The organism is Streptomyces sp. NPDC050264, from assembly GCF_040655895.1.
In the GTDB taxonomy this organism is placed as follows: Bacteria; Actinomycetota; Actinomycetes; order Streptomycetales; family Streptomycetaceae; genus Streptomyces.
On the sequence record NZ_JBFAKV010000003.1, the window covers coordinates 368,066 to 425,562 of the forward strand.

Consider the following 57,497-nt stretch of genomic DNA (forward strand, 5'->3'; position numbering starts at 1 on the left):
CACACACCGGCCTGCTCGGGGGCGCCGGGCCCCGGACTGAGCAGCACGCCGTCGAACCCGTCCTGCGCGTGCGCCGTGCTCACCTCGTCGTTGCGCAGCACCTCGCACTCGGCACCCAGCTGGTACAGGTACTGGACGAGGTTGAAGACGAAGCTGTCGTAGTTGTCGACCACAAGAATGCGGGTCTTGCGCGCATCTCGGATCTCACGCGTGCTCACTGGCCGTCCACCGTCACATCGTTGAAGGGCAGCAGCGGCTCGGCCCACGGGAAGACGTACTGGAAGAGGACGTAGACAACAGCGAGGGCCAGCACGATCGAGATCGCAGCCCTCAGCCACGCGTTCCCCGGCAGATGCCGCCAGATCCAGCCGTACATGCCGGTCGCTCCCCTTTGACAGTCCCGCAACACCATCACCGCACGGCCTCAGCCGTCGCCGTACGGCACCAGACTAACGGCGCAAGGCCTCCGGTTTCCCGGCCTCCACAGGCTGAGTGGCATCCAAATGCGCCCAGACGATCAGCCGGTGGCTGTGCCCCCACTCCGGCTCGCACGTGGTGAGGGTCAGATAGCGGCCCGGCTCGTCGTACCCGGACTTGCGCGGCACGGGGTCGATGACCGCGACATCGCTGGGCAGCGTCCTGTACGGCTTCGTATCGATCCGGTACGTGAACCAGGTCGTCCCGTCGGTCAGCACCACGGCATCCCCCGGCCCCAGCTTCGGGAAGTCCTTGAACGGATCGCCGTACGTACGCCGATGCCCGGCGACCGCGAAGTTCCCCTTCTGCCCCAGTTGGGCAGTGCCCGCGTAGTGCCCGAGCCCCTTCTTCAAGGTCTCGACCTTCGTGTCCTCGAGCACGGGCTTGTTCCACGTGAAACCAAGCCGCGGGATGTACATCACAGCGAACGGCTTGCCGTCCTTGTACGCGGCCGGCTCAGGTGGCGAATACGCGGACGGGGGTGACGAGGGGGACGAAGGCGATGCGGTGGCCACCGGCCGCCTGGCCCACTGGTTCTGGAGATCCTCGACCTGCCGGTCCATCGCACTGCCGGCCTTCACGCCGGTCCAGAACAGCACGTACACCGCAAACAGCACGATGACGGCGCCGACGGTGATGCACAGCTCGCTCAGCGACCTGACGACGACTCGCACCGACACCGACGGCCTCCCCCGGCTCGGGTGTTTCGGGTGTTACCGCACGGCCTACTGCACCGGCTTCGCGTAGTGGAGATCCACTGTGCCCGAGTACGCGGGAAGAGTCACCGCCCCGTCGTCCTCGACTTTCCAGCCGAGCCCGTACGCGTTGACGTAGAGCATGTAGTTCTGGATCTCCGGGGAGACCGCGACCGCCTGCTTCAGCTTCTCCGGGTCACCGACCGCGGTGATCTTGTACGGAGGCGAGTAGACGCGACCCTGCAGGATCAGGGTGTTGCCCACGCAGCGCACGGCGGAGGTGGAGATGAGGCGCTGGTCCATGACCTTGATGCCCTTGGCGCCTCCGTGCCACAGCGCGTTCACCACGGCCTGGAGGTCCTGCTGGTGGATGACCAGGTCGTTCGGCTGGGGCTCCGGGTAGCCGGGAAGCTTGGCCGTGGCGTTCGGCGGGGCGTCGTCGAGCGTGACGGAGACGGCCTCGCCCTTGAGCTTCTTCGTCCCGGAGGCCTTCTCCAGGCTGTTCAGCTTCTCGTCCTCGGCCTTCGTGGACCCGTCGTCCCGCTCGGCCAGCGCCTCGACGTCGTCCCGCACCCCGCTGTTGGACTCTTCCAGCCCCTTGTTCTTGTGGCTGCGCTCCTGAATCAGGTCGGAGAGCTTCAAAAGGGAGGCATCCGTACGGATATTGGTGCCCTTAGCCGTATTGAAGCTGGTGAAGAAGATGAGCCCGGCGAGGGCGAAAACGCCCACAGTGAGCAGCCGCACGGGCCGGAAGCGCCCGCGGGCGGGCCCGCTGTCAGGCCCTTTGTCAGGGTCGGCAGAATTGCTCAACGTACCCTTATCTCCTTAGACGCCGCGGAAGCACTACGCTAACGGACGCCCGGGGGAGCGCTCGGATTCCTCCAAAGTTCCCCTTGTACGCTGCTCCCGGAGCCAGCCAACGTCCCCTGCGCGGCCACGCAGCGCATCGACAGGAGAGACCCTCGTGCCGAAGTCACGTATCCGCAAGAAGGCCGACTACACGCCGCCGCCGGCGTCGAAGCAGGCAGCCAATATCAAGCTGACCAACCGCGGCTGGGTGGCCCCGGTGATGCTCGCGATGTTCCTCATCGGGCTCGCCTGGATCGTGGTCTTCTACGTGACCGACGGCTCGATGCCGATCGATGCCCTCGGTAACTGGAACATCGTCGTGGGCTTCGGCTTCATCGCCGCCGGCTTCGGCGTCTCCACCCAGTGGAAGTGACCCACCCGGCACCCCAGGCTCTGCCCCAAGCCATCCACTGAGTTATCCACAAGTTATCCACATGGGGAAAACATCGGACGATCTGTGGATAACCCAACGAGTGTTGACGCCGGTGTGACCGGCCAAGTGACCCTCGACCATCTGTTCGCCCCTTGTCCTTGCTGGGAAAACCCAGCTCAGCGACGAGGGGCACAGTTGTTCCCCACAGCATGCACAAGATCCGGCACCCGCTGTGGACAACGTCGGTCACCATCGGTGGGCGACCGGGCTCAAGTGAGCTGCGCGGTCCTGACCAGGACGGTGCCGAGCACGGCCGCGAGAACGAGGGCACAGGCCCCGTACTGCACCAGCGCGCGCCGCTCGCGCGGGGCGTGAACCATGGCGTACCCGACGACGAGGCCACCGACCAGGCCGCCGACGTGGGCCTGCCATGAGATACCGGCCCACGTGAACGTGAAGATCATGTTGATCACGAACAGCGCGATGATCGGGCGCAGATCGTAGTTGAGGCGGCGCATCAGTACGGCCGTCGCACCGAACAGGCCGTAGACGGCGCCCGAAGCCCCCAACGTCTGCGTGTGAGGGTCACCGAAGGCGTACACCGCAGCGCTGCCCGCCAGCCCGGAGACGAGGAAGAGCGCCAGGTACCGGGCGCGGCCCAGAGCGGCTTCCAGAGGTCCACCGAGCCACCACAGGCTGAGCATGTTGAATGCGATGTGCCACACCTGTGTGTGCGTGAACATCGACGTCACCAGCCGGTACCACTGGCCCGCCGCCACGCCTTCCTGCGGCTCGAAGGGGGCCGGCGGCCAGGACCCGAGCAGCACCAGATGGTTGATGAGGGTGTCGCTCGCGTGGACCGCGATGAACACGGCCACGTTGATCCCGATCAGTACTTTCGTCACCAGCCGCGGGTCGGCGGCGACCGTCCCCCCGGCGACGGTGCGCGGCTGATTGGCGGCGGGCGCGTGCCCGGTGCCCGAACCGCCGCGCACGCACTCCGGGCACTGGAATCCGACCGAGGCGCTGACCATGCACTCCGGGCAGATGGGCCGCTCGCACCGGGTGCAGAGGACGCCGGTCGGCCTGTCCGGGTGCCGGTAGCAGCCGGACAGGCCCTGGGCGTCCTGGGGTTCCTGCGGGCTGCCGGGCGCCTGGTCCATGGCGGTCGTCCCCTCGGATGAAGCCGGTCTCGTACGCGGGCGTTCGACGCCGTGCGGGAAGCCGTGTTCGCGTCAGCGGGTCTCGACGACGACCGATTCGATGATCACGTCGTTGACCGGGCGGTCGGTGCGCGGGTTCGTCTGCGTGTTGGCGATGGCGTCGACGACCTTCTGGCCGGCCTCGTCGACGACTTCGCCGAAGATGGTGTGCTTGCGGGTCAGCCAGGCGGTCGACGAGACGGTGATGAAGAACTGCGATCCGTTCGTCCCCGGCCCGGCGTTGGCCATGGCCAGCAGGTACGGCTTGGTGAAGGCCAGGTCGGGGTGGAACTCGTCCTCGAACTGGTACCCCGGGCCGCCCGTCCCGTTGCCCAGCGGGTCGCCGGCCTGGATCATGAAGCCGCTGATCACCCGGTGGAAGATCGTGCCGTCGTAGAGCGGTGCCTTGGACTTCTCGCCGGTCTCCGGGTTGGTCCATTCACGCTCGCCCTTTGCGAGCTCCACGAAGTTCTTGACCGTCTTGGGCGCGTGGTTCGGCAGGAGCCTGACCTCGATGTCGCCCTGGTTGGTCTTGAGGGTGGCGTACAGCTGCTCGGCCACGATCCGCCTTCCGTTGTCTTCTGTGCCCTGCCGATCCTCGCACGGCTCAGGTTGGCGTCCGAGGTTTCAGTCACCCAAAACCGGTCTACTCGTAACCGGAGAGGCGCGCCCTGCCACGATCCGTGGCATTGTCGTCGCCAAGCCCCTTACCGCTCCTTTCTTAGTCCTAACAAGCCTTACCACTGCATTTGATGCTTCTGGCAGGCATGATCCGCAAAAGGGTGGAAAGGTGAATCACCTGTACGCCACCGAGGAGGAGGATCCCGTGACCCGCATCGACAGCATGCGCGCCGCGACCGGCTCGGCGAAGGACAGCGTGCTGCACGCCGCGGACGTGGTGGCGCCCTACGCCGAGACGGCCAAGGACCGTGCGACGCAATATGCGCACGAAGCGCGCGTCGTGCTCGGCCCCAAGGTCTCGCAGGCCGCCCAGCAGGCGCGCGCCCAGTACGGCGCTCACCTGGCTCCGCGTCTTGAGCAGGCACGCACTCATGTCCCGCCGAAGGTCGACCAGGCCGCGCAGGAAGCGGCAACCCGTACTCGTCAGGCTGCCCGTCAGGCTGCCGAGTACTCGAAGCCGCGTATCGAGCACGCTGTGGCGGCGGCCCAGCCGGTGCGCGAGGAGGCGACGGCCCGCAGCGTCGCCGCGCTCGCCGCACTGCGCGGACAGGTCTCCCCCAAGGAGATCCAGAAGCTCGTCCGCAAGCACGAGCGCCGGGCTCGCGCCGGTCGTCTCGCCAAGGGCCTGGCTGTGCTCGGTGTCCTGGCGGGTGGCGCGTTCGTCGCGTGGAAGTGGTGGGACAAGCAGGCCAACCCGGACTGGCTGGTGGAGCCCCCGGCCGCCACCGAAGTTCCGGTTGCCGCGCCGCTGACCTCGGTCGACGGCGCCGGTCAGGACGTCCTCGACCCGGAGGTCCAGGCCAAGCAGGCCGAGGCGGAGGCGGACCCGGAGGAGCGCCGCTGACCGCTGCGTGCAGCGCGTCCTCACGTACGACGAAGCCCCTCCGACCAGGGAAGATCCTGGGCGGAGGGGCTTCGGGTTGTGGAGCCTAGGGGAGTCGAACCCCTGACATCTGCCATGCAAAGACAGCGCTCTACCAACTGAGCTAAGGCCCCGAAAAGGGTGCGTGCCACCTGAGGATTCACGCCTCGGGCGAGCACGCAGACCAGAGTACCGGGTCACCCCCCGGATCTCGCAAAAGGATTGGGGGTCCCGGCGGGCAACCACTCTCCGTAAGATGCCCCCACGTGCTTCACGGCAGCGAAGCAACGTATTTGGGGAAGCGATGGGGAGACGCAATGGACGCCGCACAGCAGGAAGCTACCGCAAGAGCCCGGGAGCTCCAGCGGAGCTGGTACGGGGAGCCGCTGGGGGCGCTCTTCCGTCGGCTGATCGAGGATCTCGGCCTGAATCAGGCCCGCTTGGCGGGCGTTCTTGGGCTGTCCGCGCCCATGTTGTCCCAGCTGATGAGCGGTCAGCGCGCGAAGATCGGCAATCCCGCGGTGGTGCAGCGCGTGCAGCTTCTGCAGGATCTCGCGGGTCAGGTGTCCGACGGCAGTGTCAGCGCGGCCGAGGCCACCGAGCGCATGGATGAGATCAGGAAGTCGCAGGGCGGCTCGGTCCTCACCAACACCGGTCAGACGGCGTCCGGTTCGGGCGCGCCCACCGTGAAGCGTGTGGTGCGTGAGATCCAGTCGCTGCTGCGCTCGGTCTCGGCGGCCGGCGACATCATCGAGGCCGCGGACTCTCTCGCCCCCACCCACCCGGAACTGGCAGAGTTCCTCCGGGTGTACGGCGCGGGGCGTACCTCCGACGCGGTTGCCCACTACCAGGCGCACCAGAGCTGACCCTGTCCGGGCGCAGCACTGGATCCGGCCTCGTGACCTCCACCGTCGGCGGTGGTCGCGGGGCGGTCCGGGCATTCTTGCGCGGTGTCCGTGGGGGCCTTCCGCATCGCGGGCCCGGGAGGGGAGCGACGCACGACCATGGGTGAGGTCTTCGCCGGCCGGTACGAACTGGCCGACCCGATCGGCCGCGGGGGAGTGGGCGCGGTGTGGCGGGCCTGGGACCACCGGCGCCGCCGCTATGTGGCGGCCAAGGTCCTGCAGCAGAGCGATGCCCACACGCTGCTGCGCTTCGTGCGTGAGCAAGCTGTGCGCATCGACCATCCACATGTCCTGGCCCCGGCGAGTTGGGCCGCGGACGACGACAAGGTCCTGTTCACCATGGATCTGGTCGCGGGTGGCTCGCTGGCGCACCTGATCGGCGACTACGGTCCTCTGCCGCCGCCGTTTGTCTGTGTTCTGCTCGATCAGCTCCTCTCCGGGCTTGCCGCCGTGCATGCCGAAGGCGTGGTGCACCGGGACATCAAGCCTGCCAACATCCTTCTTGAGGCCACCGGTACCGGTCTGCCGCATCTGCGTGTCTCCGATTTCGGCATCGCGATGCGCAAGGGCGAGCCGCGCCTCACGGAGACCAACTATGTGGTGGGTACGCCCGGTTATTTCGCGCCCGAGCAGGCGATGGGTGCCGAGCCGGATTTTCCCGCGGACCTTTTTGCCGCGGGTCTCGTCGCGCTTTATCTCCTCGAGGGCGCCAAGCCGGACGCGAAGGCTCTGATCGAGCACTTCGCGGAGTATGGGACGCCGGGTGCCCCGGTGGGCGTGCCCGGTCCGCTGTGGAGCGTCCTGGCCGGTCTGCTGCAGCCGGATCCCGAGGCCCGCTTCCGCAGCGCGACCGGGGCGCGCAAGGCCCTTCTCTCCGCCGCGGAGCTGTTGCCGGAGCCGGGACCGGACGACGAGCTGATCGAGGTCTTCGATCAACTCGGGCCGCTGCCTCGGGGGTTCGATCCGAGTGGTCCCGCCGTCCGGGGCCGCAGGGCCCGTCCGCTGCACGCCACCGCGACGACACCGGTCATGCCCGTCCCCCTCCAGGATGACGAAGTCCCGTCGAGGTCGTCCACGGAGCCGGCCCCGTACTCGTCCACAGAGCCGTCCTCGGAGCCGAACTCCGGGCCGAACTCCGGGCCGAACTCCGGGCCAACTGTGGAGCCGAGCTCCGCGCCGACCGGCGAGTCGGCGTACGAGCCATCCTCCGAGTCGGCCCTGCAGCCATCCGCGGACCCATTCCTGGAAGCACCCGCGGATCCGTCCGTGGAGCCATCCCTGGATTCGGATCCGCCTCTGGAGCCATCCTCGGATCCGTCCTCGGAATCGACCGTCACCTCGATGTCGGAGACGGGAAGCTTCCACCTCCCGCCCCCAGCACCAGCCCCCCATCCAAATCCGGATCCGGCCTCGACCCCGACGCCGACCCCGGTCGACGATCGGCTCCCGCCGCCCCCATCGGTGCCTCCGATGCCCTCGGCCCACCCCTCCACCGCGGTCCCACTGCCCGAGCCGCCGCGGCATCGGCCACCGGCGGCGGAGCCACCTCCTGCGCCGGTGCTCGAACCGCAGCCCCTCCCTCATCTCCCTGTTGCCCATGCCCTCTCCCCGCCCTCTCTTCCGGCCCACGCGATGGCCACCGTCACGCACCAGCAAGGCCGTCACTCTCTGTACACCGCTCGCGGTCGAGAGGTTCCACATCGGGGGCGAAAAATTTCCGGCCGCCGCCCTGGCCCACCCCCGAAGGTGGCGGTCCCGGTCCTGTTCATAGCCGTGCTGTGCTTCGCCGTGGGCATCTGGGCCCTGACCCAGGCCTGAGCTGCCGGGCCCGGCTGGTCGCAGGCGGCGCACCGGCGTAACGCACTATCTGTCACGGAAAGTAGTGACGGACAGTCGCAACGGACAGTCGCGACGAACGGTACGGAAAGACAGCGGCTCCCCCGGCGGACGCGTTCCGCCGGGGGAGCCGGAGAGGCCGAACCTTGGAGGGTGACGGCGAGGAGAGACGGCCGCCTGGCCTACGGCAGGGCAGGCAGGCCCCGTTGCGAAGGACCGGACAGGTGCTGCCGAGGATCTACTGCCGAGGGTCAGCTCGCGTAGAACGGCGTCAGCTCGTACGTGTTGGGCTCGGAGCCCACCATGCAGGCCCAGTCCACGACTACCCCGTCGGCCTTCAACGCCTTGCCCCAGTTCGTGCAGTCGTCAAGGGTGCCGGTTCCCTTGATGTCCGCGCCCTGCACCGGGGCCGCGGCCTGAGCCGCTCCGGCGGCTATACCGGAGAATGCCAGGACAGTGGCGCCGACAACTGCGGCCTTCTTCAGGGTCTTGCGCATTCTTCGCTCCCTTTCGTCTGTGGGCACGCACGCCAAAAGGCGCACGACCACTGGTTGGAGACGGACGCGGGGACACCACGCGATTCCGTCACGCCGTCCCGGACCGCAAAGACACAAGTCCGGGATGGACGACGTAGGTGACACGCCTCGCACCCCGTCCGGCCATGGGTTTTGACCGCACGAAGTACTGGTGCGCACCGGGGGTTCCCCGGGCATTTGCTATCTGATCACACCAGCAACCACTGCCTCAAAGATCACAAAGCCCTGTTACAGGCCCCTGACGAACCCCGGAAGAAGGCATTACCGAGGCCACGTTCAGCCCACTCGGCTCCTCACCCGTCGCACCGCCACCACCCGCCACACCCCGAGCCACAGCACCAGCGCGCTCCCCGTACTGATTCCGGCCACACCCAGCAGCACCATCGGGCCGTTTCCCGACGACGTGGACGAGGCGGCAGAGGAGGCAGAGGACGAGCCCGAATCGGCCGCGCCGGTACCGGAGGAAGCCCCGCCGGTACCCGCACCGGCGGACTCTGTCCCGTGCCCTCCCCCGTCGGCGCCGTCGGTCGCGCCCGGTCCCTCCCAGACGGCGCCGCCCTCCCCCTGCTCCGCGGCCTCCCGGTCTTCGGCCGTCACCTGGAAGTCCCCCGGGTCCCGCACGTAGTCGGGCGCCCGCCGCTCATCACCGTCGAGGGTCACACGCAGCGTCAGCCCCGACTCCTTGTCCCCGAACTTCTCCGCCATCGCCGGATTGAGAGTGACTTTGAGGTAGTACCAGCCGGCCAGCCGCATCGCCGCCTGGTCGCCGCGCATCAGATAGCGGTTCTCGTACGCCACAGGCGGCAGCGGTTCGAACGTGGTGGACGTCGGATCGCCCGTGTACGACGCCTCCTTGGACACGACCGACGCCCGTGCCGGGTTGTACAGCTCCATGTCGAGCGCGCCCGTCACGAATCCGTGTCGCGATCCGTCCCCCGCCGAACTGCCCAACTCGGCATCGAGAAAGAGCTGCTGCCCCCAGTTCACCGGAACCCGGTAGAAGTGGCTCTGGCCGGGCCGGATCCCGTCTTTCCACACTCCTGCCGACATCGCCACCGCGTCGTTGAAACCAGTGCCTCCCGAGCGCCGCGTGGCCTTTCCCGACGGCGGCTGCACAGAGGCGGAGGGCCAGGCCTTCGGCCCTTCGCCGGGAGTCGCCGACACCAACCCCGGCTCGGTGGCCACCCGCAGTTCGAGCCCCCACGCCTCGTGCGTCGAGTCGGCGTCCGCCTTGCGTTCCACTACGACGTAGTACGTCCCCGCCGACTGGCATCGCATCCTTCCCGGCCGTACGAGACGCTCCGCGACGGCCGCGAGGGGCCGCGGAAAGGCACCGGAGCGGAACGTCGCGCGCTCGGAGTCACAGCGGTTGCCGCTACGGTCCTGGAGCGTCACGGTGATGCCGTCCGAGTAGGCGACCTTCACGTCGCGCGCCAGTGACGGGACCGCGACCACCGACAGGTAGGCGTTGGCCGCGCCGTCCAGCTCGACGCGGTAGTACGCGGCGCCGCTCGCCCCGCTCCCGAGCGAACTCCGATACGTCCTGCCCGTACTGAGCCGCGGCGCGTCAGTGCTGTTCTGCGTCCCGCGGATCTTCTGGGCGCCCTTGGCGTAGACGTACGGGTCGGACCCGTCGGCCGCCACCGCCGCGCCGGGCAGCGCAAGGACCGCGCACAGACCCGCGCCGGCAGCGACCGCCGGTATCACTGCGCCGCGCCATCCCTGCACCAGCCTCCTCATGAGTCTCCCCATGAAGGGCCATCCTGCCGTTCCGGCCCGCGTACTGTCCGCCGTCCGCCGCAATCCCGCCACTCATTCACTGCTGCAAGAAGTGGCGTCGCATACGTGAATACCGTGGCCCCGCGCCGCCCACAGGGCGAGCCGAGCGGTCCCGGGCAGCACAAAGCCCCGGCCGCTTTCGCGACCGGGGCCTGTGCAGAGACTGTTGTCGATACTCACGAACCCGTGGGCACGGAGTCAGTCGCCTCCGTCCACAGATCCTGCTCGGCGCGATCCGCCTGGATCTGGCGGTACACGAGGAGCCCGCCGATGGCGGCCAGTGCGACCAGGAGAAGCTTCTTCACCGCGCGACCTCGTCTTTCCTTGGCGTAGGGGACTTCTGCCGCCCGACTATACACACCGACCGATACCGATCGGTGACCTGGGATACGCCCCCAACTCCCGCCCGGAACACAGCAGTAGAAGCGGACGATCTCGCTCCACAGAACACCCCCGACTCTCCCCATACGGTGAGAATTCTCCTCCCCAGCGGAGGAATCGGACCTCTTGCGCCCATCCGGGTGGTGTTCATCTGAAGATCGACGCGCCGCGAGCGTCGGTCCCGCACTCTTGGCGCTGCGTACACATCATGAGGAAAGTACGCAAATCGCCCAACCTGAAAGTGAGGGACACCATGACCAAGAACCGGGTCATGACGGTGTGGACCATCGTCATCTCTGCCTTCATCGCGCTCTTCTCGGCGCTCGGACTCGTCGCCCCGGCCGCCGCGGCCACTCCCGTACAGCAGACGGAGGGAGCCCGCAGCTCCGCGGTGAGCGCCCCCGCCGCCGCGTCGGCCCTTCCCTTCTGGACCTTCAAGCGGTCCCTGCCACCGACGATGAAGCAGCGCATCCGCGCCGAGGCCCACGGTTCCTCCCCCAGCTGCCGGCACCGCGCGCCGACCGACACCGAGCAGTCCGACGGTGAGCAGACCGGGCAGAGTGAGCAGACGGACAGGGACGCGGGACTGCGGACCGAAGCACTCACGGCAAAGCCGTAGTCGGAACCAGCCGTCCAGCTCACCAGCAGGACATCACGCAAGAACAGCCAGACCAGTAAGAACAGTAAGAACAGCTGGACCAGTAAGAACAGTGGCACCGCAACACAGCAACACCCGTAGCACCCGAAGCACCGCAGTAGGCCATACGTAGTAAGCAGCTAGTCAGTAGCAGGTAATAGGCCCTGAGTGCGACGCAGCACGGCAACAAACAGGGCGCACAGGCAAGACGGGGCGTACGAGCCCCGGCGCGACCATGGACCCCGTCCAGGGACGCAGCATCTCGTACACGGCCGAACCAGTGGGCGGCATCCTGATAGGCCGCCTATGAAGGCAACAGGCCCCAGGCGCAGGCAACAGGCGTCAGTAGGCAGGCAGTACCAGCGCAGCAAGTACAAGCGCAGAAAACCGCACAGAGGCAGACACGAGGCCCCAGCCATGACTTTCGGCTGAGAGGGCCCTTTCGGCATGCCCGGGCACGGGAACATACGCGATGCACGCATGGTGTACGCACAGCAGAAGACCCCCAAGCGTTTCCACTTGAGGGCCTTCATGATGTGGGGCTAACAGGATTTGAACCTGTGGCCTCATCCTTATCAGGGATGCGCTCTAACCAACTGAGCTATAGCCCCGCCGCGCTCTGCGGTGTGTGTCCCGCGCGCTGACCTCTGAAGATTAGCGCACCTGGGGGCCAGTCCCAAAATCGATAGTCCTGGCCCGCCGGGCATCAGCTCTCAGGCGGCCCTCAGGCCCCCGTACAGGCTGGAAACGCGCCGCTCACTCGTCCTCGGCGAGCGTGAGCTCGATGCCGCCGACGAAGCCGGCGGAGAGGTTGTAGATGAACGCGCCGAGCGTCGCGAGCGCCGTCGCCAGGACGACGTCGATGACCGCGATGACCGTCGTGAACATCAGCACGCGCGGCAGCGAGAGGAACGACTGAAGGTCGAAGCCGTTGGACTCGTTCGAGCCCGTGGCCTCGGAGATCGTTCCGCCGACCGTGGAGAAGACGCCCATGGCGTCCATGACCATCCACAGCACGGCGGCCGCGATGATCGTGCAGATGCCCAGCGCGATGGACAGCAGGAAGCTGACCTTCATCACCGACCACGGATCCGCCTTGGCCACGCGCAGGCGGGCCTTGCGGGTGCGTGGGGTGGTGCGTGCGCCGGTGCGCGGCCTGCGCACCGCTCCGGCCGGCGCGTTCTGGTACGCCTCCGGCGGATGGTACGGCTGAGCCGATTGTTGCGGCTGCTGCCTCTCTCCGGGCAGAGGACCGCCACCGTCCGCCGCGTACTGCTGTGCCTGCGGACCTCGGGTGTCCGTCACAGTTCCCCCCTGGGATCCATGAGACTCGTGCGAGTCCTTCGAGTCATGAGCGGGGCCACGGCCGCCCTCGGTTTCCGTACCGGTGGATGTTCCGGTAGAGCCTGCGCCCGTGGCTCCGCTCACGATGACTCTTCTCCTCGCGCTACTCGGCCGAGGACTGCTCGCCCTCGTCCGTTCCGACGACCGTCTCGTCCTGGGCCGATTCGTCCGTCACGGCGCCGTCCGCGTCCGCGGCGTCACCGTCGACCTCCTCGGCCTCGCGACCGGCCTCGGCGTTACGAGCGATGCCGACGACGGCATCGCGCTTGCCCAGGTTGATCAGTTGGACGCCCATGGTGTCACGGCCTGTCTCCCTGACCTCGTTGACTCGCGTACGAATCACACCGCCGGACAACGTGATGGCGAGGATCTCGTCGGTTTCCTCGACCACCAGCGCGCCGACCAGCGAACCACGGTCCTCCACGATCTTGGCGGCCTTGATGCCGAGGCCGCCGCGACCCTGGACGCGGTACTCGTCGACGTTGGTCCGCTTTGCGTACCCGCCGTCGGTGGCGGTGAAGACGAACGTACCGGGCCTGACGACATTCATCGAGAGCAGTTCGTCGCTCTCGCGGAAACTCATGCCCTTGACACCCGAGGTGGCACGGCCCATCGGACGCAGTGCGTCGTCCGTGGCGGTGAACCGGATCGACTGCGCCTTCTTACTGATGAGCAGCAGGTCGTCCTCGGACGAGACCAGTTCGGCGCCGATCAGCTCGTCGTCCGAACCGTCCGCCGCTTCGCGGAGGTTGATGGCGATGACACCGCCGGAGCGCGGCGAGTCGTAGTCCTTGAGCGACGTCTTCTTCACGAGGCCCGCCTTGGTGGCGAGGACCAGGTAAGGCGCCGCATCGTAGTCGCGGATCGCGAGGATCTCGGCGATCGCCTCGTCCGGCTGGAAGGCGAGCAGGTTCGCCACGTGCTGCCCGCGTGCGTCGCGGCCGGCGTCCGGGAGTTCGTACGCCTTGGCGCGGTACACGCGGCCCTTGTTGGTGAAGAACAGCAGCCAGTGGTGCGTCGTCGACACGAAGAAGTGGTCGACGATGTCGTCTTCCTTGAGCTTCGTGCCGCGGACGCCCTTGCCGCCGCGCTTCTGGGAGCGATAGTCGTGCGTCTTGGTGCGCTTGACGTACCCGCCGCGCGAGATCGTGACGACGATGTCCTCTTCGGCGATCAAGTCCTCCATGGACATGTCGCCGTCGAAGGGCACCAGCTTGGAGCGCCGGTCCTCGCCGAACTTGTCGACGATCTGCTGCAGTTCCTCGCTGATGATCTGGCGCTGCCGCTCGGGCGAGGCCAGGATCGCGTTGTACTCGTTGATCTTCTGCTGCAGTTCGTCGTGCTCGGCGACGATCTTCTGGCGCTCCAGGGCGGCGAGCCGGCGCAGCTGCATCTCGAGGATGGCGTTGGCCTGGATCTCGTCGATCTGGAGAAGGCCCATGAGGCCCTCTCGCGCGATCTCCACGGTGTCGCTGCGCCGGATGAGGGCGATGACCTCGTCGATGGCGTCCAGGGCCTTCAGGAGGCCGCGCAGGATGTGCGCGCGCTCCTCGGCCTTGCGCAGGCGGTACTTGGTGCGCCGGACGATGACCTCGACCTGGTGGCTCACCCAGTGGCGGATGAACGCGTCGAGCGACAGCGTGCGGGGCACGCCGTCGACGAGCGCCAGCATGTTGGCGCCGAAGTTCGTCTGCAGGTCCGTGTGCTTGTAGAGGTTGTTCAGCACGACCTTGGCGACGGCGTCCCGCTTCAGGACGATGACCAGGCGCTGGCCCGTACGGGAGCTCGTCTCGTCGCGGACGTCCGCGATACCGCCGACCTTGCCGTCCTTCACGAGGTCGGCGATCTTCTGCGCGAGGTTGTCCGGGTTGACCTGGTAGGGGAGTTCGGTGACCACCAGGCACTGACGGTTCTGGATCTCCTCGACCTCGACGACCGCGCGCATCGTGATGGAGCCGCGTCCGGTGCGGTACGCCTCCTCGATGCCCTTACGGCCCACTACAAGGGCACCGGTCGGGAAGTCAGGGCCCTTGATGCGCTCGATGAGGGCGTCCAGGAGCTCCTCGTGCGAGGCCTCCGGGTTCTCCAGGCACCACTGGGCGCCTGCCGCGACCTCGCGCAGGTTGTGCGGCGGGATGTTGGTCGCCATACCGACCGCGATACCGGCCGAGCCGTTGATCAGCAGGTTCGGGAAACGGGCAGGCAGGACGGTCGGCTCCTGGGAGCGGCCGTCGTAGTTGTCCGTGAAGTCGACGGTGTCCTCGTCGATGTCCCGGACCATCTCCATGGACAGCGGCGCCATCTTGCACTCGGTGTACCGCATGGCGGCCGCCGGGTCGTTGCCCGGGGAACCGAAGTTGCCGTTGGAGTCCACCAGCGGCATGCGCATCGACCAGGGCTGTGCCAGGCGGACCAGGGCGTCGTAGATCGAGGAGTCGCCGTGGGGGTGGTAGTTACCCATGACGTCACCGACGACGCGGGCGCACTTGTAGAAGCCCTTCTCGGGCCGGTAGCCGCCGTCGTACATGGCGTACAGGACGCGGCGGTGGACGGGCTTGAGACCGTCGCGGACGTCGGGCAGCGCGCGGGACACGATGACGGACATCGCGTAGTCGAGGTAGGAGCGCTGCATCTCCGTCTCGAGCCCGACGGGCTCGATCCGCATCGCGATGTCGGCGCCCTCGTCAGGGGTGCTCGGAGTGTTCTCGTCGGCCATTGCTGGTGAAGATCCTTTCTGCGGCGGTCAGCTGAGACCGACTCAGATGTCGAGGAAGCGGACGTCCTTGGCGTTGCGCTGGATGAACGAGCGGCGTGCCTCGACGTCCTCGCCCATGAGGACCGAGAACAGGTCGTCGGCCTGGGCGGCGTCGTCCAGGGTGACCTGGCCGAGCACGCGGTGCTCCTGGTCCATCGTGGTGATGCGCAGCTCCTCTGCGTTCATCTCACCGAGACCCTTGAATCGCTGGACCGAGTCGTCGCGGATGCGCTTGCCGTTCTGGCGGCCGAGCTCGATCAGGGCGTCGCGCTCGCGGTCCGAGTACGCGTACTCGAAGTCCTCGCGGCCCCACTTGATCTTGTAGAGGGGCGGGCGGGACAGGAACACGTGCCCGGCCTCGACCAGCGGCCGCATGAAGCGGAAGAGGAACGTCAGCAGCAGGGTGTTGATGTGCTGGCCGTCGACGTCGGCGTCCGCCATCAAGATGATCTTGTGATAGCGGAGCTTCTCGATGTCGAAGTCCTCGTGGACGCCGGTACCGAAGGCGGAGATCAGTGCCTGGATCTCCTGGTTCTGCAGGATCTTGTCGATCCGCGCCTTCTCGACGTTGAGGATCTTGCCCCGGATCGGGAGGATCGCCTGGTACTGCGGGTTACGGCCGGATTTGGCCGAACCGCCGGCGGAGTCACCCTCGACGATGAAGATCTCGCACTTGGTGGGGTCGTTCGACTGGCAGTCGGAGAGCTTGCCCGGCAGGGACGCCGACTCCAGCAGACCCTTGCGCCGGGTCAGGTCGCGCGCCTTGCGGGCCGCCACGCGCGCCGTGGCCGCCTGGATGGACTTGCGGATGATGTCCGAGGCCTCGACCGGGTTCCGGTCGAGCCAGTCCGTGAGGTGCTCGTGCACGACCTTCTGGACGAACGTCTTCGCCTCGGTGTTGCCCAGCTTGGTCTTGGTCTGGCCCTCGAACTGCGGCTCGCCCAGTTTGATCGAGAGGATGGCGGTCAGACCCTCGCGGATGTCGTCACCCGTGAGGTTGTCGTCCTTCTCGCGCAACAGCTTCTTGTCGCGCGCGTACCGGTTGATGAGACCGGTCAGCGCGGCGCGGAAGCCTTCCTCGTGGGTGCCGCCCTCGTGCGTGTGGATCGTGTTCGCGAAGGAGTAGACCCCCTCGCTGTAACTGGTGTTCCACTGCATCGCGACCTCGACGGAGAGGAGCCTCTCCTTGTCCTCGGCCTCGATGTCGATCACGGAGGGGTGAACGACCTCGCCCTTACGGGAGTTGAGGTACTTCACGAAGTCGACGATGCCGCCTTCGTAGTGGTACGTCACCGAGCGCGCTTCGTCGACGTCGGACGCGTCCGCGGTGTCCGCACCCACGACAGCCTTGGCCGAGTCGCGCTCGTCCGTGAGCTTGATCGTCAGGCCCTTGTTGAGGAAGGCCATCTCCTGGAAGCGCCGCGACAGCGTTTCGAAGGAGTACTCAGTGGTCTCGAAGATGTCGCCGTCGGCCCAGAAGGTGACCGTGGTGCCGGTCTCCTCGGTGGCCTCGTGCTGGACGAGCGGCGCGGTCGGAACGCCCGCCTTGTAGTCCTGCGTCCAGCGGTGGCCCTCGGTCTTGATCTCGACGGAGACCTTGGTGGACAGCGCGTTCACCACGGAGACGCCCACGCCGTGCAGACCACCGGAGACGGCGTAGCCGCCGCCGCCGAACTTGCCGCCCGCGTGCAGGACGGTCAGCACGACCTCGACGGCCGGCTTGCCCTCGGAGGGGATGATGCCCACCGGGATGCCACGGCCGTTGTCGATGACGCGGACGCCGCCGTCGGGAAGGATCGTGACGTCGATCGTGTCCGCGTGGCCGGCCAGGGCCTCGTCGACGGAGTTGTCCACAACCTCCTGCACCATGTGATGCAGGCCACGCTCACCGGTCGAGCCGATGTACATGCCGGGTCGCTTGCGGACCGCGTCCAGCCCTTCGAGGACCGTGATCGCGCTCGCGTCGTATGAGGCCTCTGTTGCCCCTACGAGCGCGTGCGCGCCGGCGTCGGTGGACGGGATGTTCTCGTTGGGGTTGCCGGAATCGGCCACGAAGCGCCCTTTCTGGCACAGCACAAGCCAAGCTCCCGGTTGGTGGCCGGTGCGGCTGCGGCGTGTTGGTTCGGTAAGCCCTAGTCAGCGTTGCTCGGTGCGTCCCACAAGTGGGGCGGGATTAGCTTCCAGTCTACCGGTAGCGCCGACAGTGATGGGGGTTTGGCGGTACCTGAGTCCGCACGTGCCGCCCTCAACCGGTCTCGGCCGACTCCCCATATGCGGAGCGGGGCTCCAAGAGGCTCACAGCGGCACTCAGCGCTTCGGGGTGTCAACCCCCAGCTACCGGAGCCGCGCTGTCACCCATAGGTGTCGTTGTGACCGGTGCTTCCAGGGGCGCGCAAGGGGCCGTAGCGACGGGGGCCACCACCGGGATTCTTGATGTCGATCCGGCGCACCGTGCCGTGCCCGAGGTCCTCGTTGAGGCGCTTGACCAGCTGCGGAGCCAACATGCGCACCTGCGTCGCCCAGGCCGTCGAATCGCACTGCACCACCAGGACGCGCTCGTCCTCGTCATACTTTTGCGGCACACAGTGCTTGGCGAGATCCTCACCGACGATTTGCGGCCAGCGGCCCATGACACCGCCGACGGCAGCCGGCGTCTCCCACCCGCGCTCGGTGATCAGCCGGTTGATGGCAGGGCCCAGCCCCATCGGGTCGCGCCCGTCCGCGCGCGCCCCCGACCTCAGTCCGCCACCGCGCCGGACCTGCTTCTTCTGCTGCGCCGCGGCTCCACGCGCGCGTGCGGCCTCTTTCGCCGCTCGTAGGGCGACGCGGGCAAGGTCGACACCAGAAGGCTCCGGGACCGCTTGAGGTTCCCGCGGCCTGCCGGACTCTCCCGGACCGTCGGCGCCTGCGGCCCCGTCGGGAAATGTGCCGTCGCTCACAGTCGCTCCACCGCCCCGTCGGAGACGGCGAAGCGCGTACCGGCGAGCACACCCGGTACGTCGTCGTCGACCGCGGCCGTCACCAGCACCTGCTCACCGGGCGCCACGAGCTCCGCGAGACGCTCCCTGCGGCGCGCGTCCAGCTCCGCGAAGACGTCGTCGAGGACGAGCACCGGTTCGTTCCCCTCGGCCCTCAGAAGGTCGTACGAGGCCAGCCGCAGGGCCAGCGCGTACGACCAGGACTCGCCGTGGCTCGCGTACCCCTTGGCGGGCAGCTGGCCCAGCTTGAGGATCAGCTCGTCGCGGTGCGGGCCGACCAGCGTGACCCCGCGCTCGATCTCCTGCTTGCGCGCTCCTTCGAGGGCGGCCAGCAGCTGTTCGGAAAGCTCCTCGCGCGCGTGCCCGACGATCTCCGGCGATGACGGCTTGTAGTCGAGGGCGACCGGGCCGCCGCCGGGAGCCAGCTGTTCGTACGCCTTGTCGGCCAGCGGCTGCAGCGTCGCGATCAGATCGAGCCGCTGGGCGAGCAACTCGGCGCCCGCGCGCGCGAGATGCTGGTCCCACACGTCGAGCGTGGAGAGGTCCATGGAACGGCCACCGTGCCGCCGGGCGAGTGCCGCCGACTTCAGGAGCGTATTGCGCTGCTTCAGGACCCGGTCGTAGTCGGAACGTACGCCTGCCATGCGCGGCGAGCGGGCGGTGATCAGCTCGTCGAGGAAGCGGCGGCGCTCACCGGGATCGCCTTTGATGAGTGCGAGATCCTCGGGGGCGAACAGCACGGTCCGTACGATGCCCAGCACGTCACGGGGCCTGACCTGCGACGACCTGTTGATGCGGGCGCGGTTGGCCTTGCCGGGGTTCAGCTCGAGCTCGATGAGCTGCTGTCGGTCACCCTGGCGCACCTGGGCCCGGATGACGGCGCGCTCGGCGCCCATCCTGACGAGCGGGGCGTCCGAGGAGACACGGTGGCTGCCCAGGCTGGCGAGATAGCCGACGGCCTCGACGAGGTTCGTCTTGCCCTGCCCGTTCGGGCCCACGAACGCGGTGACGCCCGGGTCGAGAGGGACCTCGGCCCGGGTGTACGAGCGGAAGTCGGCCAGTGACAGGTGCGTGACGTGCATGGTCGTGGGCCGACCTCCCCCGGAGTTCGCTCACCGCTGTGGATCCGCCGGGGACCCACAGCGGACTGGTTGGCGCTGTGGACTGCTGGTTGCGCTGCGGACTAGCTCTTCTCGACGGCGTGGCCGCCGAACTGGTTGCGCAGTGCCGCGATCATCTTCATCTGCGGCGAGTCGTCCTGCCGCGAGGCGAAGCGCGCGAAGAGCGACGCGGTGATCGCCGGCAGTGGGACGGCGTTGTCGATGGCGGCTTCCACAGTCCAGCGGCCTTCACCGGAGTCCTGTGCGTAACCGCGCAGCTTGTTCAGGTGCTCGTCCTCGTCGAGGGCGTTGACCGCCAGGTCGAGCAGCCAGGAACGGATGACCGTTCCCTCCTGCCAGGAGCGGAAGACCTCGCGCACGTCGGTCACCGAGTCCACGGCTTCCAGGAGCTCCCAGCCCTCGGCGTAGGCCTGCATCATCGCGTACTCGATGCCGTTGTGGACCATCTTCGCGAAGTGGCCCGCGCCGACCTTGCCCGCGTGCACGGAGCCGAAGTCGCCCTCCGGCTTCAGGGCGTCGAAGACCGGCTGGACCTTCGCCACGTCCTCGGCGGTGCCGCCGTACATCAACGCGTAGCCGTTCTCCAGGCCCCAGACGCCGCCGGAGACACCACAGTCGACGAATCCGATGGCCTTGACGCCCAGCTCGACGGCGTGCCTCTCGTCGTCGGTCCAGCGGGAATTGCCACCGTCGACGACGATGTCACCGGGCTGCAGGTGCTCGGCCAGCTCGTCGATCGTGGACTGGGTCGCCGCGCCCGCGGGCACCATCACCCACACCACGCGCGGACCCTCGAGCCTGCCCACAAGTTCTTCGAGACTGTGGACGTCAGCGAGGTCCGGATTGCGGTCGTAGCCGATGACGGTGTGGCCTGCGCGGCGGATGCGCTCGCGCATATTGCCGCCCATCTTGCCGAGGCCGACGAGACCGAGCTCCATCAGTGGTTCCTTACGTTGCGACAGGGCGTGAGGGGCGCGTGACGGCTCCTGGCCGTGCGTTCGCACCTGTGCCTGAGCCTAAACCTGGGGGTACCACCCACGCCTTTCGGGCAGTGGGCGGGCTCACGCACACACCTGTGGACAGGTCGCTCAGGCGTACCCCGAGCGACCGTGTCCTTCGGCGACTCAGCCCGACAGCCGCACCGGCATGATCAGGTACTTGTACGCGTCGTCCGCCTCTGCGTCCACGGCAGGCTTGCCACTGAGCAGCGCGGGCTTGGTGGACGTCGTGAACGACAGCTGGGCGACCGGGGAGTCGATCGCGCTGAGGCCGTCCAGCAGGAACGTCGGATTGAAGGCGATCGAGATGTCGTCGCCCTCCAGCTGGGCGTCGACCCTCTCCACAGCCTGTGCGTCGTCGCTGGAGCCGGCCTCCAGGATGAGCACGCCCTGCTCGAAGCTGAGCCGCACCGGAGTGTTGCGCTCGGCGACCAGGGCCACACGCTTGACGGCCTCCACGAAGGGGGCGGTCTCGATGACGGCCACGGAGTTGAACTCCGTCGGGAACAGCGTGCGGTACTTCGGCAGGTCGCCTTCCAGAAGGCGCGTGGTGGTACGGCGGCCCGCACCCTCGAAGCCGATGAGCCCCTCGCCCGCACCCGAGCTGGACAGGGCCAGGGTGACCGTGTCGCCGCTCGTGAGCGCCTTGGCGGTGTCCAGGAGCGTCTTGGCGGGCACCAGGGCGACCGCGGAGGCCTCCGGGTCCTCCGGCTTCCACAGGAACTCGCGGACCGCGAAGCGGTAGCGGTCGGTGGACGCCAGCGTCACCGTCTCGCCCTCGATCTCGATGCGCACACCGGTGAGGACGGGCAGCGTGTCGTCACGGCCGGCGGCGATGGCCACCTGCTGCGCGGCGGAGGCGAAGACCTCCCCGGGGACGGTGCCCGTGGCGGTCGGCATCTGCGGCAGCGACGGGTACTCCTCCACAGGAAGGGTGTGGAGTGTGAACCGCGAGGAGCCGCAGACCACGGTCGCTCGTACACCGTCTGTGGAGATCTCCACCGGACGGTTGGGCAGGGCGCGGCAGATGTCGGCGAGGAGACGGCCGGAGACGAGCACCGTGCCCTCTTCGTCGATCTCCGCGTCCACAGAGACGCGTGCCGAGACCTCGTAGTCGAAGCTCGACAAGCTGAGTGCGCCCTCCTCGGCCTTCAGGAGAAGGCCCGCGAGGACAGGCGCAGGCGGTCGTGCCGGGAGGCTTCGTGCCGCCCAGGCCACCGCCTCCGCGAGTACGTCGCGTTCCACCCGGATCTTCACCGTAAGCCGCCTCCTGCTTATTGCTGGCTGCTCTCGCCCTGCGTTGGTCATCGGTCTCGTCGTCAGACGTGGTGTCACTCGGCCCACCGATGGGGAGAACACCGGGGACCAGTCTGACGCACCGCGCTGACAGTCGGTGCCCGTCGGGGTCAAGTCGCACCGAGCGGCAGTCGAGCAGCCGGGAGCAAGTTGTGCACAGCCCCCACTTCGAAACGGATTCCCAGCTCTCTCTAGTTGTCAGTAGTAGTAGGGGCTGTGGAAACCGTGGATAACCGTTAGTTCGCAGGTCAGAGGCGATTTTTTGTCCACCGAGGCTGTGGGCGGAGCCGGTGGACAACCGACCATTTCTGTGGACGGCGAAAAGTTCTGCACACCCCATGCACAGGACCGGGTGACTTCTCCCCAGGGCCGTCCCCAGCTTTACCCACGTTCCCCACAGCCCAACCGACCTCCTCGGTGTGACGCCTTTCACTCGCCACGGTGATGGGGCGCGTCGCGTTGCCGAACAGTGGACAGCGGTGTGGAGAAGCTTCGGATCGCTGTGCACAACAGCTGACATCCTGTGGGTCGACGGTGGACAACGGCATGCACAGGCTGTGGAAGAAAAAACTGTCCACAGCCTGTGGGTAACTTTTGTCCACCAATCCACAGGCACCTGACCTGGCCTGATGGTTTGTCACCAGCTCCCGCTGTGGACACAGTCTGGACAACTTTTCGTTCCCCAGGCTGTGGACCGAAAAAATCTGGCACATCTGTGGAGAACACCCGTAACGCGCCCAGTAATCGAACACCGGCGCAGCGCGAGGTCGTACACAACTGCGGACGGGAGCGTCCGCGCATACGAAGAAGGGCGCTCCAGGAGTCGATCCCGGAGCGCCCTACAGGGACGTGGCTGGGTGCTGTCAGCCGTTCTTGATGCGGTTGGTGAGCTCGGTGACCTGGTTGTAGATCGAGCGTCGCTCGGCCATCAGGGCGCGGATCTTGCGGTCCGCGTGCATCACGGTGGTGTGGTCGCGGCCGCCGAACTGGGCGCCGATCTTCGGCAAGGAGAGGTCGGTCAGCTCGCGGCACAGGTACATGGCGATCTGGCGGGCCGTCACCAGGACGCGGCTGCGGGAGGATCCGCAGAGGTCCTCCACGGTCAGGCCGAAGTAGTCGGCCGTCGCCGCCATGATGGCCGGCGCCGTGATTTCCGGGGACGCGTCCTCGCCACCGGGGATCAGGTCCTTGAGGACGATCTCCGTGAGTCCCAGGTCGACGGGCTGTCGGTTGAGCGACGCGAACGCCGTGACCCGGATCAACGCCCCTTCCAGCTCGCGAATGTTGCGCGAGATGCGGGAGGCGATGAACTCGAGGACCTCGGGAGGAGCGTTGAGCTGCTCCTGCACGGCCTTCTTACGGAGGATCGCGATACGGGTCTCCAGCTCGGGAGGCTGGACGTCCGTGATCAGGCCCCACTCGAACCGGTTGCGCAGCCGGTCCTCCAGGGTCACCAGCTGCTTGGGCGGCCGGTCGCTGGACAGCACGATCTGCTTGTTGGCGTTGTGGAGGGTGTTGAAGGTGTGGAAGAACTCCTCCTGCGTCGACTCCTTGTCCGCGAGGAACTGGATGTCGTCGACGAGAAGGATGTCCATCTCGCGGTAGCGCTTGCGGAAGCTGTCGCCCTTGCCGTCGCGGATGGAGTTGATGAACTCGTTGGTGAACTCCTCGGAGCTCACGTACCGCACGCGCGTGCCCGGGTAGAGACTACGGGCGTAGTGCCCGATCGCGTGCAAGAGGTGGGTCTTGCCGAGCCCCGACTCCCCATAGATGAAGAGGGGGTTGTACGCCTTGGCCGGTGCCTCGGCGACGGCGACGGCGGCCGCGTGCGCGAACCGGTTCGAGGCGCCGATGACGAAGGTGTCGAAGAGGTACTTGGGGTTCAGGCGGGCGGTCGGCTCCCCTGGGCCCGTCGCCGGCGCGGGCTGTGCGGCCAGCGGGCCGGGAGCGCCGCTGGGCACGCCGCGGCCACCGGGGCCGGGCCCTGTGGGACCGCCGTCCTGACCGCGTCGGCCGCCCACCGACGGTTCCCCTTGGTCACGTCGCTGGCGGCGGTCGTGCGGCGAGTCGTAAGAACCGCGTTCTTCGTAAGAGCGCCGCTCGTCGTAGGAGGACCGCTCTTCATAAGAGGGGCGCTCCGCCTGCTTCTGCTCGTAAGGGGAGCGGTCCTGCTGCTGGTCGTAGCGGCCACGTTCGGAGTCGTACGGCTGCTGCTCGTAGGGCGACCGCTCTTGCTGCCGGTAGTCGTGCTGCGGCTGGTGCGAGGGGCTCGCGTACGGATCGCGCTCGGGGAAACCGAGGCGCGGCTGCTGCCAGCCGTACTCGTCCTGGGGCCGCGGCCAGGCGCCCGGCTCGGGGCGCTGATAGTCCGGGTACGCGGGTCGGGCGGTGGGGAGTGGGTCGGCACGTGGAGCCTGCGGTTGCTCGCCGCGAGGGCCTTGGCCGTGCTCCTCCGGCCCGCGTCGCTCGTAGCCGTCATAGGCGTCGCGGCTCTCGTACGTGTCGCGGGGCTGGCCGGGAGCGGAGGGCGGCTCGGTGTCCTCGTAGCGGTGTTGCTGGACCGGCGGGGCGGCCGGCGCGGGCGTCTCGCCCATGGAGTCGTCGACCGTGATCGCGATCCGGATGGGGCGCCCGCACTCGCGGCTCAGCGTCTCGCTGACGACCGGGGCGAGCCGGCCTTCGAGTACGCCCTTCGCGAATTCGTTGGGCACCGCGAGAAGTGCGGTGTCGGCGACCAGAGCCAGTGGCTGGCAGCGCCGGATCCAGTGTTCGTCCTTCGTCTCGACGCCCTGTCCGCGGCCTTCCCCGAGGAGTTTCTCCAGAACTTGTGGCCACACTGCGGCAAGATCGGCAGGTACATCAGCCACAGGGCACGCTCTCTCGCTGGTCCCACGAACGTGTGGTTCTGGGACGGATCGGGAAGAAAATCGGGTGGGGCGGTGAGAAGGGAACGAATCGGAGTTCAGCCACGGTAGTCAGCGCGACCGCTGCGGTTCAAGTTGTTGTCCCCAGCCTGTGGACAGTGTCTCGCGCGTGACGCTGGTTTGACCGGATGGCGTAGCCGCGCGTACCGTAACCAGGTCGAGTTGTCGATGGCTGCTGCCGCCTGCCTCCGATGGGCAAGGTCACGGTCCCCGCATTTTGAGGGTCGTGTAGCGGTGCACTCGGGCGTATTGCGAGCTACTCGTGGGCGCACGGTGACAGCCAGGCGATGTCCCGCCACCACACGATTTTCTGGAGCCCCCGAGTGAGCAAGCGCACCTTCCAGCCGAACAACCGTCGTCGCGCCAAGACCCACGGTTTCCGCCTTCGCATGCGGACCCGCGCCGGTCGTGCGATTCTCGCCAACCGCCGTGGCAAGGGTCGCAGCAGCCTGTCCGCCTGATCTCGTAATCAGGTCATGACGTGCTGCCTACCGAGTATCGGCTGAGGCGGCGCGAAGACTTCGCGACCGCGGTACGCCGAGGACGCCGGGCCGGACGCCCGCTTCTCGTCGTCCATCTACGTAGCGGTTCAACGGACCCGCACGCGCTTGGGGAGAGCGTTTCCCCATCGCGTGCGGGTTTCGTCGTGAGCAAGGCCGTAGGTGGAGCCGTCGTGCGGAACGCGGTCAAGCGCCGTCTTCGCCACCTCATGCGCGACCGGGTGGCCTTGTTGCCCCCAGGTAGCCTGGTAGTCGTACGCGCGTTGCCCGGAGCGGGCGACGCCACCCACGCAGAGCTGGCCCGAGACCTGGATACCGCCCTTCAGCGGTTGCTGGGAGGGGGCGCGCGATGAAGTACCCACTGCTCGCTTTGATCAAGATCTACCAGTGGACGATCAGTCCGCTGCTCGGTCCGGTGTGCAAGTACTACCCGTCGTGTTCCCACTACGGCTTCACGGCCATCGACCGGCACGGCGCGATCAAGGGAACAGCCCTCACCGCCTGGCGCATCCTTCGATGCAACCCATGGTCGCCCGGCGGTGTAGACCACGTTCCACCACGCAAGCGTCCGCGCTGGCACGAGATGCTCCGCGACGCCTTGCGCGGGGACAAGAAAGCGACCCCCGTCGTTGAGGGCGACAGCCCCTCTGCCCAGGACGGCCCGTCCGCAGCGACTTCGCCCAATGCCCAAGGAGCCTGATCAGGGACATGATTTCCGATATCGTCAACGCGATTTCCGGTGTCTTCGCGTTTCTCACGACCCCGGTGTCCTGGGTCATCGTCCAGTTCCACAAGGTCTTCGGGGCCGTCTTCGGCCCTGACACTGGATGGGCCTGGGGTCTGTCGATCGTGTCCCTGGTGGTGCTGATCCGGATCTGCCTGATCCCGCTCTTCGTGAAGCAGATCAAGGCGACCCGGAACATGCAGTTGCTCCAGCCTCAGATGAAGGCGATCCAGGAGCGCTACAAGACCGACAAGCAGCGCCAGTCCGAAGAGATGATGAAGCTCTACAAGGAGACGGGCACCAACCCGCTCTCCTCGTGTCTTCCCATCCTGGTGCAGTCTCCGTTCTTCTTCGCGCTGTACCACACGCTCTCCGGCATCGCCGACAACAAAAAGATCGGCGTCATCGACCAGTCGCTGCTGGACAGCGCCCAGAAGGCGCACATCTTCGGTGCGCCGCTGGCGGCCAAGTTCACGGACAGTGCCAGCGAGGTCGCCAAGATGGGCGCCTCTCTGACCGATGTCCGCGTGGTCACCGCGATCATGATCATTCTGATGTCGGCGTCGCAGTTCTACACGCAGCGTCAGCTGATGACCAAGAACGTCGACCTCACGGTGAAGACGCCGTTCATGCAGCAGCAGAAGATGCTGATGTACGTCTTCCCCCTGATCTTCCTGTTCATGGGTATCAACTTCCCCGTCGGTGTTCTCGTCTACTGGCTGACCACCAACGTGTGGACCATGGGCCAGCAGATGACCGTGATCAGCAGGAACCCCACGCCGGGCAGCAAGGCGCAGGCCAAGATGCTCGAGGTCCTGCAGAAGCACGTCGTCACGCACAGTTCCACCCGTACCAAGCGTGAGCGGAACATCGTCAAGGGCATCGTCGCCAAGGGCCGTGACCGCAACGAGCAGGAACGCAAGTTCATCAACGGCCTGAGCAAGGCCGGTCTCGCGGCGCAGGCCGATGGCACCGTGGTGAAGAGTTCCGCTGCCACGGAGGTCCTGGACGAGGACGGCATGCCCGCCGGCACCCCGAAGCGGCAGCAGCCCAAGCGTCAGTCCAAGTCGCAGCGTCAGACGGGTGTGACCGCACCGGGCGCGAAGCCTGAGCCTTCCTCGCCGGCGAAGCCCTCGCTGGAGAAGAAGGACGAGCCGGAGGACGCCGCTCCTCAGGCGAAGCAGGGCGGATCCACGCCCGCCACTGGTGCGAACGGCCGGAGCAAGGCCAAGTCCGGCCAGCGCAAGGGCCAGCAGCGTTCCAAGTCCTCGTCCAAGAAGTAACCCTCGACGTAAGAAGGAGTCCATCCCGTGACGGAAGGCACCACCTCCGCCGCTCCTGAGGCCGGCGACACCCTGACCCGCCTCGAGCAGGAGGGTGAGATCGCTGCGGACTACCTTGAGGGTCTGCTGGACATCGCCGACCTCGACGGTGACATCGACATGGACGTCGAGGCCGACCGCGCCGCCGTGTCCATCGTCAGTGACGCGAGCGGTCGCGATCTGCAGAAGCTGGTCGGCCGCGACGGAGACGTCCTCGAAGCCCTCCAGGAGCTGACGCGTCTCGCGGTGCACCGTGAGACGGGCGACCGCAGCCGTCTGATGCTGGACATCGGCGGGTACCGCGCCAAGAAGCGTGCGGAGCTCACCGAGCAGGGCGCCAAGGCCGCGGCCGAGGTGAAGAACACCGGTGAGCCGGTCAAGATGCAGCCGATGACGCCGTTCGAGCGCAAGGTCGTGCACGACGCGGTCAAGGCCGCCGGCCTGCGCAGCGAGTCCGAGGGCGAGGAGCCGCAGCGCTTCGTCGTCGTGCTTCCTGCCTGATCGGCACGTTGCTTCCCGGCCCCGTCTGTTCGCAGGCGGGGCCGATCTTTGTCAGCCTGTTAGTCAGCCACCCAGTGCGGTATTGCGGTACGGAAGGACGGTCCCCGTGACGGAGGCAGCAGAACTCCCCCCGGCTCCGGAGCAGGCCCGGGCGGTATTCGGCGAGCGCTATGCGGATGCCGTCCGGTACGCGGAGCTTCTCGCCGACGCGGGGGTGCAGCGCGGCCTCATCGGGCCTCGCGAGGTGCCGCGTCTGTGGGAGCGGCACATTCTCAACTGCGCTGTGCTCTCCGAAGTGGTTCCGGAAGGCGTCACCGTGTGCGACGTCGGTTCGGGTGCCGGGCTGCCGGGCATCCCGCTGGCGCTGGTCCGGCCGGACCTCAAGATCACGCTCCTTGAGCCGCTGCTGCGCCGTACGACGTTCCTGACCGAGGTGGTCGAGCTGCTCGGGCTCGACCATGTGACGGTGGTGCGCGGTCGCGCCGAGGAAGTTCTCGGCAAGCTGACGCCCGTCCATGTCGTCACGGCGCGGGCCGTGGCCCCGCTGGACCGGCTCGCCGCGTGGGGTGTTCCACTGCTTCGGCCGTACGGGGAGATGCTGGCCCTCAAGGGCGATACGGCTGAGGAAGAACTCAAGGGCGCCGGCGCGGCGCTGAGCAAGCTCGGCGCGGTGCAGACCTCGGTGCTGCATGTTGGTGAGGGCGCGGTCGACCCACTGTCCACTGTGGTGCGGGTGGAGGTCGGCGAGAGCCCGGGCGGCGTGCGTTTCGCCGCCAAGCGCGCCAAGGCGGCTCGCACGGGCCGCACCCGGCGTAGGCGTTGATCGCTGAGGCGGTGTGGTGATGTGTACCGCTGATCCGTCCTGACGACCAGCGGTACTCCACAAAACCTGTCAAACGTACGCATGTCGGGGTGTCGCGCGAGACTGCGCCCGGCTGCGGTGCATCGTGTTTCACGTGAAACGTCGCTCACTGCTGCATGGCATCATCAGTCGCGGCCGCACAGCGGCCGCCCCCCGCGACCGTAGACCTTTCGGATCCCTCAAACCGGGCACGGAGTTGTCCACACCGGGGGATCCATCCACAGAAGACCGGGCCTCGCTGGTTCTCGACCCCGAAGACATGGGAGGCTCTGTTCATTGCGAGCCTGAAGTCGAGGAGAGTGAATCCTTGCGGTCCGACGCCAACATCGCGGGACCGATGACCGATCCGGTCCCCGGTCCCCGCACCGAGTCGGCGGGGGAGGATGTTTCACGTGAAACACCGCCCCCGATGGACGACACACCCATCGGTCGCGCTGCCCAACTGGCAGTGGAAGCTCTTGGCCGTGCGGGCGAAGGCCTGCCACGCCCGGAGCAGACCCGCGTCATGGTGGTGGCCAACCAGAAGGGCGGGGTCGGTAAGACCACGACGACGGTCAACCTTGCGGCCTCGCTCGCGCTGCATGGCGCACGCGTCCTGGTCATCGATCTGGATCCACAGGGGAACGCCTCTACGGCTCTGGGTATCGACCACCACGCCGACGTGCCCTCGATCTACGACGTCCTGGTCGAGAGCAGACCACTCTCAGAAGTGGTCCAGCCCGTCGGTGACGTCGAAGGCCTCTTCTGCGCTCCGGCCACCATCGATCTCGCCGGCGCGGAGATCGAGCTGGTCTCTCTCGTCGCCCGGGAGAGCCGACTGCAGCGAGCCATCCAGGCGTACGAGCAGCCGCTGGACTACATCCTGATCGACTGCCCGCCGTCGCTCGGTCTCCTGACGGTCAACGCCCTTGTCGCCGGGGCCGAGGTGCTGATCCCGATCCAGTGCGAGTACTACGCGCTGGAGGGGCTCGGCCAGCTCCTGCGCAACGTGGATCTCGTGCGTGGACACCTCAATCCCACCCTGCACGTCTCGACGATCCTGTTGACGATGTACGACGGGCGCACGCGGCTGGCTTCCCAGGTGGCAGATGAGGTCCGTAGCCACTTCGGCGAGGAGGTGCTGCGGACGAGCATTCCTCGCTCGGTGCGCATCTCGGAGGCGCCGAGCTACGGGCAGACGGTGCTGACCTACGATCCAGGGTCGAGTGGTGCACTCTCCTACCTCGAAGCGGCGCGCGAGATGGCGCTGCGCGGGGTCGGGATCCACTACGACGCCCAGCATGCCCACGTGGGCACTCAACTTGACCAGCAGAGCACGCCGGAGGGTATTCAGTGAGCGAGCGACGGAGGGGACTGGGCCGTGGTCTCGGTGCGCTGATTCCGGCTGCCCCCACGCCAGAGAAGACGGCGTCGAACGCCCCGGCAGGAGGAGCCTCGGCTTCTTCCGCCGCTGTGCCGATGCTGACAGCGGAGCGCGGGGTGGCGGCCGCGAAGGTGGCATCGCTTCCGCAGGCGCCTGTACCGCGGGAATCCGAAGAGACGACCAGCAATACGGTGGACGGCTTCGAGAGTCCTGCGGGGGCGTACTTCGCCGAGCTGCCGATCGATGCCATCACGCCCAACCCCCGGCAGCCGCGTGATGTGTTCGACGAGGATGCCCTCGCCGAACTCATCACGTCCATCAAGGAAGTCGGCCTGCTGCAGCCTGTCGTCGTACGGCAGGTAGGGTCCGGGCGCTACGAGCTCATCATGGGCGAGCGCCGTTGGAGGGCCTGCCGGGAAGCGGGGCTCGAGCGGATTCCTGCCATCGTGCGGGCCACGGACGACGAGAAGCTCCTTCTCGACGCGCTCCTGGAGAACCTGCACCGTGCGCAGCTGAACCCGCTGGAAGAGGCTGCCGCCTACGACCAGTTGCTCAAGGACTTCAACTGCACGCACGACCAGCTGGCGGACCGCATCGGCCGGTCCCGCCCGCAGGTGTCCAACACCCTGCGTCTGCTGAAGCTCTCCCCGGCGGTGCAGCGGCGGGTCGCTGCAGGTGTCCTGTCGGCCGGTCATGCCCGTGCGCTGCTGTCCGTCGACGACTCCGAGGAGCAGGACCGGCTCGCCCACCGCATCGTGGCTGAGGGGCTCTCGGTGCGCGCCGTCGAGGAGATCGTGACCCTCATGGGGTCGCGGCCCACGAGCACGGCGAGAGCGAAGGGGCCGAGGGCAGGCGCGCGCGTGTCTCCGGCACTGAATGTCCTCGCCACGAGGCTCTCGGACCGGTTCGAGACGCGGGTGAAGGTCGACCTGGGGCAGAAGAAGGGCAAGATCGTCGTCGAGTTCGCGTCGATGGACGATCTGGAGCGCATCCTGGGCACGCTGGCCCCGGGTGAAGGACCGGTTCTTCAGAACGGTCTGCCCGAGGCGGACGAGGGCGACGAGCAGGACTGACCTCCTTCGCGCAAGAAGGAAGCGGGCCGTGTCCGGTGTGTACCGGAACACGGCCCGCTCTTTGCTTTCTTACGGTATCGATGGAATCGCATCATGGTTACGATGCGACCGGGAAGAGCGCATTCACCCGACAGCACCTCACAGGGGAGGCGGGGGTCATGCGATCGGTGAGTCGCACGGGACTGCTGACCGCAGGTCTCGGACTGGGCGCGGTTGGCGGATTCGTCGGCGGCCTGCTCAGGGAGCGGGGCACACTGACAGCCGCCCGCGTCGCTGCGGGGGAAGGAAGCGAGGATCTGCCTTCATGGGGCGTCGGCTCGTACCGCTCACACTGGACAACCTTCCGGACCTTCCCAAGCGTTGCCGGTCGTGTGTCTTCTGGGAGCTCGACCCAGTCAGCGGTCAGGCCGCGGTAAGAGCGGGCACTCCGGAGCTGGAGAAGGAAGCGTGGATCTCGGGCGTCCTGCTGGAGTGGGGCTCATGCGGTCGCGTTGTCTACGTCGATGACGTCCCGGTCGGGTTCGTGCTCTACGCGCCGCCCGCGTACGTTCCGCGGGCCACCGCATTCCCCACCAGCCCGGTGTCCCCCGATGCTGTTCAGTTGATGACCGCCTGGATCATGCCGGGCTATCAGGGCCAGGGGCTCGGCAGAGTCATCGTGCAGACCGTCGCCAAGGACTTGCTGCGGCGCGGCTTCAAGGCGATCGAGGCCTTCGGTGATGCCCGATGGAAAGAGCCTGCCTGCCTGCTTCCAGCAGATCACCTGTTGTCCGTGGGCTTCAAAACGGTCCGGCCTCATCCTTCGTACCCGAGGTTGCGCCTGGATCTGCGGACGGCGCTCTCCTGGAAAGAGGATGTCGAAATGGCTCTGGACCGGTTGTTGGGCGCGGTACAGAAGGAGCCCGCACTGCGTCCGCTGTAGGCACCCACTGACGCCGAAGGGCCGACCCGCTCTGGGTCGGCCCTTCGTGTTTCACGTGAAACAGCATCTGCCGTTCGTGAAACGGCGTCGACGAGATTACTCGGCGATGAAGTCCTCGAGGTCACGCACGATCGCGGCCTTGGGCTTGGCACCGACGATGGTCTTGGCGACCTCGCCACCCTGGTAGACGTTCAGGGTCGGGATCGACATGACACCGTACTTGGCGGCGATGCCCGGGTTCTCGTCGATGTTCAGCTTGACGATCTCGATCTTGTCGCCGTACTCGGCCGCGATGGCCTCGAGCGACGGCGCGATCTGACGGCACGGTCCGCACCAGGCGGCCCAGAAGTCGACCAGGACGGGCTTGTCGTTCTTCAGGACATCCTCGTCAAAGGAGGCGTCCGTCACGTTCTTCAGGTTGCCGGCCACAGCGGGCTCCTCATTTCTTGGGGGGTTGCGGAAGTGAAAGTTCGGTTCAGACGCTGGCGGTCGGCGTCTTCTCGGGCTCGGCGGCTTCGCCGTCGGCGAGCGCGGCCAGGAAGCGCTCGGCGTCGAGAGCGGCGGAGCAGCCGGTGCCGGCCGCCGTGATCGCCTGGCGGTAGGTGTGGTCCACGACGTCACCGGCGCCGAAGACTCCGGTCAGGTTCGTGTGGGTCGACGGGGCCTGCACCTTCAGATAGCCCTCGTCATCCAGGTCGAGCTGCCCCTTGAAGAGCTCCGTGCGCGGGTCGTGCCCGATCGCGATGAACAGTCCGGTCACCGGCAGCTCGGACGTCTCCCCCGTCTTGAGGTTGCGCAGCGTCAGGCCGGCGAGCTTCGGGGCGCCCTTGATCTCGGCGACCTCGCTGTCCCAGACGAACTTGATCTTCGGGTCGGCGATGGCGCGCTCCTGCATCGCCTTGGAGGCGCGCAGGGTGTCGCGGCGGTGCACGATCGTCACGGACTTGGCGAAGCGCGAGAGGAAGGTCGCCTCCTCCATCGCGGTGTCGCCACCACCGATCACGGCGATGTCCTGATCCTTGAAGAAGAACCCGTCGCAGGTCGCGCACCAGGAGACTCCGCGGCCGGACAGCGCGTCCTCGTTGGGCAGGCCGAGCTTGCGGTGCTGGGAGCCGGTGGTGACGATGACGGCCTTCGCGCGGTGCACGGTGCCGGCGGTGTCCGTCACGGTCTTGATCTCACCGGACAGGTCGACGTTCACGATGTCGTCGGGCACGAGCTCGGCGCCGAAGCGCTCGGCCTGGCCGCGCATGTTGTCCATGAGCTCGGGGCCCATGATGCCGTCCTGGAAGCCGGGGAAGTTCTCCACCTCGGTCGTGTTCATCAGCGCGCCACCGGCGGTGACTGCGCCCTCGAACACGAGCGGCTTCAGCGACGCGCGCGCGGTGTAGAGCGCCGCCGTGTAGCCGGCGGGCCCGGAGCCGATGATGATCACGTTTCGGACGTCGCTCACGGCTTGATTCCTCGTCTCTGCGGGACTGCTGCGTACTGCCGGGGGAGTCTCTTCTCAGGACTCTCACCCCACCCAACGGATCCTACGGGGCGTGCATTCCCGACGTGGTCGGGCGCACGTCAGGAGTGCGCCCGACCACCCTCAGCCGCGGTCGTAGTCGTGGGTGTAGAGCAGCTTGCCCGCGGAGGTCGCCTGCTTCACGCACGCGGAGTCCACGATGAAGGCCGTGACACGATGAGCGGGATCGGTCTTGTGGGGCAGCACGACGAGGTAGACGCTCTTTCCCTCGTACGTGCCCTTCTCCGCAGCCAGAGGATCCTCGTTGCGATGGGTTCCGAGTTGGACGCAGGCCGGGACCGTGGTGGCCAGCTTCGGCATCGGCCCGACCGTCTGCGGCGTCATGGGGCCGCTGTCCTGCGTGCCGAAGGACGGCTCGTCCGAAGAGGGAGGTGCAGAGGGTTCGCCGCCCGTGCCGAGCAGTTCAGACACCTTCGCGTCCAGCGAGCTGTCGGCGAAGGTGTCAGCGGCGCTGCTTTCCCTCGCAGTCGGAGCACCGCCGCCGTTCTGCTGCAGAAGCAGGGCACCCACGCCGAGGGCGGCCGCTGTCAGGACCGCTCCGAGTGCTGCGCTTGTACGACGGCGTGCCGTGCGGGGCTTGCGTCCTGGGCCGGCGGCGCCTCGTGGGTGCCCTGCCGGGCGGTCCACGGAATGCGGGTTCGGTTCGGGTTCGGGAGCGTCGACGACCGATGTTTCACGTGAAACGGGATCGCTTGTTTCCCTCGTACCTTCTTCCGTTCCGCCCGGGACGAGGCTGTCCAGGAGCGCTTCGGCGGCCAGCGCCGCATCTATGCGCCCGGCGATGTCCTCGGGCATGCGCGGCGGCCCCGGCAGGGTGCCGAGCATGCCGCGGATCTCCTCCATGGAGGCGTAGACATCGGCGCACAGCACACAGTTGTCGAGATGCCTTCGGACGTCGGACGTGCGGGACGCGGGCAGCAGCCCTTCAGCGAGGTCGGAGATCTCGGTGACCTCCGGGTGCTCCGCCGTGTCGGTCGTGGATGTCACGCTCGCCCACCTCCGCCCTTCACCGCAGCCGAATCATGTGGTCCTGCCTCGTCCCGAGGTCCCGCTGCCGGTGGGACGGATGTCCCCTGCGTCCGGTTCCTTCCTGGGGGCGGGTTCTCGCCACCTTCCCGGCCACCGTTCTCCGTCCGGAGGTGCGTCACGAGAGGGAGGAGCCTTGCTCTGCCGCGGGCACAACGGCTTTTGACGGTGCCGGTGGGTACGTCGAGGATCCGGGCGGCCTCCGCCACCGGGTAACCCTGCATATCGACGAGGACGAGTGCGGCCCGTTGATCGGACGGCAGTGATCCCAGGGCTTGGAGGAGTTCCCGATGGAGGTCGTTGCGCTCTGCTGGAGCGGCGGCGGACTCGTGCGGCTCCAGCAGCTGATCGAGGCGCTCGGTGTCGTCCACAGGCGACGTCTTCCGGGAGGCCGTTTTGCGGGCCCGGTCCAGGCACGCGTTGACCGTGATGCGATGCAGCCAGGTCGTCACGGCGGACTGGCCGCGGAAGGTGTGCGCGGCACGGTAGGCGGACACCAAGGCGTCCTGCACCGCGTCTGCGGCTTCCTCCCGGTCTCCCAGGGTCCTCAGGGCCACGGCCCAGAGGCGGTCCCGGTGCCGCCGCACGATCTCGCCGAATGCGTCCTTGTCCCCCGCGACGTGACGGCTCAGGAGCTCATGATCCGAGAGCTCGGATTGGGTTGACCGGCTGTCCATGCGTGTCCCCCGGAGGCCGTAGGGGAGGTGGCTCGTGACCCCAACTCGTAGACCGTTCGCCAGAATGCCATAGATCGGGCCTGGGGCGGAGCGTCCGGAGGAAGGTAGGACGGCGATCCGGCCGGACGGGCAGCAGGACGTCCCAGGAAGGAGGGCCGATGGAGATCAGCTGTCTGCTGGTTGTGGATCTTATGTGCGCGTTGAGCGGCTGCCCCGCGAAAAGGAAAAGGTGTCCGCGGCAGGAAAGCGGCTGGAACACCATGCCTGAGGGACGGCGAGCCACATACATGAAGATGGCCGTGGGGAGCCGCGCCGAGCGCGGCTCCCCACGGCCATCTGTGCCTGGTTCAGCTCGTGACCTTGATGTCCTTCACGCGTCCGCGGTAGGTGCCGTCCTCAGTCAGGGGCAGTTTGGTCAGCCAGACCAGAAGGTACCGGGACTTCACGGTCTTGTCCGGTTTGAGCGTGACGCTCGTGCCCGATCCCTCCGCGAACTTTTGGTACGCGCTGAAGGACGTGGGCTGCGAACTGTCATTGGTTGTGACGGCACGGAGTTCGACGGAGGTGTCTCCCATGAAAGAGACCTGCACCTTCCCGACCTCCTGCACCTTCCCCAGATCGAGCACTATCCCCAGGCCCGGCTTGAGGTTTCCGAACTCGGCGCCTTTGTAGAAGTCCGTCTGCCAGTACGAAGCCGGGTCGCTGTCGTACGCCTTGCCTATGTCCGCCGGCTTCTCGGAGTTGTCACCGAACGGGTCGAAGTCGTGTGCTCCGCTGATGGCGATGGACGTACCCGGCGGCTTCGTCGGGCTCTTGCCGTCGTCGTCGCCGTCCGTCGTCTGTGTCTGCTTCGTCTCGTCCGAGTCGCCCCCTTGGTTCATGAGCGCGTCGGCCAGCTGCCAACTGCCAAGGCCCAGCGCAGCGATCAGCAGTGCCGACACGGCCCACTTGAGGGCTTTTCCGGTACGGCTCTGCAGCGGGGGCGGCGGCGTGGCTACGGGCTGAGTGACGCCGGGGGCGGCAGGACGTCCGTACGTCCCCTGTTGGTACGTGGTCCGCTGGTACTCCGGCGGTGCGGTGAACGCGGGCTCCGGCGGACGGATCTTGGGCATCTCGCCGATGGCCTTCACCAGGTCCTCCGGTGTGGTGCACGGGGGTTCCTGGCGGGACGCCGTCGCCCCGTCGTTGGCGAGCGCGCGCATGGCGAGCTCCGAGAGACCACGGTGAACGCCGGCCCGCACCTGGTCGGGGGCGATGAGGCCCACGCCCTTGGGCAGTCCGGACAGGCCGTACGCGTCGTTCTCGTACGGCCAGCGCTGGGTCAGCACGGCATAGAGGAGCGCGCCGATGGCCTCGGTGTCGGTGCGCTGCGGGGTATCGGAGGTGATGCCTCGCAGCGCGGCGTTCACGGCGAGGCCGCGGATGCGCCACTGCCCGGTGGAGGTGCGCAGCACGGCGCTGGGGGTGAGCCGTAGATGGGCGAGGCCTTCGCGGTGCGCGGCGGCCATGGCGTAGGAGATCTGGCTGACCATTTGGTACGCGTCGTGCGCCTCAAGGGAACTCGCAGCGAGCAGTGCCGTCAGCTCGGTGGCGTCGGGCAGCCACTCGTGCACGACATAGACGAGATCGTTCTCCTCGACCGCGTCCAGGACCTGTACGAATCGCGGGTCGCCGAGCAGCGCCGACGAGCGGGCCGCTGCCAGGACCGAGCGGGCCCGCGGGTGGTCGGCGGGCAGCAGGTGGACGCCGACGGCTCGGCGAAGCTTCTCGTCGACCGCACGCCAGCTGCTGAAACCGTCCAGACGAGTGACGCATTCTTCGAGTCGGTAGCGTCTGGCGAGCTTGTGTCCGCTGTGCAGCTCGGGAGGTGAGGTCGTGGTGGGGCTCACATGTGTCCCCGTCTCCGCGGTGTCCGCGGGCTCCTCCCGTGCAGTGGTCTCTCGTTCCGCGATCGTGGCCACCCCGTCGGCCGTGGCCTGCTCCGCCTTGGCGGTCAGCGGTTCATCACCGCCGTTGTCGGCCACGTCGACGGCAGCCGTGCTCCGTTCCGCCACCGTCGTTCCTGCCTCCCCATCCGTTGCAATCACTCCGACGCCAAAACCAATTGTGCCCACAGTCCTGCGCTATGCACGACACGCGGTGGTCGCCGATGGTTGTGCGCGATGTCGCCCGAGTCAGCGACCGAGTCGACCGCGGACCATACCAACCATCGAATTCAGCTCCTCGATCCGCATTTTGCGGGCTGCTACGTAGAAGGTCCCCAGCAGTGCCGCACCGCCGACGACCAGCGCTGCGATCGATCCGACTGCTCCGTGGCCGAGCGCTTCCGTGAGCGCGTACCCGATTCCGCCGCCGATGATCGCGGCAGGTAGTGCAGCGAGGCAGAGGCGGGCGTACGTACGGACGACGTTCGCGCCGTCCAGGTCGCCGCCGAGCCGCTTGCGCAGCCGCTGCCACGCGACACCGACACCGATCGCGTACGCGAGACCGTACGAGAAGGCCATGCCGACGACCGCCCAGCGGGCGGGCAGGATCACGTAGCACAGCGCCGAGGCGGCGGCGTTGACGGCCGCGACGATGACCGTGTTGTAGAAGGGCGTCCGGGTGTCCTCGTACGCGTAGAAGCCGCGCAGCACCACGTACTGCACGGAGAACGGGATGAGGCCCAGGCCGAACGCCATGAGGATGTAGCCCATGGACTGGGCGGCTCCGGTGCCGCTGGAGCCGAACAGCAGGGTGCACATCGGGACGCCGAGCGCGACGAACATGAAGGCCACCGGGACGATCGCCACGGCCGAGGTGCGCAGGCCCGAGGAGATGTCGTCCCGGACCGCGCCCGGGTCGCCGTCGTGGGCGGCGCGTGCGATGCGCGGCAGCATGGCGGCCATGACGGAGACGGTGATGATGGCCTGCGGCATGCCCCAGATCAGCTGGGCGTTCGAGTAGCCCATGATGCCGGTGCCCTTGACGTCGGTCGCCGCACCGGCCGCGGTGGCGAGCTGGGTGACGACGATGACGCCGGCCTGGTTGGCGAGGACGAACAGCACGGTCCACTTGGCGAGCTTCACGGCCTTGCCGAGGCCGTGGCCCCTCCAGTCGAAGCGGAGACGGAAGCGGAAGCCGGTTTCGCGCAGGTACGGGATCATCGCCAGCGCCTGCACCGTCAGGCCGAGCAGGGTGCCGATCCCGAGGAGGCGGACGGCGTCCGGCGGGATGGTCGTCACGCCCATCTTGGTCTCGGCGGCTGTGCCGTAGACCCAGATGAACATGCCGAACGTGAAGATCATGACGATGTTGTTGAGGACCGGGGTCCACATCATCGCGCCGAACTTCCCGCGGGCGTTCAGGATCTGCCCCATGACCACGTGCACACCCATGAAGAAGATGGTGGGCAGGCAGTAGCGGGCGAAGGTGACGCCGACGCTGTTGGCGGCCGGGTTGCTGGAGACCGTGTCCGACATCAGGTTGATCAGCACCGGTGCCGCGACCACGACGACCGTGACGATCACTGCCAGAGCGACCATCACGAGCGTGAGGAGGCGGTTGGCGTAGGCCTCGCCGCCGTCGTCGTCGTCCTTCATGGCGCGGACGAGCTGCGGCACGAACACCGAGTTCAGACCGCCGCCGACGGTCAGGATGTAGATCATCGTCGGCAGCGTGTACGCGACGGTCCAGGTGTCCCCGAGGAGTCCGGCGCCCAGCGCCGCGGTGATCACCATGGTGCGGACGAAGCCGGTGAGGCGGGAGACCAGCGTGCCCGCTGCCATTACCGCGCTCGACTTCATCAGGCTGGACGCGCGGCCGCCCTTCGCGGGGGCAGGGGCCGGTGCCGCGATGGGCGGCGGGGGCGGCGGTACCTGGCCGAGAACTCGGGTCGGGTCGTCGACCGGTGGTTCGGTCGATGTACGGCCTCCGCTGTAGCCAGGCTGCTGGTCACGGAAGAGGTGGGCGAAGGCGTCCGGTTCGTGACGCTCCTCGCCGGCCTGCGTCACCAGGTCGTCGACGCCGACGAACTGGGTCGTCCGCGCGTCGTCGCCGTAGGGCAGGTACTGGGTAGGGCCCTCCGGCTCCGGCGCGGGCGTCTGCGCCCACACTCGAGGGTCGGGCTGGTACTGGTTAGTGGGCGGCGGCGCGTACAGGGGCTGCGGTGCCTGATAGGCGCCCGGGGGCGGCGGTGGGTGCGCGGCCCGGTCGTACAGCGCCTCGGTCACCGGGTCCTGGGCGGCGAGGTCGTGCGCCCGGTACGGATCCTGGTCGTAGGCGTCCTGGAGGTACGCGTCCTGCGGATACGCGTCGGGGGCGGGCTGGGGAGGCGGGACCTGCCCGCCTGCCCCGTGCGGGCCGGCGTACGGGTGGCCATCGCCCGAGGCGGAGCCACCCGAGCCCTGTCCACGGTCACCGTCGTACGGCGCGTTCATGGTTACCCCACCTCATCGTCCCCGGCCCACCGGCCACGACATCGCTCAACGGTCCACTCTCTCACCCGGGCCCGACGGGGCCGCGCTTTCCGAAGCGGTGTCAGCCATCGGGTCACTCGGCTGCTGCGGAACGTCCGCCCGCGCGGTGGGAGCCGACGGGTCCTCCGGCTCGCTCTGCGCCGCCGCGTCGTCGTCCTGCGGTTCGTCGTCCTGCTGCTGGGCGGCCGCGGTGCGCTTGCGATGGGTGTACATCCGGAACCCGGCCAGGACCAGCAACAGGACACCGCCGCCGATGACGAGCATCACGGTCGGCGTGATCTCGGTGGCGTCGACCTGGAAGGCGATCTTCTCGCCGTAGGGCTGGTTGTCCTCGGTGTACAGCTGGGCATAGACGGTGATCGGTCCCGTCGCCTTGGCCGTGGTGGTGAACTTCACCGACTGGCTGTGCCCGCTGGCGATCTTCACCGCCTTGTCCTCGGAGACGCCGTCGCCGATCTTGAGGCGGGTGCCGTTGTCCGACGTGAGGCGCAGCACCAGGTGGTCGACGTCCTGCCACAGGTTGTTCTGTACGGACACAGGGATGGTGGCGCTGCGTCCTGAGAGCCGCACCCCGGACTTCTCGATCAGTGCGACCTGACTGGTGATGTCGGAGAGGTACGTCGAGACGCCGTCACGGAACGACGCGGAGGTTCCGGTCCTGCTCCGCCACGACGCGGACATCTCCCGGTCCATCGCGCGACCGAACGGTGTCACCACCCGGGACTGGTCGGTGAGGACGACCTTGAAGTTCTCGAGGTCGCTCTGGGTGCCCTGGATCTGCTCGAACGCCTCGCCGGACAGTTCCTGCTTGCGCAGTGACTTCGGGTAGGCCCGGGTGGACGGGACGCGCGTGGTCGCGCCCGGATCGGGCTTCGCCTTGGTGGCGGCCGACAAGCTCTGGGGCTGCGTCCAGGTGCCGTCCTGCAGAGCGTGCAGCGCCTGAGCCATCGAGTGGGCCTGGCTGGTCGTGGGCATCCGCTGCGGGGCCACGACGACGCTGCGCTGCTTGGCCGTCTGCTTGGTGAGCATCAGGCTCTGGGCGAGGAACTCCTGCACGGCGAGCGTGGAGTTTTCGGCGCGTGCCATGTCGCCCTGGAAAGCGGTCGACAGCCGGGCGTCGGCGACCACGGCCGTCGCTCCGCCGCCGATGGGACGCGCGGCGGACGGCGTGTACGCGAGATTGCCGGTCTCCGGGAAGGTGTCACTGCGCGCGATGATCTTGTCGGCGCCGGCGGAGGTGGCGACCTTGACGATGTCCGGGTCCACAGCGCCCTCGGCGGGCCACGCGTAGGACGTGTCGGCCTTCACGTGAAGAATCGTGTCCACGGTCGACACGGCGGCGTCCGTGGCGTCCTTGAGGTGCCCGAGCGACCCGGTGACCTTCGTGCCGCTGTGCGCGAGGGACGCGAGATCCGGATCGGCGAAGGGCAGCGTGACCACCTTCCGGCCCTGAACGGCCGTCTGAAGGTCGCTCAGCCACTCCTTGGCGATCGCCTGGTCCTTGCCGGACGTGAACTTCCCGTTCGCGCCCTTGATCTTGTACGCCTCTGTCATCGCGTCGACCGAGGCCAGCAGGTCGGGGTCGATCACCCAGGTGACGTCTAGGTCGTCGCCGAGCGCCAGCATCTGCTGGAGACGGCCGCCCGGCCGGATCTGCCGGGCCAGGCTGTCGTCGTTGAAGACGGGCGTCTGCTGCTCGTTCGTACCCGTCTCTGCGGTGAGGTGGGTCTCGGAGATCAGCGGCCACAGCGCGGTGGTCCTGGTCCTGGTGCTCGCTGCGGCGGGCTGCCAGGGCAGGAAGGTCCGCTGGATGCCGAGCGTCTGGTCGTACGGCTGCGCGGCTGTCTGTCCCATGAGGGCGGCGCTGATCTGGTAGACGCCGTCGGCGCCGAGATGCAGTTCCTTGACCGGCACCGACAGGGCGAAGTCCTGTGTGGCGCCGGGCGCCAGCTTCGCGACCTTCTGGGCGTACTTGCTCGCGACCTCCGTGCCGTCGGGAGAGCCGCCGGAGCCGTTCTTCGCGGCGTCGTCGATCTCCGAGCGTCCGCCGTAGGAGGTGCCGACCCGCAGCCCCACGTGGGCGTCGGTGACGGCCTGCCTGCCGTTGTTGGTGATCGTGCCGGTGACGGTGAGGGTGTCCTGAGCTGTCGGCGCGACGGGTGAGAGCTGATTCACCGCCACGTCGACCGTTTTCGTGCCGGTCGCGTTCGCGGCGGCCGTCGTCATGGGGGTGTCCGCCGACGCGGGGGCGGCACCGGGCAGCAGGGGCAGCGCGGCCAGGAGCGGCGCCGCGGCGAGCAGTGCGCCGGTGCGCCGCAGCAGACGGCGGGCAGGTGAGGGACTCATCCCTGGGAAGTCTGCCGCCTCGGCCACGCGTTCGTCCGTCCCTCGTCGTCGTCAGTGGTCGCAGATGTGTCCACGCATGGTAACGAGGAGCACTGTGGCTTGGTGCCACGGTCCGTTCCACAAGATCGTGGAGCCAGGGTAGGGGGCGGCTTCCACGGTCGTGCCGCGGCCCCGGGAAACGGTTCGGTCCGAGCGCTCGGGGCCACGTACCCTGTCCTGTTGTGCCGAACGCCAATGAAGACAACCCCAGTGCCCTGAGCCAGGTGCAGCGACTCGCGGTCAGCGAGCTGCTGCGGGTCTCGCCTGTCGCGGACGACCTCGCCCGCCGATTTCAGGAGGCCGGGTTCTCCCTTGCCCTGGTCGGCGGGTCGGTCAGGGACGCACTGCTCGGCCGGCTCGGCAACGACCTGGACTTCACCACCGATGCCCGTCCCGAGGACGTACTGAAGATCGTCCGGCCGTGGGCCGACGCGGTGTGGGAGGTCGGGATCGCCTTCGGTACCGTCGGCTGCCAGAAGAACGCCCGCGTCGGTGACGTCGAGCAGAGCTTCCAGGTCGAGGTCACCACGTACCGCTCCGAGGCGTACGACCGCACCTCGCGCAAGCCCGAGGTGTCGTACGGCAAGTCCATTGAAGAAGACCTCGTCCGCCGCGACTTCACCGTGAACGCGATGGCCGTCGCGCTCCCGGAGAAGGACTTCATCGACCCGCACGGGGGCCTCGAGGACCTGGCGGCGCGCGTCCTGCGCACGCCGGGCAAGCCCGAGGACTCCTTCTCCGACGACCCGCTGCGGATGATGCGGGCGGCGCGCTTCGCCGCTCAGCTCGACTTCGAGGTGGACCCCGGGGTCGTCGCCGCGATGAAGGCGATGTCGGGCCGTATCGAGATCGTCTCCGCGGAGCGCGTCCGGGACGAGCTGAACAAACTGATCCTCTCGGCGCACCCGCGCAAGGGCCTGACCCTCCTCGTCGACACCGGCCTGGCCGATCACGTCCTGCCCGAGCTGCCCGCCCTGCGTCTGGAGCGGGACGAGCACCACCGGCACAAGGACGTCTACGACCACACGCTGATCGTGCTCGAGCAGGCCATGGCGCTGGAGACCGACGGGCCCGATCTGACGCTGCGCCTCGCGGCTCTGCTGCACGACATCGGCAAGCCGCGCACGCGCCGTTTCGAGTCGGACGGCCGCGTCTCCTTCCACCATCACGAGGTGGTCGGCGCCAAGATGACGAAGAAGCGCATGACCGCGCTCAAGTACTCCAACGAGCTCGTGAAGGACGTCTCGCGCCTCGTCGAACTGCACCTGCGGTTCCACGGCTACGGCACCGGCGAGTGGACGGATTCCGCCGTACGTCGGTACGTACGGGACGCCGGACCGCTCCTGGAGCGGCTGCACAAGCTGACCCGCTCGGACTGCACGACGCGCAACAAGCGCAAGGCGGCTTCCCTGTCCCGTGCCTACGACGGCCTTGAGGAGCGCGTCGCCCGGCTGCAGGAACAGGAAGAGCTGGACTCGATCCGCCCGGACCTCGACGGCAACCAGATCATGGAGATCCTGGGTGTGGGGCCGGGCCCGGCGATCGGTCAGGCCTACAAGTTCTTGCTGGAGCTGCGTCTGGAGAACGGTCCGATGGAGCAGGACGCGGCGGTGTCGGCCCTCAAGGAGTGGTGGGCGGAGCGCCCGCAGGACTGAGATGCGAGTGACACCTCGGGGCTCTGTTTCACGTGAAACAGAGCCCCGAGGTGTGTGTGGGGGCGTTGTTTCACGTGAAACAACGCCCCGTGCGCTGAGTATTTGCTTCAGGCCGGGTTCTTCACCCGCGTACCGGCGCGGGCCATGGCGAGCGTGACCCCTCCGTAGAGAGCCGCAACGAGCACGACCAGGGGAACGGAGCGGCCGTCGGGCGGCAGCATCAGTGCCGCCACGCCGGCCGCGCCGACGAACGAGATGTTGAACAGCACGTCATAGACGGAGAAGACCCGGCCGCGGAAGCCGTCGTCCACCGACGACTGCACCACCGTGTCGGCGGCGATCTTCGCTCCCTGTGTGGTGAACCCCAGGACGAAAGCGGCCACCAAAGTGGGGGCGGGCTCGAAGGGGAGGCCGAGCGCGAGCTCGAGGACGGCTGCCGCGCCGGCGCAGACCGCGATCCAGCCGCCCGCCCCGAAGCGCCCGGCGGCCGCGGGTGTCACGACGGCCGCGACGAAGAACCCCGCCCCGGAAACACCCACGGCAAGGCCCAGCAGGGCCAGACCTTCGGACTCGGTGGACGACCAGGCGTAGCGGCACAGCATGAGCACCATGACGAGCAGGGTGCCGTAGCAGAACCGCATCACCGTTATCGCGGCCAGGGCGCGCGCCGCGGGCCGTCGGGACGTGAGGTGGCGGACACCGCCGAGAAGATCCCGTGCGGTGCCGGCGAGGGCGGCACCGAGGCGTGGTTGCACCAACGCCTGTTCCGGTCCGAGGAGTTGTACGTCCATGCGGAGAGAGGCGAGCGCGGCGCAGAGATAGAGGGCCGCACCGAGCAGAACGACTGCCGCGTCCGAATCCGACCCCACCAGTCGTACGGCGAAGGCGAGGCCGCCGCCGAGGGTCGCGGCGAGCGTTCCGGCTGTCGGGGAGAGCGAGTTGGCCACGACGAGGCGGTCGGCGTCGACGACGCGCGGCAGTGCGGCCGAAAGCCCGGCCAGCACGAAGCGGTTGACCGCGGTGACGCTGAGCGCGGAAGCGTAGAAGAGCCAGTCCGGTGCGCCGCTGAGCATGAGGGCGGCCGTCGCGGAGGCCAGCAGTACCCGCAGGAGGTTGCCGTAGAGGAAGACCTGACGTCGGCGCCAGCGGTCGAGCAGGACGCCCGCGAAGGGGCCGACGAGGGAGTACGGCAGCAGCAGAACGGCCATGGCCGAGGCGATCGCGGTGGGTGAGGTCTGCTTCTCCGGGGAGAACACGACGTACGTGGCAAGCGCGATCTGGTAGACGCCGTCCGCGCCCTGGGAGAGCAGGCGCAGCGCGAGCAGGCGCCGGAAGTCGCGCAGGCGCAGTAGGACGCGCAGGTCACGGACGACAGCCATGGGGCACAGCTTCACATACGGGTAAGGCCCCCGGACGCACGATGTGTGCGATCCAGGGGCCTCGACAACCCTCGGGCAGGGCATGTTTCACGTGAAACAAGCTCCCAGGGGGAAGGTCAGCGCTCGACTTCGCCCTTGATGAACTTCTCGACGTTCTCGTAGGCCTCGTCGTCGAAGTACTGCACCGGCGGGGACTTCATGAAGTACGAGGACGCGGAGAGGATCGGACCGCCGATGCCGCGGTCCTTGGCGATCTTCGCGGCGCGTACGGCGTCGATGATGACACCCGCGGAGTTCGGGGAGTCCCAGACCTCGAGCTTGTACTCCAGGTTCAGCGGGACCTCACCGAAGGCACGGCCCTCGAGGCGGACGTACGCCCACTTGCGGTCGTCGAGCCACGCGACGTAGTCGGACGGGCCGATGTGGACGTTCTTCTCGCCCAGCTCGCGGTCGCGGATCTGCGAGGTGACGGCCTGCGTCTTCGAGATCTTCTTCGACTCGAGGCGGTCACGCTCGAGCATGTTCTTGAAGTCCATGTTGCCGCCGACGTTGAGCTGCATGGTGCGCTCAAGACGGACACCGCGGTCCTCGAACAGCTTCGCCATCACACGGTGCGTGATGGTCGCGCCGACCTGCGACTTGATGTCGTCACCGACGATCGGGACGCCCGCCTCGGTGAACTTGTCCGCCCACTCCTTGGTGCCGGCGATGAAGACCGGAAGGGCGTTGACGAACGCGACCTTGGCGTCGATGGCGCACTGGGCGTAGAACTTCGCCGCGTCCTCGGAACCCACGGGCAGGTAGCAGACGAGAACGTCGACCTGCTTGTCCTTGAGGATCTGGACGATGTCGGCCGGGGCCTCGTCGGACTCCTCGATCGTCTCGCGGTAGTACTTGCCCAGACCGTCGAGCGTGTGGCCACGCTGGACCTGGACGCCCGAATTCGGGACGTCGCAGATCTTGATGGTGTTGTTCTCGGAGGCGCCGATGGCGTCCGCGAGGTCGAGGCCGACCTTCTTCGCGTCGACGTCGAACGCGGCGACGAACTCGACGTCGCCGACGTGGTAGTCGCCGAACTGGACGTGCATGAGGCCGGGGACCTTGGTCTCCGGGTCAGCGTCCTTGTAGAACTCGACGCCCTGCACCAGCGAGGCGGCGCAGTTGCCCACGCCGACGATGGCTACGCGAACCGAACCCATTCCGGTTGCTCCCTGTGTGTACTGGTGAAGTCCTGAGCGGACTTCACGTGGCGGTGTCGTCGGACGGATCCGGCCGGGTGCTGTCCCGGTTCCGGGGCAGGCCGCCCGTCTCTCCAGATGTGTCCTGCTGAGCTGCGTCCCCCGGGCCCGGCCTTCGCTGGTCGCGGCCCGCGCGCTCGCTCTCGATGAGCTCGTTCAGCCAGCGCACTTCGCGCTCCACGGACTCCATGCCGTGTCGCTGCAGCTCGAGCGTGTAGTCGTCCAGGCGCTCCCGGGTGCGGGCGAAGGAGAGGCGCATCTTTTCGAGGCGCTCCTCCAGCCGGCTGCGACGGCCTTCGAGGACGCGCATGCGTACGTCGCGTGATGTCTGCCCGAAAAAGGCGAATCGCGCGGCGAAATGCTCGTCCTCGTAGGCGTCGGGCCCGGTCTGCGAGAGGAGGTCCTCGAAGTGCTCCTTACCTTCCGCCGTCAACCGATAGACGATCTTGGCGCGACGCCCTGTGAGTGGAGCAGGGGCGTCGGCGGGGCCGACAGCACCCGGTTCCTCGATCAACCAGCCGCTCGCGACCAGCGTCTTGAGGCAGGGGTACAGCGTCCCGTAGCTGAAGGCGCGGAAGACCCCCAGCGAAGTATTGAGTCGTTTGCGCAGCTCATAGCCGTGCATCGGTGATTCGCGGAGCAGTCCGAGTACGGCGAACTCGAGGATGCCGGAGCGCCGGCTCATCGTCGCCTCCTCACTGTCGCGGGCCCATGTATCGACTCTTTATGTCGTGCTGATGTATCGACTCGATACATCAGCACGATAGAACGACGCGACGACTGCGACAAGAGGGATCACGGTGAACGGCGTCACATCACCAATTCTCAGGAAGCAACTTGCCTGATTTGGGGTGAACTTCGACCCTCGGAGGGTTTTGACGGTGCGTAGTCTGTCCGCCATGCAGACCACCGGGAACCGAGTGACGCCTGGGGGCGTCGTTGTCCTGGGTGCAGTGCGGGTGAGTGCCGTAAGGGGCGCATCCGTACTTCGGGGGGACCGGAAACCAGACGCCGTTTCCAGGCGCGCTTGGCCGCGCCTGCCCGAGGAGTAATCGTTCGATGAGCGAGCACCGTCGCAAACCGCCGCAGCCGCAGGGCGGCGGACGCGCCGCGGCCCGTCGCGGAGCGTCAGCAGAACCGTCGGGCCGCCGTGCGGCACCGCGCGGCAGCACCGCGTCGCCTTCTGGTTCCGACGAGCCCCCGAGTTCCTCGGGCTCGTACGGCGGCCAGGGCGACGACGACCGTCCCTGGGGAGGCCGTGCGGAAGCACGCCGGGCTGCCCAGCGCGGCAGCGGGAGCAGGCGCAGGGCGTCCGAGAGCGGTGGCACCGGCCACGGTGGCACCGGCGGAGGGGGACGCCGTGGTGGCGGCGGCCCGAACGGCCCGGGGCGCGGCAGGGGCCGCGGCTCAGGGCGCCCGCAGAAGAAGAGGTTCATCGACTACCCGCGCGCGGGCAAGCACGGGCCGGCTCGGTTCGTGCCGTCGTGGAAGCAGGTCGTCGGTACGTGCTTCGGCTTCGTACTTCTGGGGATCGGAGCGTTCGGCATCGGCCTGTTGGTCGTGTCCGTGCCGATCGAGGCACAGGCTGCCCAGGCCCAGTCGAACGTCTTCTACTGGGACGACAACACGCAGATGGCCGCGACAGGGGGCAAGCAGAACCGCCAGATCGTGCCGATGGACGAGATTCCGAAGTCCATGCGGAATGCCGTGATCTCGGCGGAGAACGCCTCGTTCTACGACGACTCCGGCGTCGACCCGATGGGTATCGCGCGCGCGATGTTCAACATGGCGCGTGGCGGTCAGACGCAGGGCGGCTCGACCATCACCCAGCAGTACGTGAAGAACGCGATGCTGGATGACCAGTCCCAGTCGATCTCCCGTAAGGCCAAGGAGCTCTTCATCTCGGTGAAGGTCGGCGCCACGGTCGACAAGGACGACATCCTCAAGGGGTACCTCAACACCGCGTACTTCGGTCGCAACGCCTACGGCATCCAGGCTGCCGCGCGGGCCTACTTCGACACTGAGTCCAGCAAACTCACGCCCGAGCAGAGCATTTTCCTCGCTTCGGTGCTGAAGGGCCCGAACCTCTACAACCCCGACGGTGGCATCGGCGAGATCGCGACGCCGGCTGCCAACAAGGCGCGTGCCGAGTCGCGGTGGAAGTGGATCGCCGACCGTGAGGTCGAGGTCGGGAACATGTCTCAGGCCGATCGCAGCAGCCTGAAGGGCTTCCCGGAGATCAAGAAGCAGAAGTCCGCTCTCTCGGGCCAGACCGGTTACCTGGTGGACATCGCCAAGGATTACGTCACCAAGAACAGCAAGATCTCGCCCGAGGCCCTGGAGATGGGCGGCTACAAGATCTACACGACCTTCAACAAGAAGAAGGTCGAAGAGCTGCAGAAGGCGGTCAAGGCCACCGAGGACAGCTTCCTGGATCCCAAGAATCGCGCCAAGGACAAGTACGTTCAGTTCGGCGCCGGTTCGGTGGATCCGAACACCGGCAGGATCGTGGCGCTGTACGGCGGTGCGGGGTACGACAAGGACCACTACACGAACAACGCCAACACCGCGGGTGTGCCCGTCGGCTCCACCTGGAAGCCCTTCGTGCTGGCCTCGGCGATGGAGTACGGCACGTACAAGTCGGACGGGAAGCCGATCTCGCCGATGAGCCTGTACAACGGCAACGACCTCATCGTGATCAAGGACCGCAACGGTGACCCCATCCGAGCGGCCGACGGCACGCCGTTCCGGCAGAAGAACGAGGGCACCAAGGCGTGGGGCGACATCACCCTGCGCAAGGCCATGGAGCAGTCGGTCAACTCGCCGTTCGTCCAGCTCGGCATCGACGTGGGTCTGGCCAAGACGCGAGAGCTGGCCAAGAAGGCGGGCATCCTCGAGTCCAGCTTCGACCAGGGCAACCTGAACAACGCCTCGTTCTCGCTGGGTACGTCCACGCCGAGCGCCATCCGCATGGCCGACGCCTACGGGTCGTTCGCCACGTCCGGTACGCACTACGACCCGTACTCCGTGACCAAGGTCGTGGACAAGAACGGCAGCGAGCTTCAGGGATTCGACAAGCCGGAGCCGTCCCAGGCCATGGGGAAGTCGGTGGCGGACAACGTCACCGATGTCCTGCAGAACGTGGTGAAGAACGGCACGGCCAAGGAGAAGGTCGCGGACATCGGCTTCCCCGTCGCCGGCAAGACCGGTACGACGGACGAGAACAAGTCGGCGTGGTTCGTGGGCTACACCCCGGAGCTCTCGACGGCCGTCACGCTGTTCCGTACCGACCCCCGGTCCAACGGCAAGAAGCTCCTTTCCATGAACGGCACGGGTGGCGTGGCCTCCATCCATGGTGGTGACATTCCGGCGCAGATCTGGAAGGACTACATGGCGGCCGCCCTGAAGGGCGTGGACCACAAGGACTTCCCCGATCCCGAAAAGATCGGCGAGATCGTCGGCACCCCGACTCCGACCCCGACGCCGTCCCCGTCGGTGACGCCTTCCCCGACCGATACGAAACCGGCCGAGCCCTCCACGTCCCCGACCACGAGCCCCACGCCGTCCACCAGCGAGACGTGCAGTGGATGGGACTGGAACTGTGAGGACAACGGTGGTGCGGGCAATGGAGGTACCGATTCGGGAGGTACCACCGACGGTGGGATGACATCGTCGCCGACGGAAAGCGCCACCGAAGGAACCGGGAATACAAAAGGCAATGAAAACGGGGGCGGTCTATTCGGAGGGGCAGGATAGGCGGCTCGAAAAAACGGACTGAGGGCTGCGCGCGGATCCCGAACGGGAAATCCGCGCGCAGCCCTCAGTCGTTGACCGGGCAGGTGGTGAGGATCAGGAGGAACCGTCCGCAGCCGCCCGAACCCACGGGGAGCACTGGTTGACGTTGTCGCTGTCCCCCACCCATCCCGATCCGGCGGAGCCGACGCAGACCTGGAAGCTGATGCCGCCGGATTCCGGAATGGGAAGGTCTGTATAGACCCCGCCGTTGTGCGACCCCGTGCTGTCCCAGAGGTACCAGGTCGTGCTGCTCCCCGTGTAGTTGAAGCGCGCGACCGCGGAGTACCCGTCGGCCTGGTAGTCGTGCACGTGGAGACGGTCACCGGTGGACACGAACTTGGCCTGTGCCTGCTGGTCGTTGTAATCGGCCCAGAGGATCGCCTTGGTGTCCAGCGCATAGGCGCTGTTCGGTACCGCTATGACCAGAGCTGAGGCTGCCAGGGCGCCGAAAGCGATTCGCCCGATTTTCGATCTAACGTTCACGTTAATCCTTCTTCTCTTCTTTCTGGCCTATGCTCGAAATTTACTCGCAGAGACTCGCTTTACCTTTCCTTTGTGTTCATCGTGATGGTGCTGTAACTTTTTCCGGGTTGTTTCGAGTTCCTTTTGGGGAGGGGTTTGATATGCGTGTAAGTCCTTGGTTGTCCAGGATCGCCTTGGTGGGGGCCGCGTCGGTGGGAATCGGACTGACAGCCGTTCCGCAGGCGATCGCGTCGGAGACCTGTACGAGCACCACGGGCGCGCGAGTCTGTTTCGAGACGTACGGAGACCACTTCTTCGTCTACGACACCTCGGAGGACGGCCACCGCGCAGCGGTGAAGTACTACTGGGACGGCAGTGGCGGCAGCTACTACTGCGAGAAGACCGACGGCGCGAGCGGCACGCCGAAGGACTGCAACCGCGACCTTCCTGAGAACGTGCGGGTCTATTTCCGCGCCGACGTCTGCGAAGGCACCTGCAGCAAGGACGGCGCTGTGGTGCGGACTTCCGCCTGGGACGACGCGATCAACGAGAACTGACGTCGTACACACGGGGGCCGTCGCACTCTTCGGGGTGCGGCGGCCCCGCCGCGTTCTCAGCCTCGTACGGCAGGATGTGCGGCATGCCCAGTGCAGAGACGACGCATGTGAGCCGGCTGGAGCCGGAGCCGGTACGCCCGACCAGGGACGACGAGGTCGCGGCGGCCGGCAGCGAGTTCATCGGCGGGCCCGTCGGGCGAAGGGCGCTGCTCGGCCGCTCGTGGTGGACCCCGGTGCGTGTCATCGCGCTCGTGATGCTCGGCATGTTCGCGCTCGGCATGGTGCAGAAGTTCCCGTGCTACGACGGCGCGTGGTTCTACGGAGCGAGCTCCCAGTACACACATGCGTGCTACTCGGACATTCCGCACCTCTTCCAGGGGCGCGGCTTCGCCGACGGTCTCGTGCCGTACTTCGACAAGTTGCCCGGCGACATGGACTACCTCGAATACCCGGTCCTCACCGGTGTGTTCATGGAGGTCGCCTCGTGGCTGACGCCGGGCAGCGGCACCATCCAGCACCAGGAACAGGTGTACTGGATGGTCAACGCCGGGATGCTGATGATCTGCGCCGTGGTCATCGCCGCCTGCGTCACCCGCACCCACCGCAGGCGCCCCTGGGACGGCCTCCTGGTCGCCCTGGCGCCCGCCTTCGCGCTGACCGCCACCATCAACTGGGATCTCTTCGCAGTGGCGCTCACAGCGGCCGCGATGCTGATGTGGTCGCGCGGCCGCGCCCTCGCCTTCGGCGTGCTGCTCGGGCTCGCGACCGCCGCCAAGCTCTATCCCGTCCTGCTGCTGGGGCCGCTGTTCGTGCTGTGCTGGCGGGCCGGGAAGTGGCGGGCGTTCGGCATCGCGACGGTCGGCGCGGCCGTCTCGTGGCTGGTGGTGAACCTGCCGGTGATGCTCCTCGCGCCCGAGGGCTGGGCGAAGTTCTACACGTTCAGCCAGGAGCGTGGTGTCGACTTCGGCTCCTTCTGGCTGATCATCTCCCAGCACAAGGACACGCCGCTGGACACCGATGTCGTCAACACCCTGGCCACGGCGCTCATGGTGCTGGCCTGCCTCGGTGTCGCGGCCCTCACGCTGACCGCGCCGCGCCGTCCGCGCTTCGCGCAGCTGGCCTTCCTGGTGGTCGCCGCCTTCATCCTCACCAACAAGGTCTACTCGCCTCAGTACGTCCTGTGGCTGATCCCGCTCGCCGCGCTGGCACGGCCCAAGTGGCGGGACTTCCTGATCTGGCAGGCCTGCGAGGTCGGGTACTTCCTGGGGATCTGGCTGTACCTCGCCTACACGACCAGCGGCGACAAGCACCAGGGCCTGCCGACCGACGGCTACCAACTGGCCATCGTCGCCCACCTCGTGGGCACCCTGTACCTGTGTGCCGTCATCGTGCGCGATATCTGGATGCCCGACCGCGATGTCGTACGCCGCTCCGGTGAGGACGACCCGTCGGGCGGCGTGCTGGACGGCGCCGAGGACGTCTTCGTGCTCGGCTACGCGGCCCATCCCCCGCGGCACGCCGACCACGGGAGTGAACAGCCTCCGCCGGTGAACTGGGGCAAGGAGTAGGCCTGTTCACTCTGAGCGAACAGGGTGCGGGAAGGGAACGAAATCGGGGCCGGGCACCTTCTAGGTGCCCGGCCCCGACCTGTGCGTCTTCAGTAGAAGTCGGCTCAGCGGTCCACGATCCGGTCGAACTGCGTGGTGGTGTGCCGCAGGTGGGCCACCAGCTCCTCACCGACCTTCGGCTCGGCGGCGTCCGACGGCACGAACAGGATCGACACCTGCATGTGCGGCGGCTCGGCGAACCAGCGCTGCTTGCCCGACCAGACGTACGGCGCGAGGTTGCGGTTCACCGTCGCGAGGCCGGCGCGGGCGACGCCCTTGGCGCGCGGCATGACGCCGTGCAGCGCCTTCGGGGCCTCCAGGCCCACACCGTGCGACGTGCCGCCCGCGACGACCACGAGCCAGCCGTCGGAGGCCGCCTTCTGCTGCCGGTAGCCGAACCGGTCGCCCTTGGCGACACGCGTGACGTCCAGGACCGCGCCGCGGTACTCGGTCGCCTCGTGATCGCCCAGCCACAGCCGCGTACCGATCCGCGCGCGGAAACGGGTCTGCGGGAACTGCTGCTGCAGACGCGCCAGTTCCTCGGCCTTGAGGTGGCTCACGAACATGGTGTGCAACGGAAGCCGGGCCGCGCGCAGCCGGTCCATCCAGCCGATGACCTCCTCGACGGCGTCCGAGCCGTCGGTGCGGTCGAGCGGCAGGTGGATCGCGAAGCCCTCCAGGCGTACGTCCTGGATGGCGTGCGAGAGCTGCGGTAGGTCCTGCTCGGTCACGCCGTGCCGCTTCATCGAGGACATGACCTCGATGACGACGCGTGCGCCGACGAGGCCGTGCACGCCGTCGACGGAGGAGACGGAGCGGATGACGCGGTCGGGCAGCGGAACCGGTTCTTCGCCGCGCCGGAACGGGGTCAGGACCAGCAGGTCGCCGCTGAACCAGTCCTTGATCCGGGCGGCTTCGTACGTGGTGCCGACGGCGAGGATGTCGGAGCCGAGGCGGGTGGCCTCCTCCGCGAGCCGTTCGTGGCCGAACCCGTAGCCGTTGCCCTTGCAGACGGGTACGAGCCCCGGAAACTGCTCGAGCACGTGCTTGTGGTGTGCCCGCCAGCGCGCGGTGTCGACGTAGAGCGTGAGCGCCATGGCCGGTCCCGGAACCTTTCTCGTGGCTGCGGTGTATCAGAGATGTGGAAAGTCTTTGGAGCTACGTGAATTGTGCCGGGTCCGCGGGGAAAGCGGAGCAGGGTGTGCCGGGAGGGGCCGTTGAGGACGCCGTGCCCGGCTCCCGTCAGCGCCGCGACATGTAGATGTCGAGCGCCTTGTGCAGCAGCTTGTTGAGCGGGAAGTCCCACTCGCCGAGGTATTCGGCGGCCTCGCCACCCGTTCCGACCTTGAACTGGATCAGGCCGAAGAGGTGGTCGGTCTCGTCGAGCGAGTCGCTGATGCCGCGCAGGTCGTACACCGTGGCACCGAGCGCGTAGGAGTCGCGAAGCATCCGCCACTGCATCGCGTTCGAGGGCCGGACCTCGCGGCCGATGTTGTCGGAGGCGCCGTAGGAGTACCAGACGTGCCCGCCGACGACGAGCATCGTCGCCGCCGAGAGGTTCACCCCGTTGTGGCGCGCGAAGTACAAGCGCATCCGGTTGGGGTCCTCGGAGTTGAGGGCCGTCCACATGCGCTGGAAGTACGAGAGCGGGCGCGGCCGGAAGTGGTCGCGCACGGCCGTGATCTCGTACAGGCGCTGCCACTCCGCGAGGTCCTGGTAGCCGCCCTGGACGACCTCGACACCGGCCTTCTCGGCCTTCTTGATGTTGCGGCGCCACAGCTGGTTGAAGTTCTTGTGGACCTCTTCCAGGGAGCGGTTCGCGAGCGGCACCTGGAAGACGTAGCGCGGCTGGACGTCGCCGAAGCCGGCGCCGCCGTCCTCGCCCTGCTGCCAGCCCATACGGCGCAGTTTGTCGGCGACCTCGAAGGCGCGGGGCTCGATGAAGTCCGCCTCGATGTCGCGCAGGCGCTTCACGTCCGGGTCCTGGATGCCCTTCTTGATCGAAGTGGCTTCCCAGCGCCGGATGATGACCGGCGGGCCCATCTTCACGGAGAAGGCGCCCTGCTGCTTCAGGTGCGCGAGCATCGGGCGCAGCCAGTCATCGAGATTGGGCGCGTACCAGTTGATGACCGGGCCCTCGGGGAGGTACGCGAGATACCGCTTGATCTTGGGGAGTTGGCGGTACAGGACGAGGCCCGCGCCGACCATCTCGCCGGTGCGCTCGTCGAACCAGCCCATGCTCTCGGAGCGCCACTCCGCCTTCACATCAGCCCAGGCCGGGACCTGCATGTGGCTAGCCGCGGGCAGGCTCTGGACGTATGCCAGATGCTGCTCTCGACTGATGGTCCTCAGGGTCAGGCTCATTCGGGGCGCTCCTCGGGCTGGTGTGTCCCCATGGGTACAGGGGCTCCGGCTCTCGCGGCGAAGCCTACTGCGCCCTGTGAGCGCCCCGACTGGCCGTATGGGCGGTCAGTCCCCTCGGGGGTGCTGACCTCAGCCGATGACCCCGCCGAAGAGGCCGCCGTGGGCCATGCCGATGAAGAAGCCGACGGCCGATGCCCCCAGGCCGAGGATCAGGGCGAAGCGCTCCCGGGTCGTCTCCGAGACGTACTGGCCGTAGGCCCCGGTCAGGATCCCGATGAGGCCGGTCCAGGAGCTCAGGAGATGGAGGCCGCTCCAGATCGACGTGACGATGGCGATCACGCCGAGCACCGCGGTCACCGCGACCAGGGTGTCGGGGAGTGGATGGGACTTGCCGTCCGAGGCGAAGAGGGAGCCGGCGCTGGTGCTGTTGGGTCGCATTGCTTGTGCCATGAGGGCACCTCCTGCGGAAGGTGGCGCATCGTAGCGCCATACACACCCGATGTGTACAGAGTGCGGTCATCCGCTGTCGGATTTCAACCGGAAGCCGAGGTGCGGGTAGTCTGGACCGTCTGCATTGGTATCTGCCTGCTTCCCGACGAGGGACCAGCACCCACGAACCGCGCGGTTCTCCTTCGGGAGGCCCGATTGTCAGTGGTGGCCGATACCGTTGCTCACGCATAACAACCCTCCTGCCACGGAACGACCGTGGCCGCTGAGTCCAAAGGAGGTGGGTTCCACATGCGTCACTACGAAGTGATGGTCATCCTCGACCCCGATCTCGAGGAGCGTGCTGTCTCCCCGCTGATCGAGAACTTCCTCTCCGTCGTCCGTGAGGGCGAAGGAAAGGTCGAGAAGGTCGACACCTGGGGCCGTCGTCGTCTCTCGTACGAGATCAAGAAGAAGCCCGAGGGCATCTACTCGGTCATCGACCTTCAGGCCGAGCCTGCGGTCGTCAAGGAGCTCGACCGGCAGATGAACCTGAACGAGTCGGTCCTCCGGACCAAGGTCCTCCGTCCCGAGACCCACTGAACTTCCCAGTTCAGCGGTACTACGGGATTCGAGTAGCAGCAAGCAGTCCGCAGCAAACCCGCCGAGAGGTACCCCATGGCAGGCGAGACCGTCATCACGGTTGTCGGCAATCTTGTCGACGACCCCGAGCTGCGCTTCACCCCCTCCGGTGCGGCGGTCGCGAAGTTCCGTGTCGCGTCCACCCCCCGCACCTTCGACCGGCAGACCAATGAGTTCAAGGACGGCGACAGCCTGTTCCTGACCTGCTCGGTCTGGCGTCAGGCGGCGGAGAACGTCGCGGAGTCGCTCCAGCGAGGCATGCGCGTCATCGTGCAGGGCCGGCTGAAGCAGCGGTCATACGAGGACCGTGAGGGCATCAAGCGCACGGTCTACGAGCTGGACGTCGAGGAAGTCGGCGCCAGCCTGCGCAGCGCCACGGCCAAGGTCACCAAGACCAGTGGTCGCGGTGGCCAGGGCGGTTACGGCGGCGGCAGCGGCGGTGGCGGCCAGCAGGGCGGCGGCTGGAGCGGTGGCTCCGGTGGCGGTCAGCAGCAGGGTGGCGGTGGCGGTGCTCCCGCCGACGACCCCTGGGCGACCGGTGCGCCGGCCGGCGGCGGTCAGCAGCAGGGCGGCGGCGGTGGCGGCTGGGGCGGAAGCTCCGGCGGCTCCAGCGGCGGTTCCGGCGGCGGCTACTCGGACGAGCCCCCCTTCTAAGCCCTCGGGCCGAAGGTGGGCCGTACCCCCACTTCTTGATCACACAGGAGATACACCATGGCGAAGCCGCCTGTGCGCAAGCCGAAGAAGAAGGTCTGCGCTTTCTGCAAGGACAAGGTCACGTACGTGGACTACAAGGACACGAACATGCTGCGGAAGTTCATTTCCGACCGCGGCAAGATCCGTGCCCGCCGCGTGACCGGCAACTGCACGCAGCACCAGCGTGACGTCGCCACGGCCGTCAAGAACAGCCGTGAGATGGCGCTGCTGCCCTACACGTCCACCGCGCGATAAGGGAAGGGTGACCGAATCATGAAGATCATCCTCACCCACGAGGTCTCCGGCCTCGGTGCCGCCGGCGAGGTCGTCGACGTCAAGGACGGGTACGCCCGTAACTACCTGATCCCGCGGAACTTTGCGATCCGCTGGACCAAGGGTGGCGAGAAGGACGTCGCGCAGATCCGTCGTGCGCGCAAGATCCACGAGATCGCCACGATCGAGCAGGCCAACGAGATCAAGGCCAAGCTCGAGGGCGTGAACGTCCGTCTGGCCGTCCGCTCCGGCGACGCCGGTCGTCTCTTCGGCTCCGTCACGCCGGCCGACGTCGCTTCGGCGATCGAGGCCGCCGGCGGTCCGAAGATCGACAAGCGTCGCGTCGAGCTGGGCTCGCCGATCAAGACGCTGGGCGCCTACGAGACGTCCGTGCGTCTGCACCCCGAGGTTGCCGCCAAGGTCAACGTCGAGGT

General features: G+C 67.5%; 53 protein-coding genes and 2 tRNA genes (2 of these 55 running past the window's edge). 22 read left to right on the top strand and 33 right to left on the bottom strand.

Annotated features, from left to right (window positions below):
• The 4 genes from AB0J02_RS06810 to AB0J02_RS06825 all read right to left on the bottom strand — a co-directional run.
• On the bottom strand, window positions 1-218 hold the 5' portion of the coding sequence (locus AB0J02_RS06810) for an aminodeoxychorismate/anthranilate synthase component II (RefSeq protein ID WP_363192500.1). Its footprint begins 448 nt before the window's first position; 218 of the gene's 666 nt are visible here — the first part of the coding sequence; the start codon lies at window positions 216-218; its stop codon lies beyond the left edge, outside the window.
• Window positions 215-376, bottom strand: coding sequence for a hypothetical protein (locus AB0J02_RS06815; protein ID WP_324774593.1), 162 nt, complete (start codon window positions 374-376; stop codon window positions 215-217). The genes AB0J02_RS06810 and AB0J02_RS06815 overlap by 4 nt, the downstream gene beginning before the upstream one ends.
• Window positions 377-449: 73 nt before the next feature.
• Window positions 450-1,151: a class E sortase gene (locus AB0J02_RS06820; RefSeq protein ID WP_363192624.1), complete on the bottom strand. Its 702-nt coding sequence runs from the start codon at window positions 1,149-1,151 to the stop codon at window positions 450-452.
• Between the two features lie 51 nt (window positions 1,152-1,202).
• Window positions 1,203-1,982 carry a DUF881 domain-containing protein gene (locus AB0J02_RS06825; RefSeq protein ID WP_363192501.1) on the bottom strand — a complete coding sequence of 260 codons (780 nt, stop codon included), beginning with the start codon at window positions 1,980-1,982 and terminating at the stop codon, window positions 1,203-1,205.
• A gap of 154 nt (window positions 1,983-2,136) precedes the next feature.
• Between AB0J02_RS06825 and crgA the strand changes: the two genes are divergently transcribed.
• Entirely contained in the window at window positions 2,137-2,394 is a 258-nt protein-coding gene (gene crgA, locus AB0J02_RS06830) for a cell division protein CrgA (protein ID WP_324774600.1), read from the top strand.
• A gap of 269 nt (window positions 2,395-2,663) precedes the next feature.
• Here crgA and AB0J02_RS06835 read toward each other — a convergent pair whose 3' ends face one another.
• Window positions 2,664-3,557, bottom strand: coding sequence for a rhomboid family intramembrane serine protease (locus AB0J02_RS06835; RefSeq protein WP_363192502.1), 894 nt, complete (start codon window positions 3,555-3,557; stop codon window positions 2,664-2,666).
• Window positions 3,558-3,629: 72 nt separating this feature from the next.
• Entirely contained in the window at window positions 3,630-4,157 is a 528-nt protein-coding gene (locus AB0J02_RS06840; protein ID WP_363192503.1) for a peptidylprolyl isomerase, read from the bottom strand.
• 265 nt (window positions 4,158-4,422) lie between these two features.
• Between AB0J02_RS06840 and AB0J02_RS06845 the strand changes: the two genes are divergently transcribed.
• Window positions 4,423-5,121, top strand: a complete 699-nt coding sequence (locus AB0J02_RS06845) for a DUF5324 family protein (protein ID WP_363192625.1) — start codon at window positions 4,423-4,425, stop codon at window positions 5,119-5,121.
• 79 nt (window positions 5,122-5,200) lie between these two features.
• Here the strand turns inward: AB0J02_RS06845 and AB0J02_RS06850 are convergent.
• A tRNA-Ala gene (locus AB0J02_RS06850) sits at window positions 5,201-5,273 on the bottom strand.
• A 183-nt stretch (window positions 5,274-5,456) separates the two neighbouring features.
• Between AB0J02_RS06850 and AB0J02_RS06855 the strand changes: the two genes are divergently transcribed.
• Window positions 5,457-6,005 (top strand): DNA-binding protein, encoded by a 549-nt coding sequence (locus tag AB0J02_RS06855; RefSeq protein WP_363192504.1) that lies wholly within the window; start codon window positions 5,457-5,459, stop codon window positions 6,003-6,005.
• 138 nt (window positions 6,006-6,143) lie between these two features.
• Window positions 6,144-7,862, top strand: coding sequence for a serine/threonine-protein kinase (locus AB0J02_RS06860; protein WP_363192626.1), 1,719 nt, complete (start codon window positions 6,144-6,146; stop codon window positions 7,860-7,862).
• 269 nt (window positions 7,863-8,131) lie between these two features.
• Here AB0J02_RS06860 and AB0J02_RS06865 read toward each other — a convergent pair whose 3' ends face one another.
• From AB0J02_RS06865 to AB0J02_RS06875, 3 genes are all read right to left on the bottom strand, one after another.
• The gene (locus tag AB0J02_RS06865; RefSeq protein WP_363192505.1) at window positions 8,132-8,377 is read right to left on the bottom strand and encodes a hypothetical protein; all 246 of its coding nucleotides are present in this window, start codon (window positions 8,375-8,377) and stop codon (window positions 8,132-8,134) included.
• Between the two features lie 315 nt (window positions 8,378-8,692).
• The gene (locus AB0J02_RS06870; protein ID WP_363192506.1) at window positions 8,693-10,156 is read right to left on the bottom strand and encodes a hypothetical protein; all 1,464 of its coding nucleotides are present in this window, start codon (window positions 10,154-10,156) and stop codon (window positions 8,693-8,695) included.
• Between the two features lie 215 nt (window positions 10,157-10,371).
• Window positions 10,372-10,500, bottom strand: coding sequence for a DLW-39 family protein (locus AB0J02_RS06875; protein WP_003999697.1), 129 nt, complete (start codon window positions 10,498-10,500; stop codon window positions 10,372-10,374).
• Between the two features lie 329 nt (window positions 10,501-10,829).
• On the opposite strand from AB0J02_RS06875, the gene AB0J02_RS06880 reads away from it, so the two are divergent.
• Complete coding sequence (locus AB0J02_RS06880) at window positions 10,830-11,195, top strand: DUF6344 domain-containing protein (RefSeq protein ID WP_363192507.1); 366 nt, start codon at window positions 10,830-10,832, stop codon at window positions 11,193-11,195.
• A 555-nt stretch (window positions 11,196-11,750) separates the two neighbouring features.
• Here AB0J02_RS06880 and AB0J02_RS06885 read toward each other — a convergent pair.
• The 9 genes from AB0J02_RS06885 to dnaA all read right to left on the bottom strand — a co-directional run bounded on the left by AB0J02_RS06885 (window position 11,751) and on the right by dnaA (window position 24,572).
• A tRNA-Ile gene (locus tag AB0J02_RS06885) sits at window positions 11,751-11,824 on the bottom strand.
• A gap of 145 nt (window positions 11,825-11,969) precedes the next feature.
• Window positions 11,970-12,641, bottom strand: a complete 672-nt coding sequence (locus AB0J02_RS06890) for a DUF3566 domain-containing protein (RefSeq protein ID WP_363192508.1) — start codon at window positions 12,639-12,641, stop codon at window positions 11,970-11,972.
• A gap of 19 nt (window positions 12,642-12,660) precedes the next feature.
• Entirely contained in the window at window positions 12,661-15,273 is a 2,613-nt protein-coding gene (gyrA, locus tag AB0J02_RS06895; protein ID WP_363192509.1) for a DNA gyrase subunit A, read from the bottom strand.
• Between the two features lie 42 nt (window positions 15,274-15,315).
• Window positions 15,316-17,388: a DNA topoisomerase (ATP-hydrolyzing) subunit B gene (gene gyrB / locus AB0J02_RS06900; RefSeq protein ID WP_363192510.1), complete on the bottom strand. Its 2,073-nt coding sequence runs from the start codon at window positions 17,386-17,388 to the stop codon at window positions 15,316-15,318.
• 275 nt (window positions 17,389-17,663) lie between these two features.
• Complete coding sequence (locus AB0J02_RS06905) at window positions 17,664-18,251, bottom strand: DUF721 domain-containing protein (RefSeq protein ID WP_363192511.1); 588 nt, start codon at window positions 18,249-18,251, stop codon at window positions 17,664-17,666.
• Window positions 18,248-19,372 carry a DNA replication/repair protein RecF gene (gene recF, locus AB0J02_RS06910; RefSeq protein ID WP_363192512.1) on the bottom strand — a complete coding sequence of 375 codons (1,125 nt, stop codon included), beginning with the start codon at window positions 19,370-19,372 and terminating at the stop codon, window positions 18,248-18,250. Before recF ends, AB0J02_RS06905 begins: the two co-directional genes overlap by 4 nt.
• A gap of 101 nt (window positions 19,373-19,473) precedes the next feature.
• Window positions 19,474-20,373, bottom strand: a complete 900-nt coding sequence (gnd, locus tag AB0J02_RS06915; RefSeq protein ID WP_363192627.1) for a phosphogluconate dehydrogenase (NAD(+)-dependent, decarboxylating) — start codon at window positions 20,371-20,373, stop codon at window positions 19,474-19,476.
• A gap of 162 nt (window positions 20,374-20,535) precedes the next feature.
• Entirely contained in the window at window positions 20,536-21,666 is a 1,131-nt protein-coding gene (gene dnaN / locus AB0J02_RS06920) for a DNA polymerase III subunit beta (protein ID WP_363192513.1), read from the bottom strand.
• Window positions 21,667-22,568: 902 nt separating this feature from the next.
• Window positions 22,569-24,572, bottom strand: a complete 2,004-nt coding sequence (gene dnaA, locus AB0J02_RS06925) for a chromosomal replication initiator protein DnaA (protein ID WP_363192514.1) — start codon at window positions 24,570-24,572, stop codon at window positions 22,569-22,571.
• A 380-nt stretch (window positions 24,573-24,952) separates the two neighbouring features.
• Between dnaA and rpmH the strand changes: the two genes are divergently transcribed.
• The 9 genes from rpmH to AB0J02_RS06970 all read left to right on the top strand — a co-directional run bounded on the left by rpmH (window position 24,953) and on the right by AB0J02_RS06970 (window position 31,896).
• Window positions 24,953-25,090 (top strand): 50S ribosomal protein L34, encoded by a 138-nt coding sequence (gene rpmH, locus AB0J02_RS06930; protein ID WP_003967884.1) that lies wholly within the window; start codon window positions 24,953-24,955, stop codon window positions 25,088-25,090.
• Window positions 25,091-25,110: 20 nt separating this feature from the next.
• A complete protein-coding gene (gene rnpA / locus AB0J02_RS06935) occupies window positions 25,111-25,482 on the top strand; it encodes a ribonuclease P protein component (protein ID WP_363192515.1) in 372 nt (123 codons plus the stop codon).
• Complete coding sequence (yidD, locus tag AB0J02_RS06940) at window positions 25,479-25,829, top strand: membrane protein insertion efficiency factor YidD (RefSeq protein ID WP_363192516.1); 351 nt, start codon at window positions 25,479-25,481, stop codon at window positions 25,827-25,829. The genes rnpA and yidD overlap by 4 nt, the downstream gene beginning before the upstream one ends.
• A gap of 8 nt (window positions 25,830-25,837) precedes the next feature.
• Window positions 25,838-27,136: a membrane protein insertase YidC gene (yidC, locus tag AB0J02_RS06945; protein ID WP_363192517.1), complete on the top strand. Its 1,299-nt coding sequence runs from the start codon at window positions 25,838-25,840 to the stop codon at window positions 27,134-27,136.
• A gap of 27 nt (window positions 27,137-27,163) precedes the next feature.
• Complete coding sequence (locus tag AB0J02_RS06950; protein ID WP_363192518.1) at window positions 27,164-27,676, top strand: R3H domain-containing nucleic acid-binding protein; 513 nt, start codon at window positions 27,164-27,166, stop codon at window positions 27,674-27,676.
• Window positions 27,677-27,782: 106 nt separating this feature from the next.
• On the top strand, window positions 27,783-28,499 hold the full coding sequence (gene rsmG / locus AB0J02_RS06955) for a 16S rRNA (guanine(527)-N(7))-methyltransferase RsmG (RefSeq protein WP_363192519.1): 717 nt from the start codon (window positions 27,783-27,785) through the stop codon (window positions 28,497-28,499).
• Window positions 28,500-28,797: 298 nt separating this feature from the next.
• Window positions 28,798-29,874, top strand: a complete 1,077-nt coding sequence (locus tag AB0J02_RS06960) for a ParA family protein (RefSeq protein WP_363192628.1) — start codon at window positions 28,798-28,800, stop codon at window positions 29,872-29,874.
• Complete coding sequence (locus AB0J02_RS06965) at window positions 29,871-30,974, top strand: ParB/RepB/Spo0J family partition protein (protein WP_363192520.1); 1,104 nt, start codon at window positions 29,871-29,873, stop codon at window positions 30,972-30,974. Before AB0J02_RS06960 ends, AB0J02_RS06965 begins: the two co-directional genes overlap by 4 nt.
• A 304-nt stretch (window positions 30,975-31,278) precedes the next feature.
• Window positions 31,279-31,896: a GNAT family N-acetyltransferase gene (locus tag AB0J02_RS06970; protein WP_363192521.1), complete on the top strand. Its 618-nt coding sequence runs from the start codon at window positions 31,279-31,281 to the stop codon at window positions 31,894-31,896.
• Between the two features lie 96 nt (window positions 31,897-31,992).
• Here AB0J02_RS06970 and trxA read toward each other — a convergent pair whose 3' ends face one another.
• From trxA to AB0J02_RS07005, 7 genes are all read right to left on the bottom strand, one after another.
• The gene (trxA, locus tag AB0J02_RS06975; protein ID WP_363192522.1) at window positions 31,993-32,325 is read right to left on the bottom strand and encodes a thioredoxin; all 333 of its coding nucleotides are present in this window, start codon (window positions 32,323-32,325) and stop codon (window positions 31,993-31,995) included.
• Between the two features lie 46 nt (window positions 32,326-32,371).
• Window positions 32,372-33,349: a thioredoxin-disulfide reductase gene (trxB, locus tag AB0J02_RS06980; protein WP_363192523.1), complete on the bottom strand. Its 978-nt coding sequence runs from the start codon at window positions 33,347-33,349 to the stop codon at window positions 32,372-32,374.
• 141 nt (window positions 33,350-33,490) lie between these two features.
• Window positions 33,491-34,414: a hypothetical protein gene (locus AB0J02_RS06985; RefSeq protein ID WP_363192524.1), complete on the bottom strand. Its 924-nt coding sequence runs from the start codon at window positions 34,412-34,414 to the stop codon at window positions 33,491-33,493.
• Window positions 34,411-35,130, bottom strand: a complete 720-nt coding sequence (sigM, locus tag AB0J02_RS06990) for an RNA polymerase sigma factor SigM (protein WP_363192525.1) — start codon at window positions 35,128-35,130, stop codon at window positions 34,411-34,413. Before sigM ends, AB0J02_RS06985 begins: the two co-directional genes overlap by 4 nt.
• A 347-nt stretch (window positions 35,131-35,477) precedes the next feature.
• Window positions 35,478-37,184 carry a serine/threonine protein kinase gene (locus AB0J02_RS06995; RefSeq protein WP_363192526.1) on the bottom strand — a complete coding sequence of 569 codons (1,707 nt, stop codon included), beginning with the start codon at window positions 37,182-37,184 and terminating at the stop codon, window positions 35,478-35,480.
• A gap of 120 nt (window positions 37,185-37,304) precedes the next feature.
• Window positions 37,305-39,548, bottom strand: coding sequence for a murein biosynthesis integral membrane protein MurJ (gene murJ, locus AB0J02_RS07000; protein WP_363192527.1), 2,244 nt, complete (start codon window positions 39,546-39,548; stop codon window positions 37,305-37,307).
• 45 nt (window positions 39,549-39,593) lie between these two features.
• On the bottom strand, window positions 39,594-41,933 hold the full coding sequence (locus AB0J02_RS07005; RefSeq protein WP_363192528.1) for a DUF6049 family protein: 2,340 nt from the start codon (window positions 41,931-41,933) through the stop codon (window positions 39,594-39,596).
• 221 nt (window positions 41,934-42,154) lie between these two features.
• Between AB0J02_RS07005 and AB0J02_RS07010 the strand changes: the two genes are divergently transcribed.
• Entirely contained in the window at window positions 42,155-43,627 is a 1,473-nt protein-coding gene (locus AB0J02_RS07010) for a CCA tRNA nucleotidyltransferase (protein ID WP_363192529.1), read from the top strand.
• Between the two features lie 107 nt (window positions 43,628-43,734).
• Here AB0J02_RS07010 and AB0J02_RS07015 read toward each other — a convergent pair whose 3' ends face one another.
• From AB0J02_RS07015 to AB0J02_RS07025, 3 genes are all read right to left on the bottom strand, one after another.
• Complete coding sequence (locus AB0J02_RS07015; protein WP_363192530.1) at window positions 43,735-45,006, bottom strand: MFS transporter; 1,272 nt, start codon at window positions 45,004-45,006, stop codon at window positions 43,735-43,737.
• 116 nt (window positions 45,007-45,122) lie between these two features.
• A complete protein-coding gene (locus AB0J02_RS07020; protein WP_363192531.1) occupies window positions 45,123-46,205 on the bottom strand; it encodes an inositol-3-phosphate synthase in 1,083 nt (360 codons plus the stop codon).
• 43 nt (window positions 46,206-46,248) lie between these two features.
• Complete coding sequence (locus AB0J02_RS07025) at window positions 46,249-46,929, bottom strand: helix-turn-helix transcriptional regulator (RefSeq protein WP_363192532.1); 681 nt, start codon at window positions 46,927-46,929, stop codon at window positions 46,249-46,251.
• 374 nt (window positions 46,930-47,303) lie between these two features.
• Between AB0J02_RS07025 and AB0J02_RS07030 the strand changes: the two genes are divergently transcribed.
• A complete protein-coding gene (locus tag AB0J02_RS07030; protein ID WP_363192533.1) occupies window positions 47,304-50,000 on the top strand; it encodes a transglycosylase domain-containing protein in 2,697 nt (898 codons plus the stop codon).
• Between the two features lie 93 nt (window positions 50,001-50,093).
• Here AB0J02_RS07030 and AB0J02_RS07035 read toward each other — a convergent pair whose 3' ends face one another.
• A complete protein-coding gene (locus AB0J02_RS07035) occupies window positions 50,094-50,522 on the bottom strand; it encodes a hypothetical protein (RefSeq protein ID WP_363192534.1) in 429 nt (142 codons plus the stop codon).
• A gap of 191 nt (window positions 50,523-50,713) precedes the next feature.
• On the opposite strand from AB0J02_RS07035, the gene AB0J02_RS07040 reads away from it, so the two are divergent.
• Entirely contained in the window at window positions 50,714-51,058 is a 345-nt protein-coding gene (locus tag AB0J02_RS07040; RefSeq protein ID WP_363192535.1) for a hypothetical protein, read from the top strand.
• Window positions 51,059-51,132: 74 nt separating this feature from the next.
• Window positions 51,133-52,626, top strand: a complete 1,494-nt coding sequence (locus AB0J02_RS07045) for a glycosyltransferase 87 family protein (RefSeq protein WP_363192536.1) — start codon at window positions 51,133-51,135, stop codon at window positions 52,624-52,626.
• A 104-nt stretch (window positions 52,627-52,730) separates the two neighbouring features.
• Here AB0J02_RS07045 and AB0J02_RS07050 read toward each other — a convergent pair whose 3' ends face one another.
• The 3 genes from AB0J02_RS07050 to AB0J02_RS07060 form a co-directional block, all read right to left on the bottom strand.
• The gene (locus tag AB0J02_RS07050; protein ID WP_111663069.1) at window positions 52,731-53,762 is read right to left on the bottom strand and encodes an alanine racemase; all 1,032 of its coding nucleotides are present in this window, start codon (window positions 53,760-53,762) and stop codon (window positions 52,731-52,733) included.
• 145 nt (window positions 53,763-53,907) lie between these two features.
• Window positions 53,908-55,029: a peptidoglycan bridge formation glycyltransferase FemX gene (gene femX / locus AB0J02_RS07055; protein ID WP_363192537.1), complete on the bottom strand. Its 1,122-nt coding sequence runs from the start codon at window positions 55,027-55,029 to the stop codon at window positions 53,908-53,910.
• Between the two features lie 129 nt (window positions 55,030-55,158).
• Window positions 55,159-55,479, bottom strand: coding sequence for a hypothetical protein (locus AB0J02_RS07060; RefSeq protein ID WP_363192538.1), 321 nt, complete (start codon window positions 55,477-55,479; stop codon window positions 55,159-55,161).
• Window positions 55,480-55,767: 288 nt separating this feature from the next.
• On the opposite strand from AB0J02_RS07060, the gene rpsF reads away from it, so the two are divergent.
• The 4 genes from rpsF to rplI all read left to right on the top strand — a co-directional run.
• Window positions 55,768-56,058, top strand: coding sequence for a 30S ribosomal protein S6 (gene rpsF, locus AB0J02_RS07065; protein WP_059143728.1), 291 nt, complete (start codon window positions 55,768-55,770; stop codon window positions 56,056-56,058).
• Between the two features lie 75 nt (window positions 56,059-56,133).
• Entirely contained in the window at window positions 56,134-56,751 is a 618-nt protein-coding gene (locus AB0J02_RS07070) for a single-stranded DNA-binding protein (RefSeq protein ID WP_363192539.1), read from the top strand.
• Between the two features lie 57 nt (window positions 56,752-56,808).
• Window positions 56,809-57,045: a 30S ribosomal protein S18 gene (gene rpsR / locus AB0J02_RS07075; RefSeq protein ID WP_003949403.1), complete on the top strand. Its 237-nt coding sequence runs from the start codon at window positions 56,809-56,811 to the stop codon at window positions 57,043-57,045.
• 18 nt (window positions 57,046-57,063) lie between these two features.
• Window positions 57,064-57,497: the 5' portion of a 50S ribosomal protein L9 gene (gene rplI, locus AB0J02_RS07080; RefSeq protein WP_363192540.1), read on the top strand. It continues 13 nt past the right edge of the window; the window shows 434 of its 447 coding nt (coding positions 1-434); its start codon is at window positions 57,064-57,066; its stop codon lies off the right edge, out of view.

Excerpts from the sequence above, each read along its gene's own strand:
- AB0J02_RS07015 (WP_363192530.1), bottom strand. The coding sequence starts at position 45,006 with ATGGCTGTCGTCCGTGACCTGCGCGTCCTACTGCGCCTGCGCGACTTC.
- rpsF (WP_059143728.1), top strand. The coding sequence starts at position 55,768 with ATGCGTCACTACGAAGTGATGGTCATCCTCGACCCCGATCTCGAGGAG.
- AB0J02_RS07045 (WP_363192536.1), top strand. The coding sequence starts at position 51,133 with ATGTGCGGCATGCCCAGTGCAGAGACGACGCATGTGAGCCGGCTGGAG.
- AB0J02_RS06865 (WP_363192505.1), bottom strand. The coding sequence starts at position 8,377 with ATGCGCAAGACCCTGAAGAAGGCCGCAGTTGTCGGCGCCACTGTCCTG.
- yidC (WP_363192517.1), top strand. The coding sequence starts at position 25,838 with ATGATTTCCGATATCGTCAACGCGATTTCCGGTGTCTTCGCGTTTCTC.
- recF (WP_363192512.1), bottom strand. The coding sequence starts at position 19,372 with ATGCACGTCACGCACCTGTCACTGGCCGACTTCCGCTCGTACACCCGG.
- femX (WP_363192537.1), bottom strand. The coding sequence starts at position 55,029 with ATGAGCCTGACCCTGAGGACCATCAGTCGAGAGCAGCATCTGGCATAC.
- AB0J02_RS06855 (WP_363192504.1), top strand. The coding sequence starts at position 5,457 with ATGGACGCCGCACAGCAGGAAGCTACCGCAAGAGCCCGGGAGCTCCAG.
- AB0J02_RS06835 (WP_363192502.1), bottom strand. The coding sequence starts at position 3,557 with ATGGACCAGGCGCCCGGCAGCCCGCAGGAACCCCAGGACGCCCAGGGC.
- sigM (WP_363192525.1), bottom strand. The coding sequence starts at position 35,130 with ATGGACAGCCGGTCAACCCAATCCGAGCTCTCGGATCATGAGCTCCTG.
- AB0J02_RS07005 (WP_363192528.1), bottom strand. The coding sequence starts at position 41,933 with ATGAGTCCCTCACCTGCCCGCCGTCTGCTGCGGCGCACCGGCGCACTG.
- AB0J02_RS07030 (WP_363192533.1), top strand. The coding sequence starts at position 47,304 with ATGAGCGAGCACCGTCGCAAACCGCCGCAGCCGCAGGGCGGCGGACGC.
- AB0J02_RS06970 (WP_363192521.1), top strand. The coding sequence starts at position 31,279 with ATGGGGCGTCGGCTCGTACCGCTCACACTGGACAACCTTCCGGACCTT.
- AB0J02_RS07025 (WP_363192532.1), bottom strand. The coding sequence starts at position 46,929 with ATGAGCCGGCGCTCCGGCATCCTCGAGTTCGCCGTACTCGGACTGCTC.
- AB0J02_RS07060 (WP_363192538.1), bottom strand. The coding sequence starts at position 55,479 with ATGGCACAAGCAATGCGACCCAACAGCACCAGCGCCGGCTCCCTCTTC.
- rpsR (WP_003949403.1), top strand. The coding sequence starts at position 56,809 with ATGGCGAAGCCGCCTGTGCGCAAGCCGAAGAAGAAGGTCTGCGCTTTC.
- AB0J02_RS07020 (WP_363192531.1), bottom strand. The coding sequence starts at position 46,205 with ATGGGTTCGGTTCGCGTAGCCATCGTCGGCGTGGGCAACTGCGCCGCC.
- AB0J02_RS06815 (WP_324774593.1), bottom strand. The coding sequence starts at position 376 with ATGTACGGCTGGATCTGGCGGCATCTGCCGGGGAACGCGTGGCTGAGG.
- AB0J02_RS06960 (WP_363192628.1), top strand. The coding sequence starts at position 28,798 with ATGGGAGGCTCTGTTCATTGCGAGCCTGAAGTCGAGGAGAGTGAATCC.
- murJ (WP_363192527.1), bottom strand. The coding sequence starts at position 39,548 with ATGAACGCGCCGTACGACGGTGACCGTGGACAGGGCTCGGGTGGCTCC.
- AB0J02_RS06880 (WP_363192507.1), top strand. The coding sequence starts at position 10,830 with ATGACCAAGAACCGGGTCATGACGGTGTGGACCATCGTCATCTCTGCC.
- AB0J02_RS07070 (WP_363192539.1), top strand. The coding sequence starts at position 56,134 with ATGGCAGGCGAGACCGTCATCACGGTTGTCGGCAATCTTGTCGACGAC.
- AB0J02_RS06870 (WP_363192506.1), bottom strand. The coding sequence starts at position 10,156 with ATGAGGAGGCTGGTGCAGGGATGGCGCGGCGCAGTGATACCGGCGGTC.
- AB0J02_RS06860 (WP_363192626.1), top strand. The coding sequence starts at position 6,144 with ATGGGTGAGGTCTTCGCCGGCCGGTACGAACTGGCCGACCCGATCGGC.
- AB0J02_RS07050 (WP_111663069.1), bottom strand. The coding sequence starts at position 53,762 with ATGGCGCTCACGCTCTACGTCGACACCGCGCGCTGGCGGGCACACCAC.
- yidD (WP_363192516.1), top strand. The coding sequence starts at position 25,479 with ATGAAGTACCCACTGCTCGCTTTGATCAAGATCTACCAGTGGACGATC.
- gyrA (WP_363192509.1), bottom strand. The coding sequence starts at position 15,273 with ATGGCCGACGAGAACACTCCGAGCACCCCTGACGAGGGCGCCGACATC.